Raw genomic sequence first — 55570 nt, forward strand, 5'->3', positions numbered from 1 at the left:
GCGCGGCCGTACCCGAAGGCGCGGCCGTACCCGAAGGCGCGGCCGTACCCGAAGGCGCGGCCGTACCCGAAGGCGCGGCCGTACCCGAAGGCACGAAGGACAGCGGCCGGTGACCCCGTGGGTCACCGGCCGCTGCCGCGTAGAAGCGTGGTGAACTGTCGTATGAGCGATCCGACGCGCACCGTCGAAGCCGTCTGGCGCATCGAGTGCGCCCGCGTCGTCGGCGCGATCGCCCGCGTCGTCGGCGACGTGGGTCAGGCCGAGGAGTTCGCCCAGGACGCGCTCGTCGCGGCGCTCGAACAGTGGCCGGCGCGGGGCGTCCCCGACAATCCCGGCGCCTGGCTGGTGACCATCGCGAAGCGCCGGGCCATCGACCACATCCGCCGCCAGCAGACCTACCAGCGCAAACTCACCGAGATCGGCCGCGGCCAGCAGGAAGAGTACGAAGAGACCGGCGAGGTCGACACGATCGAGGACGACATCCTCCGGCTCATGTTCGTCTCATGTCACCCCACCCTGACGATGGACTCGCGCGTCGCATTGACGCTCAAGGTGGTCGGTGGGTTGCGCACAGATGAAATTGGACGCGCGTTCCTCGTGCCCGAGGCCACTGTCGCGCAGCGGATCGTCCGGGCCAAACGCACCCTCGCCGATGCCCACGTGCCCTTCGAGGTGCCGGGGAAGGCCGAACGCGCCGACCGGCTGGCCGCCGTCCTCGAAGCCATCTACCTCATCTTCAACGAGGGCTACGCGGCCACGACCGGCGGCGACTGGATGCGGCCCGAACTGTGCGACGAAGCGACCCGCCTCGGCCGGATCCTCGCCGGGCTGATGCCCACGGAGCCGGAGGTGCACGGTCTCGTGGCGCTCATGGAGCTCCAGGCCTCGCGCGCCAACGCCCGCACCGACCGCAACGGCGAACCGATCCGGCTGCTCGACCAGGACCGGTCGCGCTGGAACCAGCTCCTGATCCGGCGCGGGCTCGCCGCGCTCGCCAGGGGCGAGGAGGCCGCCGGCGACAAGCGCGGCCCCTACCTGGTCCAGGCGTCGATCGCCGCCTGCCACGCGCGGGCGCGCACGGCCGGGGACACCGACTGGGTGCGCATCGCCATCCACTACCGCGAGCTGATCGAGATCGACCCGAGCCCGATCGTCGAGCTGAACCGGGCCGTGGCCGTGGCGATGGCCTTCGGACCGCAGGCCGGGCTCGACATCGTCGACACGCTGACCGGCAACCCGCAGTTGAAGGACTACCACCTCCTGCCCAGCGTCCGCGGCGACCTGCTGGCCCGGCTCGGCCGGTCCGACGAGGCGAGCGCGGAGTTCACCCGCGCGGCCGGGATGACCCGCAACGACCGCGAGCGGGCGCTGCTGGAGGCACGAGCGAAGGACCCGCAACCGTGATCAGCGCAACCGGACAACGGATCGGCTGGGCCGACCTACCTGACAACATCCGCCAAGCCGTCCAGGACATCCTCGGCAGCCCCGTCGTCACCGCGACGTCACAGCCGGGCGGCTTCTCCCCCGGCACCGCCGACCGGGTCGTCACCGCGTCCGGCCAGCGGGCGTTCGTCAAGGCCGTGAGCCCGGCGCAGAACCCGGTCTCGCCCGGCATGCACCGGAAGGAGGCCCGGATCACCGCCGCGCTCCCACCCGGCACGCCCGCACCGGCCCTGCTGGGCAGCGTCGACGACGGCGAGTGGATCGCGATGGTCCTCGCCGACGTCGACGGCCGCCACCCGCGGACCCCGTGGATCCGGCCCGAGGTCGACGCGGTCATGACCGCCCTCGACGCGATGGCCACGCTGCTGACGCCGCCGCCCATCGCCGACCTGCCCAGCGCGGCCGGGCACCTCGGCGGCGACTTCTCCGGCTGGCGGGACGTCGCCGAGGACCCGCCCGCCGACCTCCATCCCTGGGCCCGCGACCGGCTCCCGGACCTCATCGCCGCGTCCGAACGCGCCGCCGCGGCGGTCGCCGGTGACACCGTGGTGCACCTCGACGTCCGCTCCGACAACCTGCTGATCGGCCCGGACGGCGACGTCACGATCATCGACTGGCCGTGGGCCTGCCGCGGCGCGCGCTGGCTCGACCGGGTGATCCTGCTGGTCAACGTGCGGCTCTACGGCGGCCTGGACTGCGAGGCCCTGCTGCGCACCATCGACGGCGACCTCGACGACATGCGGTCGGTGCTCATCGGAATCGCGGGCTTCTTCGTCAACGGATCGCGCCGACCGGCGCCGCCCGGGCTGCCGACGCTGCGTGCGTTCCAGAAGGCACAGGCCGACGCGCTCCTGGGCTGGTTGGCCGAGGCCGACGCGTGCTGAGGGCGGGCACCAGGATCACCGCCGCCGTGGTGGCCGTGGTCATTCTGGTGGCCGGCCTCGGGGCGCGGGCGGTGTTCGACGGCGCCTTCGCCAAGTACGCCGGTGTCGCGCTGTACGCCGCGCTCGTCTACGCGCTCGTGCTCGTCGTGCTCCCGCGTGCCCGGGCCTGGCACGCGGCGGCCGCCGCCGTCGCGTTCTGCTGGCTCGTCGAGTTCGCCCAGCTGACCCCGTACCCGGCCGACCTGTCGGACCGCAGCGTCCTCGCCCGGCTGGTGCTCGGCAGCACGTTCCACCCACCCGACCTCTTCTGGTACGTGGTGGGCGTGGCGGCTACAGCCGTTGCGCTAGAACCTGTCCGGGCCAGGCTCCGCCGGGAAGGTCCACGGTGAACGGCTCCGTCGACGTGAACCCCTGGCTCTCGTAGTAGCCCACGAGGGCCCGGTCGTCGCCGGCGTAGCAGTCGACCCGCAGCAGTCCCACTCCCCGCTCGCGCGCGATCGCGCGGGCCTTGTCGAGCAGCGCCGTGCCGATCCCGCTGCCCTTGCGCGACCGGTCGGTGAGCAGCAGGTTGACGTACAGCTCCGGCTCAGCCGGTACCGACACGTAGTCGGGTGCGTCACCGACCGCCAGCGCACCCACCGCGACGCCGTCGATCTCGGCGACGTACAGGCTGCCCGACCGCGCCCACCCCGTCGCCTGCTCGTGCCGCCGCGGGTTGCCCGTCGCCGGTTCCGTGCCCCACTGCCCGGAGCGGCCGTGGGCCACCAGCCACACGACCGCCTTGTCGAACAGACCCAGCAGGGCCGGCACGTCGTCGACGCCGCCGGGCCGGATCGTCAGCGTCACGGCCGGACTCCCAGCAGCGGTGCCACGCGTTCCCTGTTCACGGCGGACAGTATGTCAGTCGAGTCGACCGCCTGGTCCACCGTTCCGACGGGCCGCGCGAGCAGGGCCCGCACGTCGGGATCGGTGATCGCCGCGGCGAGCGCTCCGGTGAGCCGCCCCGCGCCGAGCACGCGGATGTCGCGGTCGTGGAACGGCCGCGGGGTCGCCTCCACCGGCTCGCACAGGCGCAGGTCGTTGGTCGCGGCCGCGAGAACGCCCGCGGCCGCGACCAACGCGGCCTCGCGGTCGCGCCACCGGGACGCGCTGAGCACCGCCTCCAGTCCATTGTGGACACTGGCACCGAGCCGCAGGTCGCGGAACGCCCGACCGAACCACTTGCCGTACGGGGCCCACTCCCGCTCGATGAGGAACGCCAGCCGCATCAGGTCGCGCACGAGCCTGGTGGCGAGGATCCGCGAGCCGAGGTCGTCGCCGCGGGCGCCGGTGCGGCCCACGAACGGCTCCTCCTGGTCGACCCGCCACCATCCGGCGGCCAACGCGTACCGCCACACGTCGTCGGGGTACCACCCCAGGGCCTCGCGCCGGCGGGCCAGGTCGCCCGCCGGGTCGTGGAAGACGGCGCCGGCGGTGAGCGTGCGCAGCACCTGCGTCGGTGCCAGCACCCAGTCGGCCACCGCCATGCCGCCGGCCGGGTCGGTGCCCAGGTGACGCCGGAAGAACCGCCCGGGTGTCGTCACCTCGACGTGGTGGTCGACCACCTCGGGCGTCCGGCTCAGGCCGTACCGGACGGGGAAACCGGCGAACTCGGCGGGCAGCGCGTCGAGCCGCCCGGCCACCGGACCGACCTCGTCGGGCGCGGCCACGAAGACCTGCACGCGGGGGCCGAAGTCGTGGTCGGTGGACACGTCGTCGTCGAACCCCAGCACCTCGGAGCCCGGGCCCAGCAGCGCCGCGGCGTGCGGTACCCCGTCGAGCAACGGCGCGACGGCCTCCCGGTAGAACGCCTCCGCCAATCCCAACCCGCGCATGCGGCCTGTCTACCGGTCGCCGCCCGGTGCCGCACCCGGGTTTCAGCAGGTTGATACGCAAAGCTGAGCTACACGGTGGTCCGCGGCAGGTACCCTCGCCAGCGTGAGACGGGTACACCCGCCCGGCGGCGACGCGGAACTGCCGCCCGGGGTCGAGGTCTACTCGTTCCCGGCCGACGGCGCGGCGATTCGCCGCACTCGTGCCGGCGTGGCCGAACCCGACGGCTTTCTCCCGTTCATCGACTCGGGGCAGCGGGCCCGGTACTTCGTCGGCGACGCCTCCACCTCACCGGAGCGGCCGAGCAACGCCACGTACAAGCTCGGTGTCGTGCGGCCGCACAGCGCCTTCACCCCGCACGCCCACGGCGGCGAGCACTTCGTGCTGAGCCTCGGCTACGCCTCGTGCGGCCTGTACGACCAGCACGCCGAGCGCGCCGTACGGGTGTCCCTGACGCCCGGCACGCTGATCCGGATCCCGGCGCTGATGCCGCACTCGTTCGGCAACCGCGCCGGCAGCCCGCTGCTGATCCTCGCCGCCAACACCGGGTTCGGCATCGACCACGAGGACTACGCGATCACCGCGTCCGACGCCGAGGCGCGCGGCGCCGAACCCCGTGACGCCGGCGCTCCGGTCGACGACTTCCCCCGGCTGGCCAAGGCGCTGCGGGCACTGGAGTCGGCCAACGACCCGGGCGCGATGACGTTGCGTGAGCGGCTTGCGAGCCGGCTGCGCCGGGCCGCGCACCGGTTGGAGGCACCACGATGATCTGTCCACACTGCCAACAGAACCTGAAGTACAAGGAACGCGGCGGGCAGACCTGCGGTTCCTGCCGCAAGCGGTTCGCCCTCGAGCCGCGGGACAACAAGATGCGCCTGCACGACGTCAAGCTGATGCGGTTGTCGCAGCAGCTCGGCGGCAACGGCGCCTACCGGTACACGGTCGGCCAGCTCCACTACAACGCGTCCCGCAAGAACGTCCGGAGCAAGGGCGAGTTCCCGCTGGGCTTCCTGATACTCAACGTGCTCGTCGCCATCGTGCTCGCCGTCGTCGCCGTGATCGGCGACATCCCGTTCCTGCTGATTCCGGCGGGGGTGTCGGTTCTGGGGTGGACGCTCTACATCGTGTACCGCGTCACCACGCGCCGAAGCCGGCGGATCGACCCGCCGCTGACCCGCGACCAGTTCCGGCAGCTCGCGGTCGACGGCTGGCGGAAGACGTACGGACAGGACCTGCCCGGGCTGGTCCGCGACCACGAGCTGTCGAACCTGCCCGAGCACTCCTCGACGCCGGTGCTCGCGGTGCTCGCGCCCGACCGGGGAGCGCTGGCCGCGCTGCGGGTGAACGACGTCGTGAACCGCGACCGGGTGACGCTCGTCCACTCGTTCGACCAGGTGCCGCCCGGTGTGCCGATCGCCCTGCTGCACGACATCAGCGTGGCCGGGTACGTCTACGCCGGCCGGGCCCGCGCGGAGTTCGGGTCGCGCGTGGTGGCCGACCTGACGCCGCGTCCCAAGGCCGCCCGCGGCGCGAAGGCCGCGCTGCGCCTGCTGCAGCCGTGGCCGCCGGACGAACAGGTTGCCTGGCTGCGGGCCAGCCGGCTGCTCGACGACGACGAGGTCGACTGGCTGTCCAAGGGCTGGTGGACGCCGATCGAGTCGGTGCGGTCCTCGAACGTGGTCGGCCGCCTGCGCGCGGTCCTGCGCCGCAACGCCGACCCCGACGAGCGTGCCGCCAGCGCGGTCGGGTTCATGAGCTGGCCGTCGTGATGCTCGAGAAAGCGTTGGGACGCGCGGTGCGCCGGGCCGGCGCGCCGGGCGGGATCCTGTTCACCGAGCGGCAGCTCTACTTCGAGCTGTGCCGCGGCCTGCAGCCGCTGACCCGCGTGCCACGCCGGCCGAGGTTCACCGTGCCGGCCCCGATCGGGTACGCCCGGTTCGAGCGCCTGCTGGGCCGCTGGAACGGCGAGGTGCCCGGCCTGCTCACCGCACCGCGCCGGCCGGCACCGGCGCCGTCGCCGGAGGTGTTCGGGTACGGCCTGCCCCGGGTGCTCGTGTGCCAGCACCGCGACATCGCCGACATGCTGCTCGCCAACGGCCTGCACATGGAGTCGGTCTGCCCCGTGTTCGCGGTCGACGACCTGCCGCTCGACCCGCGGCTGCGCGCCGCGGTGGAGGCCGCCGCCGGCCGGGTGTACGTGCTGCACGACACCGGCCCGGCCGAGGCCGCCACCGTCGACGCCGTCACGGCGTGGGCCGACGGGGTTCCCGTGGTGCCGCTCGGCCTGCGCCCGGTGCACGCGCGGGCGCTGCACCTGCCCCGGGTCGGCGCCACGGCGGAGGTCGCCGCGGTCAACCCGGCCCGCCTGCTGCGCACCGTCCACCGGCTCGTCCGGGAGCAGTACCGTCCGCGCCGGTCGCTGACCCGGCTGCCCCGGTTGCGCAGCCTCGCCGCCACCGGTTACCTCAGCTGGCCCGATCCCGGAGCGCTCTAAATGTCCTATCGCGACGTGACGTTCACCGACGAACTGCTGTCCGACGGCAGCGTGCACCGCCGGTTCTCCGACGGCCGCGAGGAGTGGCGGTGGCGCGGCCAGAACCGGCAGGTGCTCTGGCGTGACAACACCGGAGCCACCGGTGCCGACGAACTGCTGGGCGCCCGCATCATCAAGCGCACCTTCGCCGACGGGCGGGTGCTCTACGGCCGCGACCAGGGCTACGGCCGCACGGCCTGGGGCGACCGGACCCTCACGGTGAACCGCACCTCGTTCGGCGGCCGCGCCGGGCGGCTGCTCGCGGCGGCCGGCGTCGGCTTCGCGCTGGGCGCGATCGTCGCGCCGCCGCTGGCGATGTCGTTCGCGGAGGAGGAGGAACTGCGCCAGCAGGCGCAGCAGGCCAGCCAGTCGAGCGGCGACAGCGGTGGCGGCGACGACGGCGATTCGTGGAGCGACGACGGCGGCGGCTCCGACGACGACTTCGGGTGAGGGGCTGACGATGCCACGGTTGTGGGCCGACGGGTCGGGGCTGCGGTTGCTGGAGGGCGTGCCGGGCAACGCCCACGGGCCGGTGCGCGTCGGCGGGCTGACGGCCGTCGGCGAGGTCACCCTCCACAATGGACGCACGTTGCGCGCGGCCCTCGGCGCCGACGTGCCCGACGGCTGTTCCGACACCGAACTCCTCCTCCGGGTGTGGGCGACGCTCGGCACCGCCGGCCTGAGGCTGGCCGACGGCATGTTCGTGCTCGCGATCGCCGACGGCGAGGACCTCGTGCTGATCCGCGACCACGTGGGCGCCCGCACGCTGTTCTACGGGCACGGCACGGCGGGCTGGTGCGTGTCCACCAGCCTGCTGGCGCTGCGACGCGCGCCGAACCTGCGCACGGGCCTGAACCTCGACGCGGTCCGCTCGTTCCTCACGTTCGCCTACCTCCCCGGCGACGAGACCCTCGTCGCCGGGGTGCGCGAGGTGCTGCCGGGACGCGTGCTGCGCCTGCGACCCGACGGCGCGGAGGCCGACGAGGTGTTCTGGGAGCCCGAGGAGCGCATCGTCGACGCCGACGACCATCCGCGGCGGCTGCGGGCGCTGCTGGAGGAGGCGACCGCGGCGCGGCTGCCCGCCGGCGAGCAGGTGGGGGTGCTGCTGTCCGGCGGCATCGACAGCAGCCTCGTCACCGCGCTGGCCGCCAAGCTGCACGACCAGACCGTGCGGACCTACTCGATCAGCTTCGGCTCCGACCTGCCCAACGAGCTGGCCTACTCGGGCCTGGTGGCGACGCACTGCCACACGACCCACTCGGTGCTGAACGTACCGGGCGAGACGATCGCGGCCCGGCTCGCCGAGACGGTCGCGCTGCTCGACAGCCCGGTCGGCGACCCGCTCACCGTGCCCAACCTCCTGCTCGCCGAGGCCGCCGCGGCCGACGGGCTCAGCGTCGTGCTGAACGGCGAGGGCGGCGACCCGGTCTTCGGCGGCCCGAAGAACCTGCCGATGCTCATCTTCGAACTGCACCGGGAGGACAGCGCGCCGCTCGCCCGCGCGACGGCGTACCTGCGCTCGTACCGCAAGTGCTACGAGGACCTGCCGGTGCTCCTCACCCCGGCCGCCCGCGAGGCGTCGGCGCCACTGGAACGGTTCGTGCAGCCCTACCTCGACGGCCCGATGGACTCGCTGCTGAACCGGTTGCTGCACTGCAACCTGCGCACCAAGGGCGCACACCACATCCTCACCAAGGTCGAGCGGCTCACCGCCGCCCGCGGGCTGCGGGGCCTGGCACCGCTGTTCGCGCCGGCGGTGATCGACCACGCGTTCGCGGTTCCGCCGCGCCTGAAGCTCGCCGGCACCTCCGAGAAGTGGGTGCTCAAGGAGGCGGTGCGCGACCTGCTCCCCCGCACGATCGTCGACCGGCCGAAGAGCGGGATGCGGGTGCCGGTGCAGCAGTGGCTCAGCGGTCCACTTCGGACACTCACGCAGGAGGTACTGCTCGACCGGCGGTCGCACCCGCTCTTCGACGTGCGCACGGTGCGGTCGTGGCTGCGCGGCGAGGGCGCGTTGCTGCCGCGCCAGGGCGGGAAGCTGTGGCTGGTCCTCACCCTCGAGCTGTGGCTGCGGGCCTACGACCTGGTCTGAACGAGCGCCTCCACGCCGTCCAACAGCCTTTCCAACCCGAACGCGAACGTGCGTTGCGGCGCCGACGCGGCCTGGAACTCCTCGCCGGCCGCCGCACCGACGCGGCTGGCGGTCGGGAACCGTTCGGCGTCGAACACCTTGGCGAGCAGCGGCTGGAACTTCTCCCACCACTCGAGCTCGCTCATGCCGGTGTGCTCCTGGGCCTGCGCCTGGTTGAGCGCCGCCCGCACCGACCCGTGCACGAAGTCGCCGAGGAGCGCGACCACCATGTCCATCTCGACGTCGGTGAGCCCGAGCCCGTCGACCGCCCGCAGCTCGTAGTCGTACTTGGCGATCAGGTTCGGGCCGAGCACCGGACGGTTGGTCGCCACCTGGAGCAGCCACGGGTGGCGCCGGTAGAGCTCCCAGTTCTCGCGGGCGATGCCGGTGAGCCGCTCGCGCCACGACCGCCCGTCGTGCTCCGGCCGGGCGGTCTCCGCGCAGACCGCGTCGGTCATCAGGTCGAGCAGCTCGCCCTTGCCCGGCACGTAGGTGTACAGCGACATCGCGGTGACCCCGAGCTCCTCGGCCAGCCGCCGCATCGACAGCGCGGCCAGCCCGTCGCGGTCGGCGAGCGCGACCGCCGTCCGGACGACGTCGGGCATGCGCAGCTTCGGCCGGGGGCCGCGCCTGACGGTCTCGTCGGCGGTGCCCCACAGCAGCTCCATGCTGCGGATGGGGTCGCCGGTGCCGGTGTACTCGGTTGCCACGGGGTCATTCTCCTTGGCATCAACTCCATACACTGTATAAAGTACATCGTATGGAGATCCTGGTGGCCGACGGCCTGCGCAAGCGGTACGGGGACACCCACGCGCTGGACGGGTTCGACCTCACGGTCACCGCCGGCACCGTGTGCGCGCTGCTCGGTCCGAACGGCGCCGGCAAGACCACGGCGGTGCGCATCCTGTCGACGCTGCTGCGCCTCGACGGCGGCCGGGCCGTCGTCGCCGGATACGACGTCGCCCGCCAGCCGGCCGAGGTGCGGCGGCGCATCGGTCTGGTCGGCCAGCACGCGGCCGTCGACGAGGTGCTCAGCGGGCGCCAGAACCTGGTGATGTTCGGCCGCCTGTACCACCTCGGCAGAGCCGCCGCGCGGGCCCGCGCCGACGAGCTGCTCACCCGGTTCGGCCTCGCCGACACCGGCACCAGAGCGGTCCGGACGTACTCCGGCGGCATGCGCCGGCGCCTCGACCTCGCCGCGGGCCTCGTCCTCGCCCCGTCGGTGCTGTTCCTCGACGAGCCGACCACGGGGCTCGACCCGAGGGGACGGGCGGAGGTATGGGACGCGGTGCGCGACCTCGTCGCGGCCGGTACCACGGTGCTGCTCACCACCCAGTACCTCGACGAGGCCGACCAGCTGGCCGACTCCGTCTGCCTCGTCGACGCCGGCCGCGTCGTCACCACCGGCACGCCCGACGCGCTGAAGGCGGCCCTCGGCGGCGACCGCGTCGACGTCGTCCTGCGCCGGCCCGACGACGTCGACCGGGCGGCCGAGGTGCTCGGCACCGCGCTCGGTGCCCCGGCCCGGGTCGAGCCGGAGCTGCGCCGCGTGAGCGTGGCGGTGGACGACCGTATGGCGGCGCTCGTCGAGACGCTGCGGGTCCTCGGCGACGCGCGGCTGGAGGCCGCCGACATCAACCTGCGCCGGCCGACGCTCGACGAGGTGTTCCTGGAGGTGCTGAAGGCATGACCACGCTGAGATGGGCCGTCGCCGACGGCTGGACCGTCACCCTGCGCAGCCTGAACCGCTGGGCGCGCGAGCCCGGGGTGCTCCTGCTCGGGCTGTTCTTCCCGGTGCTCATGATGGTGATGTTCGGGTACCTGCTCGGCGGCGCGATGGCGGTGCCGGGCGGCGACTACTTCGACTTCCTCATGCCGGGGATGTTCGCGTTGGCGATGCTGTTCGGCATCGAGTCCACGACGATCGCGGTCGCCACCGACGCCGCGCGCGGCATCACCGACCGCTTCCGCTCGATGCCGATGGCGCCGTCGGCGGTGGTGGTCGGTCGCAGCGTCGCCGACATGCTCAACTCGGCCGCCGGGCTCGGCGTGCTGATCGTCGGCGGTCTGCTGGTCGGCTGGCGGGCACACGGGTCGGCGGTGGAGACGCTGCTGGCCATCGGCCTGCTCCTGCTGCTGCGCTTCGCGTTCCTGTGGATAGGTGTGTACCTCGGGCTGGTGATCGGAAGGCCGGAGGGCGCGGTCGCGGTGCAGATCCTGGTGTGGCCGTTCGCGTTCGTCTCCAGCACGTTCGCGGCCCCCGACACCATGCCGGGCTGGCTGGGTGCCATCGCCGAGTGGAACCCCATGTCGGCCACCGCGGCCGCGTGCCGGGACCTGTTCGGCAACCCGGCGTGGGGCGAACCGACCTGGGCCACCGAGCACGCGCTGCTCCTCGCGCTCGCGTGGCCGGCCGCGCTGGTGGCGGTGTTCGCGCCGCTGTCGGTGCGCCGGTTCCAGCGGCTCAGCCGCTGACCTCCAGCGACTCGCGGGGCGCCAGGTAGCGGTAGCCGTGGTCGGTGTGGGCGGCGAGGTGGTGGTTCAGGGCGTCGAGGCCGCGCTCGTTCACCTGCGCCTCGTGGATCGGCACCGTGCGGCGCGGGTCGACGGCGTGCACGAAGTCGATCGCCTCCGCGGCCTTCAGCCACGACGCCTGCAGCGGCACGAACAACGTGTCGAGGTCGGCGTCGGGCACGTGCAGCGAGTCACCCGGGTGGTAGACGGACCCGTCGACCACGTAGCCCAGGTTGGCGCAGTCGGGCCGGCCGGCGTACACGGTCGCGTGCCGTCCGCCCACGGCCCGTACGGAGAACCCGGCGACGTCGACCGCGTCGCCGGGTTCGAGGCGGGCGAGGTCGAACGCGCGCACCCGGTCGAGCCCGGGCAGGTCGGCACCCGCCGGCGCGAACACCGGTGCGCCGATGCCGGCCAGCCGCACCGGGTCGACGTGGTCGACGTGCTCGTGGGTCACGAGAACCGCGTCGGCGCCCAGCAGCGCGCCCGCTTCGCTCCACGTTCCCGGATCGATCACGAGCACCCGGCCCGCCTTTTCCAGGCGCACGCACGAATGGGTGAACTTGGTGATCAGCACAGGTCGATCGTAGACGGCCGCCGAGGTGAGCTGATTGAGTGATTGTCAACTCGCGCGATCACATTCCGGAGTAGCACTATCTGCGATATGGCAGATTGGGTTCTAGCCATCCGAGTGGTCGCATCGCATACTGGCGGCAGCCCCCACACCACCGGTCACAAAACGTGAACGGAGGCACCACCATGACCGTCTTCTACCGAAGCAGGGATCTGGTGATCAGCGAGAGCGAGTTCGTGGCGCTTCTCGCAACAGAACGATTCGCGCTGGAGGACCTGCGCGGAATTCACATCGTGCGCGGGAACCCCGATCCGCGGCGTCGCAGTATCACCCACACCTTTGCGGGAGCGTTGATTCTGGCCGTGGCGATCGGCCCCATTCTCGACTCACCGGCGGCCTGGGCAGTGGCGGCCCTGGCGCTCGTCGGATCGGCCGGGTTCGGCGGCGCGTCCATCGTCGCCAGGAGGCCGCGTTGGCAGCTCAACGCCGAGCACCTCGGCTCGGCGATCTGCCTGTACTCGACCACCGACGAACTCACGTTCGGCCAGGTCAGGCGGGGACTGCTGCGCGCGCTCGAAGCCGGCGGCCACGTTCACGCGGTCGCCCGGTAGGCGAATCCGGGTCACGTCTGGGGCATCGCCGGCCGGCTCGCGCGAGTAACCTACGTTCACCCGCTCGGTCAGGCATACTCCGGAGAGCGAACTCGCTGTCTGCACGTCACGCAAGGCCGTCCGTCACGGTTGAGAGGGCTATGACCTCGCAGGAGTCCCCCGCAGGCGCGCGTAGACGCGTCCGGTTGGCATTGCGCGAGGCGCGTGAACGGCTGGGATTCACGCAGGCCCAGGTGGCCGAGGAAATGGAGTGGTCCACCAGCAAGGTCATCCGGATCGAAAGTGGCGAGGTCACAATCTCGCCGAACGACCTGCGACCATTGCTCGCGTATTTGAAGATCACCGAAAAGGACGAGGTCGACCGGCATCTCCAGGACGCGCGAATCTCGCGCCGGCGGCAGATGTGGTGGGACGAGCCGACCGTGCGGAACCACCTGACCGGGCCGTCGCGACAGCTGATCCAGTACGAGCACGAATCGACGGCGATCAGGCACTTCACCAGCTTCATCATCCCGGGCCCGCTGCAGACACCCGCCTATGCCAGAGCCACCCTGAACGGCCACATCGGCGAGCTGGCCGACGAGGACATCGAGGTGCGGCTGCAGACCCGCATGCGCCGGCGTACCGAGCTGTTCGCCCGGCGCGACTTCCCCCAGATCCTCCTGCTGCTCGACGAGTCGGTGCTCAAGCGGCGTGCGGGCGACGCGCGCACCACCGGCGAGCAGCTGCTCGACCTGTTGCGCGTGGCCCGGGAGCGGCCCGAGATCCTGGTGCGCGTCCTGCCCTACACGGCCGACGCGCCGCTGCCGATGTTCGGCCAGTACGACATCCTCACGCTTCCCGGCGACAGGCCGGGCGAGAACGCGGTCCTGTACCGCGAGAGCTACCTCAACGACGAACTGGTCGAGGACCCGTGGAACATCTCCCGCCACCGCGAGATCTTCGACAAGTACTGGGAGGCATCGCTGAACGAGCCGGCCTCCGCCGGGCTGATCACGGAGAGCGCAGCGGACCTTCTTGATTCGGCGCCACCCGCGGCCACACCGCCGGCGGGGGCGAGCAGGACGTCGGCACCGTCACGGCCCCGACGGCGGCGGACGTCCTAGGTGATGCCCCTCACCTCGAGCCCGAGGTGAGACCCAGAGGGAGAAGAGGAAATCGACAGTGGAACGAGACGAAGCGCAGGGGCAGTGGCGGCGTAGCAGCTTCTGCTCCACGGGGGCCTGCGTCGAGGTGGCGGAAGGGAGTGATGCCGTTCTGGTCCGCGATTCGAAGAAGCCCGAAGGGGGCAGTCTCCGGATCAGCCACGTCGCCTGGATGGCCTTCATCGCCGCGGTCGCCGTCGGCGAGATCGGCAACAGTTAGGACGGGTCCTGTACCCGGGGGCATCTGACAGACGTCGACGGGCATCGTGAAAGGTGCCCCCACCCAGAAGATAGCCGGTTTCGCATTTATCCTCCTTTATGTATCCGAAAGTGCCCGCTTGACGGTTTGTTCTCCCTCCGATGTCGCTTACTGTGGGCGAACGACTTCGGTAGGGAGGGCATCCATGTGCGAAAAACGCCCACATGTCGTGTGGCAACGAAGTACCCGATGTTCCAGCGCCCAGTGCGTCGAGGTGGCCCGTGTCGAGGCGGCCAGGGTCGGCACCACGAGAACCGTGAGCGAGGTTCGCGTGCGCGACTCGAAGGATCCACGCAGCCCCGAGCTCGCGTTCGGCCCGGCGGCCTGGCACACGTTCATCGAAGGGGTCAAGCACGGCGATCTTGACCACCGCCGGTAAACGGCAGAAGAACAGACATTCCCCCCAGCCACCGGTTCGAGTCGGTGGAAGTGTCACCCCTCCTGGGTACGGTCGAATGCAGGACCGACCCCAGGGAGGGATCGATGACCATCACGGTCGACGGCACCGCCGTCGTCAACTCGGTGGCCGACGCGGAGGGCTACATAGCCCGGGTCTGTTTCAAGACGGGCCCTCCGGAGAGCACCGGCGTCGAACTGGAGTGGACCGTCCACCATCGCGACGACCCGGCCCGGCCACTCGACATCTCCGCACTGCGGGCCGCACTCGGCCCACACGCACCACTCAGCATTGACAGAGACAGCCCGGCAGCACCCCTTCCCGGGGGCAGCCCCGTCACCGTCGAGCCCGGCGGTCAGGTGGAGATCTCCACCCCGCCCGCGGCGTCACCGGCCACCCTGTACCAGCGGGTCGAAGCCGACATCGCCGCCCTGCAAGGGCTCCTCGCCAGGCACGGCCTGGTACTCGGCCGCAACGGCATCGACCCGCACCGGCCACCGGCAATCGTCGTACAGACCCCGCGCTACGCGGCGATGACGCACGCGTTCCAGCCCTACCGGCCGTACGGCGACGCCATGATGCGCAGCACCGCCGGCCTGCAGGTCTGCGTCGACGCGGGCGTCGACCCCACCGAACGGTGGCGGGCGCTGCACACGCTCGGTCCGGCGCTGCTGGCCGCGTTCGCCACCTCGCGTCGTCACGCCGGACACGACACCGGGTGGGCGTCGGCGCGGATGCGCGCGTGGCTGCGGCTCGACCCGAGGCGCACCGCGCCCGTGTACGCACAAGGCGGATCCGTGACGGCCGACGCCTGGGTGCGGTACGCGATGTCGGCGCCGCTGCTGTGCGTGCGGCGCGACGGCGACCGCTGGAAGGCACCGCCGGATTCCACGTTCGCCGACTGGATCGGCGGCGCGCTCGACACCCCGCCGACGCACGACGACCTGTCCTACCACCTCACGACGCTGTTCCCGCCGGTCCGTCCGCGGGGCTACCTGGAGGTGCGCTACCTCGACACCCAGCCACCGGGCGAGTGGATCGCTCCGGTCGCCGTCGTCATGTCCCTGCTGTCCAGCTCCGACACCATCGCCGAGGCCGAGAGACGCGCGGCTCCGGCGATCGACCGGTGGGAGGCCGCCGCCCGTCACGGCACGGCCGACCCGGCGATCGCCGACGCGGCCCGCGGGCTGCTCGCGCTCGCGCTGGAGAACCTGCCGGTCGACACGCCCGGCCAGGCCAGCGACCTCATCCGGCGACGTCTCGACAGCGCAAGAGGAACGGCAGGGGAAACGGCATGACCATCGACACCGAACGGCTGCGCTCGCGCGTCGCCGAGGAACTGATCCGCACCCGTGACCGCACCACGTACCTCACCGACGCCGTCGACGACGACGACCTGGTCCGGCAGCACTCGCCGCTGATGTCGCCGCTGGTCTGGGACCTGGCCCACGTCGGCAACCAGGAGGAGCTGTGGCTGGTGCGTGACGTCGGCGGTCGCGACCCGGTGCGCGCCGACATCGACGAGCTGTACGACGCGTTCAAGCACGCCCGGGTCAACCGTCCGGGCCTGCCTTTGCTGAGTCCGGCCGAGGCGCGGGGCTACGTCGGCCAGGTGCGGTCGAAGGTGCTCGACCTCGTCGACAGCGTGCCGCTGGAGGGCAGACGGCTCACCGAGAACGGCTTCGCGTTCGGCATGATCGTGCAGCACGAGCAGCAGCACGCCGAGACGATGCTCGCCACCCACCAGCTCCGGTCGGGTCCGGCGGTGCTCGCGGCGCCGCCACCTCCGGAGCCCGGCACCGCCGTGCGTGGCGAGGTGCTGGTAACCGGTGGCCCGTTCACGATGGGCACCTCCACCGACCCGTGGGCGCTCGACAACGAGGGCCCGGCACACGAGGTGCACCTGCCGCCGTACTTCATCGACGCGGCACCGGTCACCAACGCGGAGTACCGGGCCTTCGTCGACGCCGGCGGCTACGACGACGAGCGCTGGTGGACCGCGGAAGGCTGGCGGCACCGCCGCGACGCCGACCTGACAGCGCCGATGCACTGGAACAGGGACGGAACGTACACCCGGTTCGGCGTCACCGGGCCGGTGCGACCCGACGAGCCGGTGGTGCACGTCTGCTTCCACGAGGCGCAGGCGTACGCGCGCTGGGCCGGCAAGCGCCTGCCCACGGAGGCCGAGTGGGAGAAGGCGGCCCGGTACGACCCGGCCACCGGCCGCAGCCGGCGCAACCCGTGGGGCGACGACGACTGGACGCCCGAACGCGCCAACCTGGGGCAGCGCCACCTGGCACCGGCGCCCGTCGGCGCGTACCCGCGGGGTGCGTCGCCGCTCGGCGTCCACCAGCTGATCGGCGACGTGTGGGAGTGGTGCGACACCGCGTTCCACGGCTACCCCGGGTTCACCGCGTTCCCGTACCGGGAGTACTCCGAGGTGTTCTTCGGGCGCGACTACCGCATCCTGCGCGGCGGCTCGTTCGGAACCGACGCGGCGGCCTGCCGCGGCACGTTCCGCAACTGGGACTACCCGATCCGGCGCCAGATCTTCAGCGGCTTCCGCTGCGCCCGCGACGCCACGCCGGCCGAGGTCGCCTGACGGATGTGCCGGCACCTGGCCTACCTCGGGCCTCCGCTGCCGCTCGCCGCGCTGCTCCTCGACCCGCCCCACTCGCTCGCAAAGCAGAGCTGGGCGCCGAAGGACATGCGCCGCGGCGGTGTGGTCAACGCCGACGGGTTCGGCGTCGGGTGGTACCCGCCCGGCGCCGACGCGCCCGTCCGGTACCGCCGTGACTGTCCTATCTGGACAGATGCGGCGCTTCCGGCGCTCGCCCGTGCGACGAGCGCCGGCGCGGTGCTCGCCGCGCTGCGCAACGCCACCGTGGGCATGCCCGTCATGGAGACGGCCGCCGCGCCGTTCACCGAAGGGCCGTGGCTGTTCAGCCACAACGGCGCCGTCGCGGGCTGGCCCGACTCGGTGGTCGGGCTCGCGGAGACGCTTCCGGTCCGCGACCTGCTGACCCTCGACGCGCCCACCGACGCGGCGTTCCTGTGGGCACTGGTGCGCCACCGGCTCCGCGCGGGTACCGGCCTGGCGGAGTCCATTGTGGACACTCTCCACGAGATCGTGGCCGTGGCACCGGAGTCACGGCTCAACCTGCTGCTCACCGACGGCCGCACCGTCGTCGCCACCGCCTGGTGGCACGCGCTCTCGGTGCGGGTCGACCCCGGCACGAGCACCCTGATCAGTTCCGAACCGCTCGACGACGACCCCGCCTGGCGGGCCGTTCCCGACCGGCACGTGGTCACCGCCACCGCCGGCGACGTCGACGTTCGTCCTCTGACCGAAGGAACCTGATGACAGCCGAACCCCTGCTGTACCTCATTTCCGACGACGACATCACCCGGGCCCTGCGCGACGACGTGCGGTCCGGGCTCACCGCCAGTCCCAAGGTGCTGCCACCGCGCTGGTTCTACGACGCCCGCGGCAGCGAGCTCTTCGAGGAGATCACGCGCCTGCCGGAGTACTACCCGACCCGCGCCGAGCGGGCCATCCTCACCGAGCGGGCCGCCGAGATCGCCACGGTCACGCGCGCGAAGACGTTGGTGGAGCTGGGATCCGGCTCGTCCGACAAGACCCGGCTGCTCCTCGACGCGCTGAGCCGCATCGGCGAACTCGGCGCGTTCGTTCCGCTCGACGTGTCGGCGAGCGCGCTGGAACAGTCCACAGTGGACATCGCGGACGCCTATCAGGGCATCAGCGTGCGCGGCGTGGTCGGCGACTTCACGCGGCACCTGTCCGCGCTGCCGGCCGGGGGCAAGCGGCTCGTCGCGTTCCTCGGTGGCACCATCGGCAACCTGGTGCCCGACGAGCGGGCGTCGTTCCTGCACGCGCTGCGGGCCGAGCTCGACCCCGGCGAGTGGCTGCTCCTCGGCACCGACCTGGTGAAGTCGCCGCACGTGCTGGTGCCCGCCTACGACGACGCGCGAGGGGTCACGGCCGACTTCAACCGCAACGTGCTGCGGGTCATCAACCGCGAGCTCGGCGCCGACTTCGACCCCGACGGCTTCCAGCACGTGGCGATCTGGGACGCCCGCCGCGGCTGGGTCGAGATGCGGCTCCGGGCGTCGAAGGCCTACCGGGTGACGGTGCCGGCGCTCGACCTCACCGTCGACTTCGCCGAGGGCGAGGAGCTGCGCACCGAGATCTCGGCGAAGTTCCACCCCGACGGCGTCAAGGCGGAACTGGCCGCGGCCGGGTTCACCGCCACCCGGCGGTGGACCGACAGCTACGGCCGGTTCCTCGTCACGCTGGCACAGGCCAGCTGATCACCACGTGATCGTGACGGCCACGGCCAGGTGGTCGGAGGCGGTGCTGCGGGGCGCGGAGACGTCCCGGGCCTGCGCACCGGCCACGAACACGTGGTCGATCTCCTGCCGGGGCGCGTCGGCCGGGCTGGTGTTCACCGGCCGGCGCGCCGCGAAGGCGTCGGTGAACCCGTTCGCCAGCAGCGCCTCGAACGGCTCCTCGCCGGGCCTGGTGTTGAAGTCGCCGCCCACGATCACCGGCCGGCCGGGTGCCTTCAGCCCCGCGGCGAACCGGTTGACCAGGCGGGCCTGCTCCAGCGGCGGCCGGTCCGGCGGCGGCTGCAGGTGCGTCGAGACCACCGCCACCGTCCCCGGCCCGCGTCGCAGCACCGCGCCCAGCACCTGCGCACCCGTCACCGCGCCGTACGACGGCATCCGCTCGGCGTGCCACGACACCACCGGCAGGTTCGTCAGGATCGCGTCACCCCAGACGGCGTCGGCGGCCGGCGCGAACCCGTACCGCATCCCGAGGTCGCGGGCCAGCACCTGCACGTCGTCGTGGCCGCCGTTGAGCAGCCAGGCCCGGTCGACCTCGCTCAGGAACACGACGTCGGGCCGCTCGGCCCGGATGACATCGGCCAGCCGTTCGGCGGAGAACCGTCCGTCGAGGTCGAACGCCATGCGGATGTTGTAGGCGACGACCCGCAGCTCCGCCGGCCCACCACCGGACGCGGCGCGCGGCGGCACCCACCAGGCGCCCACCGACACCAGGAGCAGGACGGCGACCGGAACCGCGACGTACGCGGCACGCGGCAGGGCCACGGCCTCCGGTGCCCCGCCGGCCCGCACCGCGGCAACCGCCACCACCAGGGCGACCACCGGCGGCACCCACGCGTTCGGATAGCCGAGGTCGTAGGCGGCGTAGTAGGCGAACGCCGCGACCGAGAACACCAGCAGCCCCGCCGCGGCCGCGTACCCGCGCGGCGGGTCCGGGCGGTCGCCGGAGAAGGCCGCACCGGCGCAGCCGCCCAGCGCCGCGGCCATCACCGGCACCACCACCACGAACAACCAGCCGGGACCGTACGTGAACGCCGCCGCGCCCGCGACGAGCACCACGGCGCAGAGCACTCGCGCCCGGGCCGTGGCCGGCGGCCGCAGGACCAGGTACACGAAGACCAGCACCGCGACCGTCGTCAGGGCCACGGTGGCGGCCGCCGCACGAGGGCCACCGGACACCGCCACCTCGCCGCCGATGGCGTAGGAGACGCCCGTCGTCACCACCGCCGGGGACAGTCCGACCTGCAGGGCGAGGAACATGACCGGTCCCACCAGAAACCATCCGGTAGCAGGCCCGCGCTCACGTGCGTCACCCTGCTTGAGCAGCAGCAGGACGAACCCGGCCGCTGTCGCGACGGCCAGGAACCCACCGACCACGCCGCGCCATATGAGCGCGTGCTCGACCGCGGCGGCGGCCACACCGACCGCGACCCACCGCGGCGACGTGCCGCGCGTCGCGAGCGAGACCAGCCAGCACAGACCGGCCAGCAACCCGACGGACGCCACGTACAGGTGCACCTGGCCGGCCGTGAACAGCACCGCGACCCGGCAGCCCGCCATGACGAGGCCGGCCACCAGCGGGAACCGCGGCAGGCCGGCCACCAACGGCGCGCCGAGCGCGAGCACGAACCAGAACAGGGCGAACGCGCCCATCAGCTCCGCCGGCGTCGACGCCGCCTGGCCGAACACCGTGATGATCGTCGGCAGCCACGTGCGGACGATGTCGACGAACAGCACGACACCGAGCGCTACAAGCACCTTCCGCGTCACCGGAGCACCACCGCGGACGCGTCGATCGACGCGATCGTCGGGCGGCCGATCAGCGCCATCACCCGTTCCAGCTCCGTGCGGAGCAGCCCGAGGACCCGCGCGACCCCCTCCGCGCCACCGACCGCGAGGCCCCACAGCACCGGCCGGCCGACGAGCACCGCGTCGGCGCCCAGCGCCAGCGCGACCGCGACGTCGTGACCGGTACGCACCCCGCCGTCGAACAGCACCGGGCAGCGGCCGTCGACCGCGGCGACCACCTCGGCCAGCACGTCGAGCGCGCCGATCGGGTTGTCGAGCTGGCGCCCGCCGTGGTTCGACACCGCGATGGCCGCCACGCCGTAGTCGAGGGCGAGCCGCGCGTCCTCGGCGGTGACGATGCCCTTGAGGATCAACGGCAGCCGGGACCGCTCGCGCAGCCAGGCCAGGTCGTCCCAGGTGATCGACGCGTCGAAGGCCTGCACCGCCTGCGCCGACACGGCCGAGCTGTTCTCGGTGCGGGTGGTCAGCAGCGTCGGCGCGGCCGTCAGGTTGGCCGGGATGGTCTCCGGGTCGAGCGAGAGCGAGTTGCGCGCGTCACGCAGCCGGAGCCCGAGCACCGGGGTGTCGACGGTGAGCACCAGCGCCTCGTAGCCGGCGCCGGCCGCCCGCTCGACCACGTCGCCGAACAGCCCCCGGTCGTGCAGCCAGTACAGCTGGAGCCAGCGCGGCGCGTCCGGCGCCGCCGCCGAGATGTCCTCCATCGTGTGGTTGGAGAAGAAGCTGGTGATGTACAGGGCGCCGGCGTCCGCCGCGCCCCGGGCCGTGGCGAGCTCGCCGTCGGGATGCGACATCCGGTGGTAGGCCGTCGGCGCGATGGCGACGGGACCGGCGAGGTCGCGGCCCAGCAGCGTGGTCGCGGTGCTCACGGTCGAGACGTCGACCAGAATCCGGGGACGCAGGGCAGCCCGCTCGAACGCGGTTCGGTTGGCCGCGAGGGCCCGTTCGGAGCCGGCGCCGCCAGCGATGTAGTCCCAGTACTCGGCGCGGACCCTCGCATGGGCCAGCGCTTCGAAGTCATCGACGCAGAGGGGTTCGTCGGCCATGCCGACAGCTTGACCTACGCGACCCGCCTGCGGCAGGTCCGGGCACGGGCCAGCAGTTCGAGCATGCGGCTCGGTGCGTCCTCGACGGTTCGGACCGGCTGACCGAACGGGAGCCGGACATCGCGGTCGCGGCTCGGGAACTCCAGCCGCAGCACGATGCCGAACCGGTCGAGGTGCAGCGGATGCACCCGCGTGACCCCGTGCAGCCGCTCGACCGGCACCAGCCGGCTGAGCCAGCTGACCAGGTCGGCGTGGGCGTCGACGAGGTGGCAGAGCAGCGCCGCCTCGCGGGTCGCGAGCAGGTCGGGCGCGGCGGCGACGAACTCGGCCGGCGAGACGTGCGTCGTGACGCCGCGCTCGGTGAGGTCGGCCGCGGCGAGATCGAAGTGCGTCGTTGTTCCGGTGGTGGACCGGAGCCCGCCGGCGAAGGTCGCCCGGGCCCGGATCCGGTTACGCATCGCAACCGGCGACACGTCGGTGATCTCGACGATGGCCGGCAACGGACCCTCGGCGAGCTCCAGCGCCAGTGCGCTGTCGGCCGGCACCTCGATGGTCAGCCGGCCGTCGGCGTCGACGGCGTGACCGTCGAGCAGCGACACGCGCCGGCCGGCCGCGACGATGTCGAGCGAGGAGGCGGAGCAGAGCAGCGAGCGCAGCCGTTCCGCGGGCGAGGGTTCGTTCATGTCCACCTCCGTAGGTAAGGCTTACCTTAGTGCAGGCCCGGGATCCAGCAAAACGTTCACTCCCCGTCTCCTCGACGCTGGCTACCGGTAGTAATCGCACCGGAAGGGTGCAGCCCGGTCGTGATGTTGGCTAATCTGTCGCTCGGCTACTGCCAGGCGGCGCCCCCCGGTGCCGGTGGTGGCTGCCGCCTAATCGCTCATGAGCGAGCCGGGGACCCACGCACCATTGGGGTGAATCCGCGAAAGCGGTAGGGGCACCACTGTTCCGTCCCGAACCCGTCAGCTAACCCGGTCGGCGGCCGACGGAAGGAACAGTTCCACGCCCATGGTGACCGACAACCACAGTCGGCGATGGTGGCTGGTCGCGGTCCTGTCCGCGCTTCTCGCGATACTCGTCGCGAACCCCGCCGCCGCCGAACCCGGTGAAGACGGTGCAGCACCGAAGACCCTGAAGGACGAACTGGAAGCGGCCAACCGCGGGTTCCTCGAAGCGAAAGGGCTGCTCGACGCCTCCCGCGCGCGGCAGGCCGACCTCAACACGAAGATCGCCGACCTTCAGGCCCGGATCGACGCCACCAGGGAGGCCACCACCGGCCTCCTCCTGATGGCGTACCGCAACAACGGCCTCACCACCGCGGCCGCCCTGCTGGGCAGTGCCACGTCGGAGGACTTCGTCGACAAGGCCTCCACCGCGAACGGGATGGCGCTGCGCAACGACAAGAAGCTGAAGGAGTTCAACCAGCTCAACCGCGAACTCGCCGAGACCAAGAAGCAGATCGACGCCGAGGTCGCGGTACAGGAAGCGCAGTTCGCGGCGATGGAGAAGAAAAAGAAGGACGCCGAGAAGGCCGTGGCGAACGTCGGCGGCGTCAACTCGGCCGGCTTCGTCAGCGCCAACTCGCCGGCCGCTCAGCCGGCGCCGCGCAACTCCGACGGCTCCTGGCCGAAGGAGTCGTGCAACGTCGACGATCCGACGACCAGCGGCTGCCTGACCCCGCGCACCCTGCACGCGTACAACCAGACCAAGGCGGCGGGGTTCACCCGGTTCGTCGGGTGCTACCGGCCCGGCGAGGACGGTGGCGAACATCCCCGGGGACGCGCGTGCGACTGGGCCTCCGACGAGAAGACCTTCGGCGGGGTCGCCACGGGTGCGGCGCGGACGTACGGCAACAACCTGGCGGGCTTCTACATCGCCAACGCCGACCGCCTCGGTGTGCTGTACGTGATCTGGTTCAAGCAGATCTGGCAGACCGCCACCAGAAGCTGGAAGACCTACGGCGGCCAGTGCGGCAGCCCGGCGTGCGACCACACGAACCACGTGCACCTGTCGATCGTGTGACCGTCCTCTTCACGGGCGAATTCGAGCGGCCCCGGGATTCGACGCCCGGGGCCGCTTCGCGTTTTCGGTAGAGTTCGATGCGTGACGTGGTCGGACTACGCCCGGGCGGCTCAGGAACTGGCCGAGTTGCGCAGAGCCGAGGAGGCCGCCGCCGCCGACCGGGCCGCGGTCAGCCGGACGGCCGCCGACGACCTCGACAAGCTCACCAGGCATCTCGACGCGCAGCGTGAGCTGCTGAACAACCTCGCCACCACGCTCAAGCTGCCCGAGCCCTGGACGGGCAAGGCCGACCGCAGCTCCGTCACCGACGTGGCGCAGGCCCTGCACCTGGCCGCCGACGCCGCCAACGCCGCCGACGTGCAGGCGCGCCGGGCCGAGCAGATCGGCGCCAACCCGATCCTGCTTCCCGACGCCTCCCCCACGGCGCGCAACGCGCTCATCTACGGCGCCTGGGCGGCCGTCGGGTGGCTGGTGCAGTGCGGGCTGGTGACGGTCAGCCAGGAGACCGACTTCGGGGTGCTGGCGTGGTCGCTGTGCGGGCTGCCGGCGCTGGCCTTCTTCGCCGGCTACCTCACGGTGGCGACGGTGGGCCAGCCGCGGGTGGGCGCCGGACTGCCGAAGCAGGCCCGCCTCGGCGGGGCGATCTGTTTCGTGGGGATGCCGCTGGCCTGGATCGCCCTGATCGCCGCGTTCAGCTTCCTCCGCGGCTGACACGACCGGGGCCGCCCCTTCGCGAGGCGACCCCGGGTTGCGTGTGTGTGCTTACGCCGCGAAGCGGATGCGGCGCCGGCGGGCCAGGAAGAACAGGCCGCCGCCACCCGCGACCAGCACCAGGGCGGTACCGGCGAGCAGGCCGGCGTTCGCGCCGGTCACCGGCAGGCCGGGGTCGCAGCCGGCCGGCTTGGCCCAGGCGAAGTCCGTGGCCTTGCCGTCGACGGTCAGCTTGGCGACCAGGCCGTCGACGCCGTCGAGGGACAGGCTCCCCTCCTTGCCGGGCTGGATCTCCGTGGTCCTGGACGTGGAACCGACCGCAACCGTGGCCTTGATGGGCTTGGCGCCGGTGTTCTTCACCGTGATGACCAGGTCTTCACAGGTGGACTTCGAGGTGGCCTCGAAGCACGCGTCGGGCCTGACCCAGGAGAAGGACTTCTCGCTCCAGCCGCCGTCGGACTGGTCGCTGGCCCGCTTGGACCGGACCTTCACCTCGCCGGCGTGCTCCTGGGGGGCCATCACGACGTCCCAGACCTGTCCGGGCGCCAGGATCCTGCTCTGCGTGGTGCCGCCCTTGGGCACGACCTCGTACAGCTTCGGCTGGGCACCGACATTCTGGATCTTCACGGTGAGCAGGCCGTTGCAGTCGCTGACGGCCGCGCTCTCCTCGGGACCGCAGTCGAACCGGTTCCAGCGGGCGGTGTTCGCGACGCCCTTCTCCTGGGTGGTGCCGGGCCACTTGACCGTGGCGGTCAGCGTCTGCGCGCCGGCGTCGGTCGCGAACTCCCTGGACCCGACCAGCGTCGACTCCTTCGACGCCAGCTGGGCGCCGTTCTGGATCTGGCCGACCCCGCCCGGCGTCCTGTTGAGGACGACGTCGCTGACGTCGGCACGCTTGTCCATGTCGTGGGTGAGCTTCCACGTGACCTTGACGGTGTTCGGCTTGCCCTCGACACAGGCGACGGTCGAGGTGAGCGAGGCCGCGTGGGCGCTCGCCGGCGCGGTGGCGAAGGCGACGGCGCCGACGGCGCCGAGGAAGGTAGCGGCGGACAGGGCGAGGGTCCGGCGGGTAAGCCGGGTGATGCGACTCAAGACGAGCTCCCCAGGTCGATCGCCCGTCGATGGGCGCGCCGCAGCCGCCTCACCGGGCCGGGTCGGTCGAGGGAAACCCTTGCGCGGTAAGGCTCGTCGTAAGGCGGGCGCCATCGGGAACGGGCGTCTCAATCGATGACCGGAGGATCATAAAGGCTGATCAAAGCCGGCCGAAAGTCCACGACAAGCATAAATTCGGTTTATTTCACGGTATCGATGCATACAGCAGCCGGGGCCGGCCCTGGAGAGGGCCGACCCCGGCTGCGGGTGGTTCAGGTCAGATCAGGCAGCGAAGCGGACGCGCCGCCGGCGGGCCAGGAAGAACAGGCCGCCGCCACCGGACACGAGCACCAGCGCGACGCCGGCGAGCAGACCGGCGTTGGCACCGGTCACCGGCAGAGGGCCGCCGGAGCAGTCGGCGGGCTTGGCCCACGCGAAGTCCTTGGAGTAGTCACCGGTGACGACCAGCTTGGCCACCAGGCCGTCGACGGCGTCGATCGCGATCTCGGCGCTCTTGCCGGGCTCGATCTCCACCTGCTTCGCCTCGTCGCCGACGGTGACCTCGGCCTTGATCGCCATCTTCCCCGTGTTGGCGACGGCGATCGTCAGGTCCTCACAGGTCGACTTCGTGGTGACGTCGAAGCACGCCTCGGGCTGGGCCCAGTTGAACTTCTCGTCGCCTTCCCACCCGCCGTCGGTGTCGTCGTTCTCCTTGGCGGTCTTCCACTTGACCCTGACCGTTCCGGCGTGGGCCTTGGGCACCACGTGCTCCCACTTCTCACCGGGCTGGAGGTTCCTGCGCTCGTTGTACTCGCCCTCGCCGTTGATGGCGATCCGGCGCGCCTTGTCGTCGGCGTTCGTGACCACCACCGTCAGGGTGCCGTCGCAGTTGCTCGTGGCGGTGCGGGTCGGCTCCTTGGCCGGCTCGCAGTCGAGCTTGCTGAGATCGACGGTCGACGAGATCGGCTCCTCGAAGCCCTGCCACTTCATGATGAAGCTGAAGCTCGCGTCGGTCGCCGGAAGCGTGACCGTCTCCGACCCCTCGACGGAGCCCTTCGCGGGCACCGCGGTGTCGTTGCGGAGCCCGTCGATCGGCCGGGACGCCCGCCGGATGGTGGCCGCCTTGGTGTCGTGGGTGTTGGTGACCGTCCAGGTGACCACCGCGGTGCCGGGCCGCTCGCCGCAGACGACGTCGTGCGTCAGGGTCGCGTGATGAGCGCTGGCCGGTGCGGCGGAGAAGGCGACGGCGCCGACGGCACCGAGGAACGTGGCGGCGGATACGGCCAGGATCCGGCTGGGAAGCCGAGCGAAGCGGCGCAAACGAGCCCCCAAGGTCTCATTCACCCGTCCATGGGCACGCCGGAGCAGCCTCGCTCGGCAGGGGTTCTCGGGAACCGCTGCGAAGAAAGGCTTCTCGTCACTCTGGCGCCATCGGGAACGGGCGTCTCATTCGATGACCGGTGGAGCATAAAGGCCGATCAAAGGCTGCGAAAAGGCCGTGACGAGCGTGAATCTCAAACTGCAATCGAACGGTCACTCTGCATGAGCGGGAACGCCGACGTTTTCGTTCAAACCGGACCCGGTGGAGATCGAGTGTTACTGAGTCGTTATTGGTCGACACGCCGGGACACCCCACCGGACCGAATCTCAAGCACCCGTCGGGTGACCCCGAAAGGCCCACCTGACCAGGACGATCAGGTGAAGCGGTCCACCGGATCGGCGGCGCGCGGCGGCGGCTCGGCGCCGAGATGAAGCTGCCGGTCGCGCTCGTGCTGCCACTCGGCCCGGAGCGTCACACGTGCTCCATGACCAGCACCGCGGCCGTGCCGGCGACGAGCGCCTCGTACCGGTGGGAGACATCGCCGGCGAACATCACGTAGTCACCGGGGTCGAGGTCGACCAGGTGGTCGGGCAGCCCGGCGCGGAGCCGGCCGGAGATCACCACGACGTGCTCGATGCTGCCCGGCAGGTGCGCGTCGGCCTCGCGGGCCGGGCCGGGCTCGGCCGTGATCAGGTAGATGTCGCGCCTGGCACCCGGCGGGCAGGCCGACAGCAGCGTGCCGAAGTAGTTGGCCTCGCTGGCCGGCACCGTCGGCCCCTCGCCGGCCCGGATCACGATCATCGGCGCGGACCGCGGCTCGACGAGCCGGCTGAACGGGACGTCGAGCGCCACCCCGAGCGCCCAGAGCGTCTCCACGCTGGGGTTGCCGGTACCCGCCTCGAGCTGCGACAGCGTCGACTTGGCCACACCGGCCCGCTTCGCCAGCTCGCTCAGGGACAGCCCCACCCGCTCGCGCTCGCGCCGGATCGCGGCCGCGATGGTGTCGATGGGCGCGCGTCGCTGGTCCATGTTCGGTCTCCCGTACAGGAATTCGGTTTGACGAACGCAGGTTGAGCGGTTCATGGTAGAGAACATGCGTTCGTTTCTCCGAACACTACCGCCGGGGCTGGCCCGCGACGTCACCGCCCTCGCCGCCGCCGCGTTCGTGATCGGCATCTCCTTCGGCGCGATCGCGGTCGCATCCGGCCTGTCCGGGGCGAAAGCGGTCGCCATGTCGGTGTTCGTGTTCGCCGGCGGCGCCCAGTTCCTGGCCGTGGGTGTCGCCGGTGCCGGCGGCACCGCGGTGGCCGCGGTGCTCGGCGGCCTCGTACTGAACGCCCGTCACCTGCCATTCGGCCTGGCCATGGGCGACGCTCTCGGCCGGCACCGGCTCCTCGGAAGCCACCTGATCATCGACGAGGCGGTCGCGTTCACGCTCGCCCGCACCGGTGACAGAGCCCGTCGCCAGGCGTTCTGGCTCGCGGGCGGCGCGTTGTTCGTCGTGTGGAACGTCGGGACCGTCGTGGGCGTCGTCGCCGGCGGCGCGGTCGGCGACCCGGACGCGTTCGGCGTCGACGCCGCCTTCCCGGCCGGCATGCTGGCGCTGCTGCTGCCCTCGCTCAAGGAGCGGCCGGCGTTGCGGGTGGCGCTCGGCGCGGCCGCGGTGGCCCTGGTCGCCACGCCGTTCCTGCCGCCCGGCCTGCCCGTGCTCGTCGCGCTGCTCGGACTCGTGTTCGCGCTCCCGGTCCCGACGCAGGAAAAGAGCGACCACCGATGACCTGGCTGGCAATCGCGGCCCTGGCCGCCGGAACCTACGCCCTGCGGCTCGCCGGGCCGCTGTTGCGCAGGCGCCTGCGCCTTCCGGCGGCGGTACAGACCTACCTCGCGCACTCCGCGGTGGCGCTGCTCGCCGCGCTGATCGCGACCGCGGCACTGTTCGCCGGCTCCGAGTTCGCCGGGTGGGCGCGGCCCGCGGGCGTCGTCGCGGGTGCCGTCGCCGCGTGGCGGAAGCTGCCGTTCGTGGTCGTCGTGATCGTCGCGGCGGGGACCACCGCGCTGCTCAGGCTCGCCGGGGTGCGCTGATCGGCCGGGGGTGCGAGGGTCCTGTCAGGCGGCCTGGGCGTCGCCCACCAGGCCGGGGTTGCGGGCGAGCCAGTCGGCGTAGCGGGTGGTGCGCCGGACCGCCTCCGCGTGGCCCTGGTTGGCGTTCCACGCCAGTTCCGGACCCAGGGCGGCGACCCGCCCATCCTGATGCCAGCCGAGGAGGTGACGCCAGCGCAGCGGCCCGTGGGCCAGCGGGACCACCTCCACACCGGCCGGCGTGCGGATCGTCGGCTTGCAGAGCGCGACAGCGCGACCGGCGGCCACCAGGTCGACCGCGCCGAAGTGGTCGACCTCCTGCATCGGCCGCGGCGTGAACCCGACCCGGGCACACGCCTTCGCGAAGCACTCGGCGAAGCACCCGTCGCCGGGCAGGGCGATCCAGTCGGCGTCGGCGAGCTCCGCCAGCTCCACCTCGCACAGCGACGCGCACGGATGGGTGACCGGCAGCAGCACCGCCACCGCCTCGACCGCGACCTCACGCCAGACCATCCCGGGCGCGACCGGTGGACCCGCGTTGCCGCAGACCCCGACCAGGGCGAGGTCGAGCCGACCGGCGAGCACCATCGAGGTCAGCTCGTCGGCGTAGTGCGAGGTGTAGGTGGTGAGCTGCACGTCCGGGCGTTCGACGGCGAGCCGGTCGACCAGCCCGCCGAGGATCGGCCCGCCGACCGTTCCGATCTTGAACCGCAGCTCCGACGTGCCGGCGCCGGCCATACGGGCCGCCTCGTCGCGTAATCCGTCGACCGCCGGCAGCACCACCCGGGCCCGGTTGAGCACCAGCTCACCGAGAGCCGTCGGACGGGCACCCCGCCGGTCACGTTCGAAGAGCGCCCCGCCGAGAGTGCGCTCGATCCGCTGCAACTGGGCCGTCAGCGCCGGTTGGGCGAGACCCAGCGCGGAGGCAGCCTTCGTGACGCTGCCAAGCTCCGCTATCGCGCACACCACTTTGAGGTGGCGCAACTCCAGTTCCATATTGCCGACGGTAGGCCGAACGGAGGATGCAAGGAAGCCCTACGTCCCTCCATCGTTCCCTCGAACGTTCAGTCGTCGGCGGTCAGACCGACCCGGAGACGGGCCAGCGTGCGGGTCAAAAGCCGGGATACGTGCATCTGGGATATTCCGATGCGCTCGGCGATCTGGGCCTGCGTCAGGTTGCCGAAGAACCGCATCGCCAGGATGTCCTTCTCGCGCTCCGGCAGCGCCGCGAGCAACGGCTTGAGCGACTCGTGCGCGTCGACCGCCGCGATCGAGGAGTCCTCGGAGCCCAGCAGGTCGATCAAGGTGCTGCCCTCGTCGCCGCCCACCGGGGTGAACAGCGAGGTGGCCCGGTACCCGCCGGCCGCGGTCATCGCCTCGATGATCTGTTCCTCGTCGACCTCGAGCCGGCGGGCGAGGTCGGCGACCGTGGGCGACCGGTTCAGCTCCTGGGTGAGGTCGTTGCGCACCCGGTTGATGTCGAGCCGCAGTTCCTGCAGGCGGCGCGGGACGCGCACGGCCCAGCCACGGTCGCGGAAGTGCCGCTTCAGCTCCCCGACGATCGTGGGGGTGGCGTACGCGGCGAAGTCGGTACCCATGCCCGGGTCGTACCGGTCGACGGCCTTGAGCAGGCCGAGCGCGGCGACCTGGCCGAGGTCGGCGGAGGCCTCGCCGAGCCCGGAGAACCGCCGGGCGAGCCGTTCGGCGAATGGCAGGCACAGCGTGATCACCTGTTCCCGGAGCGACGCCCGGGCCGCCGAACCCTCCGGCTCGGCGCACATGCGGCCGATCTTCTCGTTGACCTGATCGCCCCACTGCCCGTGCCGGCTGCCGGCGGGCGCGGCGACCGCGGTGTCGGCCGACGGGTCGGAGAGCCGCTCGGGCAATGGGTCGTAGGCGCCCAGCTGCTTCGCCACACCGGCGATCTCCAGCACCTGGAGCACCAGGCCGGAGGCTCCCCGGGCCATCAGCGACCCGTCCTCCTCGGCGAGCCGCTCGCGCACGCGGAGCAGAACGTTGACCGTGCTGGCGTCGATCAGCCGGACCCGCGACAGGTCGACGGCGATGTGCCGGGCACCCGCGTCGAGCCGGCCGAACAGGGTGAGCCGTAAACGTACGGTGGCCACCAGATCGAGTACGCCCTCGACCCGAACCACATCGACGTCATCGACCCGCCAGATGTCGAACGTGGTCTCGTCCACGCCACCTCCAAGGGGCTAGGACTGTCGTCGTACCACGAGGCACAGTGACCAAACGAGCTGCGTCGTTTCTCATCGTGCCGGTGCGACGGGAAATGTCACACGACGGGCTCCACCGACTCCATGATCAGGATGACGCCGGGGGTGCCATCGCCGTCGCGCCGGAGAGGCGTCCCCATCACCTTAACCTCGATCTGCCGGCCGCGCCTGTTGACCGAGGCCAGGCGGATCTCCTGGCTGCCGTCGTCGGAGCCGAGCAGCTTGCGGATCATCGGCCGCAGCTGGTCGGTGGGCAGCCCGATGTCGAGGTTCAGGAAGTGCCGCCCCACCGCCTCCTCGGCGCGCAGACCCCACAGGTCCTCGCAGCGGCGGTTCCACACCCGCACCTGGAGATCCTGGTTGATCACCACGACGCCGGCCTTCAGGCTCACGAACACCGTCTCCAGGAACGCGTTCACCGAGTCCCGCTCCGCCGTGCGGTCCCGCAGCTCGTCGTTGATGGCCTGGAGCTCGTCGTTGGCCGACTGGAGCTCCTCGTTCATCGTCTCGAGTTCCTCGTTGGTCGACTGGAGCTCCTCGTTGGTGGTCTCCAGCTCCTCGACCGTCGACTGGAGCTCCTCGTTGGTGGTCTCCAGCTCCTCGTTGGTGGACTGCAGTTCCTCGTACGCCGTCTCGAGCTGGCGGTTGGCGTGTTCCAGCTCGTCCCGGAGCCGCCGGCCGGCCGTGACGTCGAGGAACACGAGCACCACGCCGAGCAGCCGGGACTCGCTGTCCACCAACGGGTTCACCTGAACCTCCAGGTGCAGCACGTCGTCAGGACCGCGCCCGTACTCGATCCCGGTCACCCGCTGCGGACGTCGCTCGACCTGTGCCTGCTCGATGTAGCCGCGCAGCTCGACCGGCCGGTACGACAGCTCGAGGTCACGGAACGGCCGGCCCACGTCGCGGGCCGACACCCCGAACATCATCTCGGCCTGCCGGTTGGTGAGCGCGACGAGGCCGTCACCGGTGACCACGACCTGCGCCACGGGGCTGGCGAGGAACGCCTCCGTCCGAACCCGGTCGAGCCCCGACAGTTCCTCGGCCGGCCGGCTCGGCACCGGCTGGATGTGGAACGGCCCGTTCGCGGGAAGGTGCCGCGGGACCTTCCGGAAGATGCGCCGCTTCAGATCGGCCGGCACGAACAGATCGCCGTGACTGAGCAGCATCTCCGCCTTGCCGAGGAAGAGCACCCCGTTGTCGGACAGCGCGAAGTGGAACCGGGCCAGGATGCGCGACTGCGCCTCGGCGTTGAAGTACATGAGTGCGTTTCGGCACACCAGCAGGTCGATGCGGGAGATCGGCGCGTCCTGGATGAGGTCGTTCCGTCCGAAGATGACCGATCGGCGCAGGTCGCTGCGGAACGTGAAGCGACTGCGGTTGGTGTCGAAGTACCGCTCGACGATGTCCTGCGGCAGGCCGGCCATCTCCCGCTCGGTGTACGAGGCCTGGCGGGCCTGGGTGAGCCCGTCCTCGTCGACGTCGGTGGCGTAGATCTTCACCCGCTGGCGGAACGTCTCGACGCCGAGAGCCTCGGCGAACGCGATCGCGAGGGTGTACGCCTCCTGGCCGCTGGCGCAGCCGGCGCTCCACACCCGGATCGGGCCGGACCCGCGGACCAACATCGGCAGGATCTCGGCGCGTAGGTGGTCCCAGGCCTCCGGGTCCCGGAAGAAGCCCGTGACATTGATCAGGATCGTATTGAACAGCGCCGTGAACTCGTCCGGATGGACCTGCAGGTAGTCGAGATACTCGGGGTACGTCTCGAACCCCGCCTGGCTCATCCGGCGGCCCACCCGGCGCATCAGGCTGGACCGTTTGTACCCCGTGAAGTCGAAGCCGCGCGATTCCTTCAGATAGATCAGCAGCGCCTCGAACTGCGGATCGGGCTGGGTCACGGCCTCACCGTAGCGCGCCGGTGACGCGGGTCACGCACCACACCGTCAGGCCAGGCGTAGGGTCGCCCAGACCACCTTGCCGTCGGCCACGTCGGTGCAGCCCCACCCGTTGGTCAACGCGTCGACAAGCAGCAGCCCGCGGCCACCGTTGTGACCGATCCGGGCCGGCTCGAAGGACCGGTCCCGGACGGACAGGTGCAGGTAACGCTGCCGCAGGGCCACCGAGACCTCCACCCCGCCGCGAGCGTGCCGGACCGCGTTGCTGGCGAGCTCGGACATGACCAGCTCGGCGGTGTCGGCGATCTCCCGGTGGAGCCATCGCTCGCAGGCGTCACGGACGATCGAACGAGCCGTCGCCACGGCCTGCGGGCCGGTCGACAGAGCCTCGGTGATGCGACGCGGCGGGGTGCTGTCGACGGCACGGCAGGCCGCCACGACCGTCGAGATGACCGGGACGTACCGCATCACCGCTGTGCGTTCGAGCGCCGCCACGAGGTCCCTGCTCGGCGCGGCCAGCACCAGCGGGATCCCCGGCCAGGCCGCGGCGTGGCGCGCGATCGCGGGAAACAGGGTGAGCGAGACGTCGTCGGGCACCATCAGGTCCGTGACGTCGACCACCACCACGACCGGCTGGGCGGCCACCGCCTTCAACAGGCTGACCCGGGCATCCGGCGCGGTGTCGAACGTCAGCGCGCCGGCCAGCCGGACGACGGCCGCCCGACCGGCCGGCCCGTCGACCTCGGTGAGATCGGAGATCATCGGTCGTCGTCCGGATCGGGCGCCATCTGGTCGACGAGCCGCCTGATCAGCCGACTCGCCTGCAGGTTGTCGGCACCCGCCGCGTCGTACCGCTCGGCCGCGAGCCCGCTGCCCCGCTGGCGGGCCGCCTCGGCCATCTGGTGGCTGAGCGCCGCCTTCTCCTCGAGGCCGCGCAACGCCATCCACACCGCGCCCTCCATGGCGGCACCCTGCTCGTCGAGGAGGGTGCCACCCGTCCAGGCGTGACCGACACGGCACCGGAGCCGTGGAGCGGGCTCACCGGGGATCTCGAACAGGGCCCCATGGCAGTGCGGACAGCCGAAGCCCGCCGGCCGGGCATTCGACTCGTCGATGGTCACGTCAGCCATGATCGCGATCGCCGTCTCCCGTGCCAAGAGGTCGTCCCGCCCGTCCGCGCCACGGCAGCCGTGACGTGCTCCTCCACCGACCGCGGCATCGACGGGTGCAATGCCTCCCCGGAGTCCTGGACGAAGACGGTGCCGCCCGCGTCGGCGATCGCGATGGCTCCCGACGTCCCGTCGTTACGGCTGCCCGACAACACGATGCCGACCGCCCGGTCACGCCACGCGCGCGCGACCGACCGGAACAGCGGGTCGACGGCCGGCCGGTGGCCGTTCCCGGTCGGCCCGCGCGAGAGGCGGACGCGCCATCGGAGACGATCAGGTGATGGTCGGGCGGCGCGACGAGTACCCGCCCGAACATCAGGTGCTCACCGTCGACCGCGTGGCTCACCGGCAACGGTCCGCACCGGCTCAGGATCGCCGGCAACGCGCTCGAACTGTCACGGGGAACGTGCAGCACGATCAGCACGGCGGCGTCGAGATCTGCCGGAAGGCCGGCCACGAGCGCCCGCAACGGCTCGACCCCACCGGCTGATGCGCCCGCCACGACCACGACGGCCGGGCCGGTGGCTGTCATTTATCTCACCCGATTGTCAGATTGAAGGCCCGCCTGGACGACGGTCACCTGGTTCACGCTCGCTACCCGACCCTGGCGATGCTGAAACAGCCGCGTCGACCGAGTCGTGCACCACCAGGATGGTGGTGAGGTTCGTGATGTCAAGGACGCGCCGCACCAGAGACCGGGCGCGGGCCAGCCGGAACGCCCCGCCAGCCGCGGTGACCTGACGGTACGCGTCTACGAGCAACTGCAGCCCGCTGGAGTCGCACACGGTGACCTCGTGCAGATCCACGACGATCTTCGGCTGGTGCCCGGCCATCGCTTCCTTCAGCGCCCGGCTCAGCGGTTCGTGCGTGTCGAACAGGATCTTCCCGCGCACGACGAGAACCGTCCAACCCGGACGGGTGTCGATACCGACCCGCAGTTCCGTCACGGCGCCAGCCGCCCGACGGCGTCGCCTGCCCACTCCACAAGAAGTAGCGTAGCGTCGTCTGCCGGCGGACCGTCATATTGCGCGAGCACGTCGTGGTTCATTCGACGCAGGGTCTCCGGTGCCGGCAGCCCGTCGGCGGCGTGCCGGGCCGCCAGCTCCGTCAGCCGGTCGATGCCGAACGGGGCGCCGTCGCGGGCCAGCGCCTCGATCACGCCGTCGGAGTAGGCGAGCAGGCGGTCACCCGTCTCCAACCGCACCTCCGCCGGCTCCTCGGCGGCCGCGATGCCGCCGAGCCCGAGCGGCAGCCGCCGACCGCCGTCCAGGGTCGCCACGATCTCGTTCTTGCGGAGCACCAGCGGCGGCGGGTGGCCGGCGTTCACGTACCGCACCGCGCCGCTCGCCAGGTCGATGGTGGCCAGTACCGCCGTGGTGAACCGGGAGTCGCCGAACTCGCTGGCCAGGGCCTCGTCGGCGGCCCGCGCCTGTGCCATCAGGCCACCGCCGGCCCGACGGACGGCCCGGGTGGCCGAGAGCGTCACCGCAGTGGTGAGCCCGGCCCGGAGGTGGTGCCCGGTCGAGTCGAAGATGCCCAGGTGCAGCGTCGAGTCGAACACGCCGTAGTCGAAGGCGTCGCCGCCCATCGTGTACACCGGCTGCAGGATCGCGGAGATCACGAAGTTGTCGGCCCCGTAGGTCAGCGGCGGCAGCATCTGCCACACCAGTTCCGCGGCGGCCGACATCGGCTCGCTGCGCCTGATCCGCTCGAACGCGTCGCCGTACGCCGACATCACCGCGATCAGGTGCCCCACCAGCGCCACGAACCGGTCGACCTCGGCCCGCACGGCGGCATCGGATCGGTCGGCCGCCGCGGCCTCCAGCCTGAGCACCCCCAGCCGCTCCGTGCCGTCGAGCAGCGGGTACCACAGCCAGCCGCCCTCGCGCTCCGGGCTGGTGGTACGGAACGCCATACCGGCCGGCGAGGCGTCGATCCGGAACGGGTCGCCGACGGCGGGGAACGGGCGCAGCCGGCGCTGCTCGTGGTCGCCGAGATACATGCGCGTGGTGGTGCCGGCCTTTCCGGCCGCCTCCGCCACCGCCGCCGGCAGCCGGCTCGGCGTGATGAACCGGGTGCGCGCCAGCAGCTCCGTGGTCGCGGTCCGCCACGCCCAGGCCGAGTCACTGCTCGCTTCGGACATGAGGGTGACGCTACCGGCCCGCCGGCCCGATGGAACGGTTCAGGTCTCCCGAGGATCGGCCGACAACCCAGGGTGAAGAGACGAGCGGACGGGAGCTGGAGTTGAGCGCGCGCTGGTGGTCCCACCCGGGTAACCGGGTCGTCGCGCTGAGCACAGTTCTCGCCGCGGCGATCGTGGCCGCCCAGGGCCTGCACCTGCTGTGGGGCGGCCCGCCCGACGTGGCCGGCCAGGTGGCCGCCGCGGTCGTGCTCGCGACGATCTTCTTCGTCACCGAGGGGTTCGTGATCCACCTGCGGGTCCGCCGCGGCGGGCACGCGATGAGCGTCAGCGAGCTCCCGGTGGTGCTCGGGATCTTCGCCGTCGACCCGGTCGTGCTGCTGGTCGCCCGCGTGGTCGGCGGCGGCCTGGGCCTGGCGGTACTGCGCCGCCAGCGCGGCGGCAAGCTCGGGTTCAACGTCGCGTTGATCGGTCTGCAGGCGACCGTGACCGCGCTGGTCTTCGCCGCGCTGGTCGGTCGGCCCACCGACGTGGGTCCGCGCGAATGGCTCGCCACCTACGTGGCGGTGTTCGTCTCCGACGCCCTGGCCGCGGCGCTGATCACCGTGGTCATCGCCCTGCACGACGACCCGGGCGAGCTGCGTCGCCTCACCCAGGCCTTCCACGGGCTGCCGCTGGTGGCGGTCACCGCGACCATCGCGTTGATCGGTGCGGTGGCGATCCGGCACGACGCCCGGGCCCTCGCGCTCCTCGGCGTCGCAGGCGCGGTCACGTACATCGGCTACCGCGCCTACGTGCGGCAGAGCCAGGGGCACACCCAGGTCGAGGACCTGTACGCCTTCACCCGCGAGCTCGACGGCTCCCGCGACAGTTCGGAGGTGGCCCGGATCGTACTGACGCAGATCCGCGACCAGCTCCGGGCCGCGTCGGCCGAGCTGATCGTGCCCGACACCCACAATCGCGGTCTCCTGCACACCCGGCTGACCGGCGCCGACGATCTGACCAGCGTCTGGATACCGGCCGACGGGCCGGAGCGCTGGTGGACGCCGGCCGCCACGGGTACCCCGGTGCTCCTGTCCCCGCTGCCCGACCGCCAGCCGCACGACGGCATCGCGGTCCCGCTGCCCATGGGCGACGGGACCGGCGTGCTCACGGTGACCGACAGCCTCTCCGACCGCCCCACCTTCACCTCCGAGCACCTGAAGCTCTTCCAGGCGCTGGCGAACCACGCGAGCGTCGCGCTGACCAACGCGGCCCTGGTCGACCGGCTGCGCCACGAGGTCACCGAGAAGGAGCACCTGGCTCAGCACGACCCGCTGACCGGGCTGCCCAACCGCACGCGGTTCAACGAACTGGTGCAGGAGGCCGTCGACGGCGACCGGCCGGCCGCCGTGGTGCTGATGGACCTCGACCGGTTCAAGGAGGTCAACGACGCGCTCGGCCACGACATCGGCGACGCGTTGCTGTGCGAGATCGGCAACCGCCTCAAGAGCCAGCTCGACGGGCGCGGCGTGGTCGCCCGGCTCGGCGGCGACGAGTTCGCCGTGCTGCTGCCCGGCGCCGGCACCGAGGACGCGGCGGCGGCCGTCACGGCCGAGCTCACCGCCGCGCTGGAACGGCCGCTCCCGGTGGGCTCACTGCGTCTCACCACCCGCACCAGCGCCGGCATCGCGCTGGCACCCGGGCACGGCACCGACGCGCGCACGCTGCTCCAGCGCGCCGACGTCGCCATGTACTCGGCGAAGGACACCCGCTCCGGCGAGCGGGTCTACCACCCGTCGCAGGACCGGAACACACCGACGCGGCTGGCCCTGATCGGCGACCTCGGCCAGGCCATCGACCACCGCGACCTGCAGGTGGTGTTCCAGCCGAAGGTCGACCCGGCCACCGGCCACGTGACGGGCGCCGAAGCGCTGGCCCGCTGGCACCACCCGGAGCAGGGGTTCATCCCGCCCGACCAGTTCATCCCGCTGGCCGAGCAATCCGGGCTGATCCGTCCGCTGACCCTGCACGTGCTCGACGTCGCGTTGCGCCGGTGCGCGTCCTGGCGCCGCACCGGCCACGACCTGGGCGTCGCGGTGAACCTGTCACCGAACAGCCTGCTCGACACCGACCTGCCCGACGTCGTGGCCCGGCTGCTGCGCGAGACCGGCGTCCCGCCGCACGCGCTGACCCTGGAGATCACCGAGAGCAGCATCATGGCCGACCCGACCCGCAGCCTGCGGACCCTCGACCGGCTGCACACGCTCGGCGTCAAGCTGGCGATCGACGACTTCGGCACCGGCTACTCGTCGCTGGGCCGGCTCCGCGACCTGCCGATCGACGAGGTGAAGATCGACAAGTCGTTCGTGCAGCGCATGGCGGTCGACCGGCGCGACCGCGCGCTCGTCACGAGCGCCGTGCAGCTCGGCCACGCGCTCGACCTGGAGGTGGTGGCCGAGGGCGTGGAGGACCTCGACACCTACACCCACCTCACCCGTGAGGGCTGCAACCTGATCCAGGGCTACTACGTCTCCCGTCCCCTACCGGCCGACGCCTTCGCCACCTGGCTCCGCGACCACGAAGTCATACCGGCCAGTCGTGCACCGGAACGTTCTCGTGCATGAGTGACCGGTACTCCGTCAGCATCCCGGCCAGCGTCGCCCCCGGGCGGGAGGCCGCGTCGACCTGCCACGAGGCGCCGTTGCGCGCCACCACGCAGCGGCGCTCGATCACCCCGAGCAGCCGTTCGCGGTGACCCCGGTCGACCCCGCACTGCTCCAACCCCTGGTGGGCCAGCGGCAGGAGCCGGCGCAGCACCAGCTCGGTGGCCGGCACGGTGCCCATACCGGGCCAGAACAGGAACGCGTCGATGCCGTCGCGGGCGCCGGCGTGGAAGTTCTCCTCGGCCGCGTTGAAGGACATCTGCGTCCACACCGGACGGTCGGCCTCGGCCAGCATGCGCACCAGCCCGAAGTAGAACGCCGCGTTCGCCATGATGTCGACCACGGTCGGACCGGCCGGCAGCACCCGGTTCTCCACCCGCAGGTGCGGCCGCCCGTCCACCACCGCGTACACCGGCCGGTTCCAGCGGTAGATCGTGCCGTTGTGCAGCGTCAGCTCGCCGAGCTTCGGCACGCCGCCGGCGTCGAGCACCGCCAGCGGGTCCTCGTCCTCGCAGATCGGCAGCAGCGACGGGAAGTACCGGACGTTCTCCTCGAACAGGTCGAAGATCGAGGTGATCCAGCGCTCTCCGAACCACACGCGCGGCCGTACCCCCTGGATCTTCAGTTCATCGGACCGCGTGTCGGTGGCCTGTTCGAAGAGCGGGATCCGGGTCTCCCGCCACAGCTGCCGGCCGAACAGGTACGGCGAGTTGGCGCCCAGCGCCAGCTGGACGCCGGCGATGCACTGCGCGGCGTTCCAGTAGATCGCGAAGTTCGACGGCGCGACCTGCAGGTGCAGCTGGGCGCTGGTGCAGGCCGCCTCCGGCGCGATCGAGTCGGTGCGGGTCACCAGGCGTTCCACGCCGTCGATGTCGATGAGCATGTCCTCGCCGCGCGCGGTGAAGATCTGCTCGTTGAGCAGCTCGTACCGCGGGTTGTCGCTGAGCGCGCCCAGATGGAGGTGGTGCTCCTGCAGGGTCGGCAGGATCCCGATCATGAGGGTGTGCGTGCCGAGCGCGGCCGAGTGGCCCTCGGCGGCGTTGAGGCTGCCGCGGATGCGTTTCTCGAACCGGGCGAGCCCGTCGCCCTCCAGCACGTCGGGCGGCACGTTGATCTCGATGTTGAACTGGCCGAGCTCCGTGACGAAGTCCGGATCGGCGACCGCTTCCAACACCTCGGCGTTGCGCATGGCCGGCTCGGCCTGCTCGTCGACGAGGTTCAGCTCGATCTCCAGGCCGGTGAGCGGCCGGTCGCACTCGAACTGGGTCTCGGCGAGCATCCGGGTCAGGGCGTCGAGGTTCGTACGGACCTTCTCCCGGTACCGCATGCGGTCTTCGCGGCTGAACTCGCGGCGCTCCACATCCTTGCCCACGCCGTCACCGTGACACACCTGCAACCGCCCCGCCACCGTCCTCCCACACTCCGTTTCGGCGAGTTGCAGATCGGTGGATCAAAAAGTGCTTGGGAGTTGCTCCCTGGGTAAGGGGGTGCCATGCCCCCATACGGTCTTCACATGACGCACTCAGCCCGGGTTCTCACCGCCCACGCCGTCCTCGACCAGCTCATGGCCAGCGTCGGTGTCGACGGTCTCGTCGCCGCCCTGCGCAACCCCGGCCTGCAGGCCGCCGTCGACCAGCACGCCGCCGCCGTCCGCGAGACGCTGCGCGCCTCCGACCGCGCCGTCGACCTGGTGTCGCTGGCCGGGTACGCCCGCTCCGTGCTCGCTCTGCTCAACCGGCACGGCTACACCATCCCCGAGCCCGACGCCATCGACTGGAACACCGCCAACGGGCACGTGCTCCGCCTGGTCGCGATCTGTGCGCTCGCCGAGACCGCCGGCCTCCTCTAGCCCGGTACCCCGCCAGGCTGCCGTGCCCACCGGCGAGAACACCAGCCAGAGCACCGGCAGCCCCAGCCCGACGGCGACGATCCACATCGTCGTCCGGAGCCCCAGAGCGGTGCCCAGCACTCCACCCAGCAGGCCACCCACGGGCATCGGGCCCCACATCACGAACCGCATGGTCGCGTTCATCCGGCCGAGCAGACGGTCGGGGCATATCGTCTGCCGGTAGCTCAACTGCACGATGTTGAAGGCCACGATGAACCCCTGCATCACCATCGTGCCGACCACGAAGAACCCCAACCGCCAGCCGGTACCGGTCAACGGCGGAAGCAGCGCGCACGACGTCGCCACCAGGACGTAACCGATCATGGCGCGGGCCTGCCCGATCCGGCGGGTCAACGGGGCCGACAGAACGGCACCGGCCACCGCGCCGAGGCTGCCGAGCGAGAACAACACACCCATGGTGCCGGCGGTCAACCCGACCGTCCGCACCAGGAACGGCGGCAGCACCGCCTGCTGGGCACCGAGAAACAGCACCGCGGTCATGCCCTGCAGGGCGATCGCCCGCAGCACCGGCTGGCCGAACACAAACCGCAGGCCCTCGGCGATCTCCGCCCGCACTTCGTGGTCTCGAGCCGGCTGTTGCCCTCCACCAGGTGTTCGCGCCCGACCAGGGCCGGCACGTACGACAGGTGTGCCACGTCGAAGAACACCGTCGCCACGCCGTGCCCGACCACCACCAGGTACAGGTGCGGCAGCGTGAGGGAGTCGAGCAGTGCCGCCGCCGGAATCGTCAGCAGCAGCACCGCCCGCACGACGTCGGCCGTGACGAGCACCGGCCGGCGGCGCATCCGGTCACTCCAGGCCCCCGCCGGGAGCCCGATGACCAGAAACGCCGCCGACTGCAGTGCGACGAGCAGGCCGACCTGGAACGTGGTGGCGTGAAGCGTGGTGATCGCCACCAGCGGGATCGCGAGGACCCCGATCTGCGAGCCGAGTTGGCTCAGGGTGTCGCCGGCCCAGAGCCGGCGGAAGTCCCTGTGCTGCCAGAGGCTTTGCTTCAGCGCTTGTCCATCGCGACGAAGCTGCGTTCACCCGCCCCCGTGTAGACCTGCCGCGGGCGGCCGATCTTCGTGTCGGGGTCCTGGATCATCTCGCGCCACTGCGCGATCCACCCGGGCAGCCGGCCCAGGGCGAACAGCACGGTGAACATCTTCGTGGGGAAGCCCATCGCCTTGTAGATGAGCCCGGTGTAGAAGTCGACGTTCGGGTACAGCTTGCGCGATACGAAGAAGTCGTCGGCGAGCGCGATCTCCTCGAGTTTCATCGCCACGTCGAGCAGCGGATCGGGCTCCGGCATGCGGGCGATGACGTCCTGGGCGGCCTTCTTCACGATCGCCGCCCGCGGGTCGTAGTTCTTGTAGACCCGGTGGCCGAATCCCATCAGCCGGACGCCGGCCTCCTTGTTCTTCACCTTGTCGACGAAGGTGTCGACGTTGCCACCGTCGTCGCAGATCTGCTGGAGCATCTCCAGCACCGCCTGGTTCGCCCCGCCGTGGAGCGGACCGAACAGGGCGTTCACCCCGGCGGAGACCGACGCGAACAGGTTGGCCTGGCTCGAGCCGACCAGCCGCACCGTCGACGTGGAGCAGTTCTGCTCGTGGTCGGCGTGCAGCACGAACAGCATGTCGAGCACCTTGGCGATCACCGGGTCGACCTCGTACGGCATGGCCGGCACGCCGAACGTCATGCGCAGGAAGTTCTCGACGTATCCGAGCGAGTTGTCCGGGTACAGGAACGGCTGTCCGATCGACTTCTTGTACGCGTACGACGCGATCGTGGGCACCTTGGCCAGCAGGCGGACGGTGGAGATCTCCACCTGGTCACGGTCGAACGGGTTCAGGCTGTCCTGGTAGAACGTCGACAGCGCGCTCACCGCCGACGACAGCACCGGCATGGGGTGGGCGTCGCTCGGGAAACCGGCGAAGAACCCCTTCATCTCCTCGTGCAGCATCGTGTGCCGCCGCACCTTGTCGCTGAACGCCTCGAGCTCGGCCGCCGTCGGCAGCTCACCGTAGATGAGCAGGTAGGTGACCTCGAGGAACGACGCGTTCTCCGCCAACTGGTCGATCGGGTAGCCCCGGTAGCGCAGGATGCCGGCGTCACCGTCGATGTACGTGATGTCGGACCGGCACGACGCGGTGTTCACAAAGCCCGGGTCATATGTGACCGAACCGGTCTCTTTGAGCAGTTTGGTGATCTCGATACCGGCCGGGCCTTCTTCCGCCTCGTGGACGGAGAGAGCAAGCGTTCCGCCCGGGTGTTCCAGGCTGAAGTCGGTCATGAGAGGCGCTCCGTTCGGATGTAGCTGGCGGGCCTAACGTCCATTGTCACCCGCACGACTGATTGCCACACCGGCAGGCACCATGGGACGGGTGCACTTCCGCCCGATCACCCCCGCGGCCCTGTCCGAGGCGCTCGCCGACGACCTCGCCGCACGCGGTCCCGACGGGTACCTGAGCGTGGCCGTCGACGGACCGCCACCGGCGCGACCGGACCGGCTGGCGACGAGCCTCGTCGATCCGCTCCGGGCCCGCGGCAGGGCCGCTCTGACGGTCGCGACCAGCGGTTTCCTGCGTCCGGCGTCGATCCGGTTCGAGCGCGGACGCACGAACCCGGACTCGTTCTACGAGAACTGGTTCGACCTACCGGCGCTCGCCCGGGAGGTGCTCGGGGAACTGGGGACCACCGGCCGGGTGCTGCCGGACCTGTGGGACCCGGCGACCGACCGGGCCACCCGCAGCCCGTACGTCGACCTGCCGCCGGGCGGGGTGCTGCTGCTCCACGGTCCCCTCCTCCTCGGCACGGGGTTGGCCGTCGACTACACCGTCCACCTGCTCATGACCCCGGCGGCGCTGGAGCGGCGCACGGAGCCCGCCGACCGGTGGACGCTGCCCGCCTACGACCGGTACGCCGACGAGGTGAGCCCGGCCGACTGGGCCGACGTGGTGGTCAGGTCCGACGACCCGGACCATCCCGCGATTTCCATGATCGGGTCAATGCGTTCATGATGTCGCGGTGACGCGTACAACCGCGGTTTACGGGACCCGTCGCCGTGGGCCGCACGCCCTCGTTCTCGTCGCGCTGGCCGTGCTGCTCGTCGGCGTGCTGACCGGCATCGCGCTGGCGTTCCAGGCCATGAACGACGCCGAACCCGTCGGCTCGGCGCGGGCCGCCGCCAGCGCGCCACCCAGCGCCGCACCGGTGTCGAGCCGGCCGGTGCCGAGCAGCGCGCCGCCCAGCAGCGCACCACCGTCGAGCGCTCCCCCGCAGCCGCAGCAGTTCGGCGCGGTACGCAACCAGGCCACGAACCTCTGCCTGGACCTGCAGCCCGACCAACCGGGCGCCGGCGGACTGCTGCTGATGCTCCCGTGCGCGGCGGGCGCCCCGAACCAGCGGTGGCAGCGCACGCCCACCGGGATGATGGTCAACGGCGCCACCGGCCTGTGCCTCACCGTCGCCGGTGCCGCCGCGGAGGACCGCGCCCGGGTGCAGCAGGAGCCCTGCGGCGACGCGCCCCACCAGCACTGGACGATGTTCATGGACGCCGACGGCACGGTGACCTTCGGCGCGCAGCACAGCAGCCGCTGCCTCGACGTGCAGGACAACAACCCGGCACCCGGAACGCCGGTGCAGCAGTACGTCTGCAACGGCACCTCGGCCCAGCGCTGGGTCCTCCAGCCGGCCTGATGTGTCGCCCAGGCGACAGAGTATGCGCAGGTCACGTGGCACGAAGCCGTGATCAGTCGCCGCCGCGGAACCCATAACGTCTTTCGCAACGAGGAACAACGCGGAGGCGGAAATGAGCAAGGCGGTTCGGGTCGGCGCGGTGGCGCTGGGAGGTCTGGTCGCTGTCCTGTCGATGACGGGCTGCGATGTCTCCTTCGGGAACAAGAAGGCCGACGCCCCGTCGGTGCCGACTCCGGTGGCGGCATCCGCCTCGGCGTCGGAGTCGGCCGACGCCGGCAAGAAGGGTGGCCCGACCAAGAGCGCGAGCGCCAGCGCGCCGGGTAGCAAGACCGGCAACGGCAACGGCAACGGCGGCCACAACGGCGGCGGCGCGCAGATCGTCAGCTTCGAGATCGTGCAGCAGCCGCGCTGCGCCAGCGGCACCACGGCCTACGAGACCCCGGCCGTCCCGCTGAAGATCAAGTGGAAGGTCACCGGCGCCACCGGCGTCGCGCTGTCGGTCGACGACCCGCACCGGGTCGGCTCGTACGGCACGTACGGCCCCGAGGAGACGATGGAGTTCACGTTCAGCTGCGGCGGCGCCGTCGGCTCGACCGAGACCCACAAGTACACGATCTACACGACCGGCGGCTCGGGTGAGCCGAAGTCGAAGACCCTCACCGTCTCCACCAAGGTCCTGGAGAAGGGCACCAAGGTCTGAGGTACCGCTGAAGGCACCACGGTTGAGAGCACCACCACATAGAAGTGAGCAGGCCGGTCCCCCGTCAGGGACCGGCCTGCTCCGCTTGTTCGTCGAGCCGGCGGCCGTGCTCGACCAGCCACCGCGCCCGGTCGCCGTGCACCGTGTCGGCGGTGGCCTTGAGCACCCGCTCGACCGACCGCAGTTGCTCCACCAGCTCCTGCTCGGCGCTGCGGCCGGTGCCCGGCAGCTGGCGGCGGCCGGCGTACCAGCGCGGCAGGTTCAGGTACGCCTCGAACGAGGCCGGCAGGTCGGTGCGCACGGCCGAGTCGACGGCCAGCCACGCGTCGGGATGCGCGGCCAGTTCAGCGGGACGCGCGAGCAGCCCGTCGACCAGCACCTCGATGCGGCGCAGCCGCACCAGCACCAGCGTCGGCACCTTCTCCTTGCGCGCCCGGCGGACCAGCCGGTCGAACGCCGCCCTCAGGTCCTGCGGACCGGTGCCGACCAGCCGGACCCGCTGACCGGGCGTCACCACCACACCCAGCAGGTACAGCCCGACCATCACCAGCGGCCAGAACCGACCGGCGACCCCGACGAGGTGCAGCCCGAGCCCGACCAGCGCCAGCGCGCACCCGACGAGGTTCCGGTTCGAGACCAGATATCTACTGATAGCCACGGATCTCCTTGAACACGTCCTGCAGCGACCCGCTGCGACCGTCGAACACCCGCCCGCCGGTCATCCGCGCGACCTCGTCCATCTCCGCGACCACCGACTCGCCGAACAGCACGGGAAAGACCGGGATCGGCGACCCGCCCACCACCGACCGGAAGGCCTCCAGGTCGCGCCCCGTCGTACGGACCCCGTCGGTGAGCAGCACGATCGTGGTGAACCGCGACGGGTCGGCCGCGATCAGCTTCCGCGCCTCGGCGTAGGCGGTCGCCAGTCCCTCGTAGATGGCCGTGTCGCCGCCGACCTTCAGCGCCTCGACCGCGGCGCGGATCCGGGCGAGCTCCGCCTCCGGACCTTCCGCGGGCACGTCGTACCGCTGCACCGCCATCGGCCGGGTGCTGAACGGCACCAGCAGCACCTGCTCGCGGTTGGCGAACCGGGAGAACCGGCCGGAGAGGCTGGTGTCGGCGCCGGTCAGCGCGGTCATCGCGGCCTTCAGCTTCGCGATGCGCTCACCGGCCATCGATCCGGAGAGGTCGAGGACGTACAGCGTGCGGGGCGCCCGCCGGAGGTTGTTCAGGTACGCGGCGATCAGCGCGTCGGCGATGTCGAGCCGCACCGGGAACGGCAGTTCCACGAGGGGACCCACGAACCGGTCGGCCGGTGCCGCGGCGGCCACCACCGGCCGGCGGTTGGTGCGCTCGACGATCCCGCGCTGCACGTCGTCGGTGCGCAGGTAGTCGACGACCCGCTGGTACCGGTCGCGGACCTCGGTGGAAACGCCGGCCAGCAGCGTCAGCGGGTAGTCGGCGGTGACGACGCCGTCGCTCGGGTGCACGAGCGTGATGTCGGCCCCCTTCGCCTTCATCGACAGCAGCACGGACTCGTAGTTGATCAGCCCGGAGACGTCGGTGCGTCGCGTGAACGCGTCGGCCAGCCACCCCGAGGAGCCGGCCGTGAGCGCCTGTCCCTTGAAGAACGCGGCCAGCCGCGGACCCACCTCGCGCACCTGGTCGCCGGTGATCGCCGAACCCGCGTCCGCCAAGGCGGAGGCCGCGGCCACCAGCGCCGAGAACCCCGAGTTGGACGCGGCGGGGTTGGTCATCCCGTACGTGAACCGGCCCGCGGCACCCGCCTCGGCGATCTCCTTCCAGGTCGGGCGGCGCGTGTCCCAGCCCAGCTCGGCCGCCTGCGCCGTACGCACCCCGAGCACCACCGGTGACGCCATCACCTTGGTCTGCGTGGAGGTCCTGCCGACGGCGTCGCCGTGCAGCTCCAGGTACCGGTTCGACGAGAACCAGATCGCGTCGGCCTCCTTGGCCGCGGCTCCCGTGTAGACGCGCTCGACGCCGTCGAGGGTGCCGGTGTAGGTCAGCTCCAGCGACACCCCGGTGGCCCGCTGGATCTCGCCGAGCATCGGTTCGAGGTCCTGCAGCTCACTGCCGGCGAGGACGCGCAGGGTGCCGGCCGGCCCCGCGGCCGCGCGTCCCGGGTCACCCTGCTTCGGAACCTCCGGCTCCGACGTGCACGCGCCGACGGCCAGGACCACGACGGCGGCCAGCGCTACCAGCTTCCTCATCACTTGTACCGCCTCGCGATCTCGTCGAGCATGGCCTCCTGCATCTCGAACGCCGGTGGATCGACGCTGTTGGGCACCGTGTCGGGCGCCTTCTCCCCCACCACGGCGCTGAACGCCGTCGTGCGGAACCCGTGCTTCGCGGCCAGCCGCTGCAGCTCCGGGTCCTCGGTGAGCAACCGGCCCAGCCGGTCGCCGCCGTCGGTGAGCGGCACGAGCGTGTGCTTCGACAGCACCGTCGGCGACGGGTAGATCAGCTCCGAGTCGGGCCGCACGCCGCCCTTGAGCAGGCGGCCCACGTACTGCGCCTCGTAGACCCACACCAGCGGCTTGAAGTTGAGCCCGGTGGCGAGGTAGCTCTCCCACGGGCCCTCGGTGCTCGTCTCCAGGTAGCCCTGCGCCAGGAACAGGCCCACGACCCGTTCCAGTACCCGTGCCAGCTGGGCCTGGTCGCGCACCACGTTCTGGTCGTTGAGGACGTACGAGACGACCGCCGCGAACATCGCCGCCGAGTTGGAGTCGCGCGGATGGGTGGTCGTGATCGCCACCACCTGGCTGGCCGGGTACGCCGTGTTGTTCGGGATCGCGTTCCAGCGCAGCTGGCGCCCGGCCGCCGCGACGAACGCCCGGACGTCCAGCACCCGGTAGGTGCCGTCGCGGCGGACCAGCCCCTGCGCCTCCAGCACGTCGGCGACCGGTGTGAACGTGGCGACCGCCATGGGCGAGTAGAACGGCGACCACGACTTCTGGATGTTCTTCGTACGCTGGATCTTCTCCGCCGACGGCAGGCTCGACGGGAACGCGAAGTCGACCCCGGCGAGGTCCAGTTCGGCGATGCGCCGGGACCCCGCCTGGTCGACCGTCACCGTGAGCCCGTGCTTCGCCAACGCGCGGGCGAACTCGGGGTCGTCGAAGAGCGTGCGCTTCTCCGACCCGATCACGCCGCGGAGCTCGGTGAGCCCGGTGCCCGTGTCGGCCCCGCTCTCCGACTCGCGGCCGAAGTAGATCGCGGCGGCCACTCCACCGAGGAGGGCCACCGCGAGAAGGATGCTCAATGCTCGTCGCACGGCCTCACGGTGGCGCCCCTGCGGGGCGCCCACGGAAGACGTATCGAGAAGCCTCGACGAACTCCGGGTTAACCCCCGGGGTGCGTTAACTTGATCTTGCTAGGGGTCCTCAGAACAGGTCGCCGAGCGTCTTGACGATGTCGACGTAGAAGTTGCCGTCGATGCGCCTGAAGAGCGCGAAGTCGCGGTCGGGGTCGCCGAAGAAGGGACGCAGCGTCCAGGCGAGCTGGGTTCCCACGAAGCCGAACAGCAGGATCCACACGTACAGCAGGCCCATGCTGGCCTGCTTCTCCGGCGGCGCCGGCGAGCCCCACTCCTCCTGGAACATCCTGAGCCCTTCGGCCGGCCGGCCGTTCGGAGCCGGCGGCGCCATCGTCGCGACTGCTCCGGCGGGCACGAGCGCGGTGCCCGGGACGCCGCCGACCGGCACCGGCGGGCCGACGACCGGCATCGGGGCGCCGGCGACCGGTACGGGGGCGCCACCGACCGGCGCGGGCGGCCCGTCGACCGGCACCAGGCCCCCGGTCTCGCCGCCCTTCTCCTCGGCGGGCTTGTCGAGGGCCTTCTCCGCCGACTCGATCGCCTTGCGCTCCGATTCCTGTGCGGCCTCCTGCGCCGCCCGCTCGGCCAGCGCGGCCGCCTTCGCCGCCTCGGCCCGAGCCTTGTCGCGTGCCTCGTTGTGGCTGTTCAGCGACGCCATGCCCGCGGTGAGGAAGCGCAGGCCCACGATCGCCGCGAGCGTGAGGATCGCGACGTTCAGCAGCTTGTAGAACGAGTACTCGTTCGCCGTGATCAGGAAGAACAGGCTGATCGGCGCGAACGCGAACGCCAACATCGACATGACCGTGATCGCGACCATCACCAGCGCGAGCGCCTGCTTCACCTGCAGCCGGGCCCCGAAGACGAGGTTGAACAGGTAGAGCGTCGGCAGGCAGATCGCCAGCGTCACGAGGAACAGCAGCGGCAGCTTGATCGCGGAGATCGGCGCCTGCAGCAGCGCGGTGTCGCTGAACGAGCCGAGCACCGCCCCGTAGCAGGCGAGCGCGAGCGCGGAGCTGACGAGCATGTCGCGGATCAGCCGGCCGAGGTCACGCTCCTCGCCGATCTGGCGCCAGATGCTGTCACGGTCGCGGAGGATCCGTTCGATCACGAGCAGGCCCGAGGCCATGGGCACTCCCGGTCGGTAGGTGGCGAGGGTCACACATTAAACGCCGTGGCGACCCCGGAAAGTTCGCAGCTGTGCTCTTTGCGCCCGCCTTCGCGGGCGCGGGCTCCGGGCCCGTTGGGGCGCCGCCTTCCCTCGTCGCTCGGTCGCTTCGCTCCCTCGCTCCTCAGTCCAGGCGCCGCCGGCCCGGAGCCTACCTATGACCGACGTCGATCCGCGCGCCGCTCTCCTCGAAGAAGTGGAGGGCGTCGGTCCGCACGGCGACCGCGAGCGGGTGACCCGCGTTGACGCCCGGATACGGAGCCAGCCGCACGACCAGCTCGGCGGGCTTGCGGCTGTGCCGGCCCCCGCTGCCGGAACCGTCGAAGACGCTGCTGTCGCCGTTGTCGCGGTGTCCGTCGGGCATGGCGGGCGACCCGACCAGGCGGTCGATGAACCGCCGCAGCCCCCGCGTGGCCGGCGCCTTGCCGTTGGTCGGCGTCGACATCTCGTCGACCACCACGGCCGTCGCACCGACGTCGACGAACGCGAGCGACTCGTGCCCGTGGTGCTCCATGTGCCGGATCCGCCCGCGCAGCACGTCGCCGGGCGAGTCCATCGGTACCGGAAGCAGCGCCTCCGGCCGCACACCGACCACGATGCGCTCGCCGTGGTACCGCGCGACCGCCCGGGCCCGCAGGTCCTTCCACGGGATGTGCAGCTCCTGGTCGCCCAGCCGCAGCGCGACGTAGCGGTCGAGCACGACCTTGACGGTGGCCTCCATGAGGCTCATCCGCGGACTGCCGAGGAACGCCGCGACGTACAGGGTCGCCGGGCGCCCGTACACCTCGGTCGGGGTGCCGACGTCCTGGAGCACGCCGCGGCGCATGATCGCGACCCGGTCGGCCATCGTCAGGGCCTCGGCCTGGTCGTGCGTCACGTACACGCAGGTGACCCCGAGCTCGCGCACCAGCCCGGAGATCTCCGCCCGCAGCTCGCCACGGAGCTGGCTGTCGAGGTTCGACAGCGGCTCGTCCATGAGGAACAGGCGCGGCCGCCGCACGATCGCCCGGCCCATCGCCACCCGCTGCCGCTGGCCGCCGGACAGCTGACCGGGCCGCCGGGCCAGGACGTCGCCGATGCCGAGGGCGCCCGCGACCTCGGACACCTGGTCCTGCCGGTCGGTCTGGCCCGACACCTTGAGCGGGAAGCCGATGTTGTCGCCGACCGTCATATGGGGATACAGCGCGAAGTCCTGGAAGACCATCGCCACCCCCCGCTCGCGCGGGGTCAGCGTCGCCGCCGGCTCCCCGTCGAGCAGGACCTCGCCGCTGCTCGGATCCTCAAGGCCCGCAATCATGCGCAAAATGGTGGATTTACCGCAGCCGGATGGGCCGAGTAGCACCAGGAACTCGCCGTCGCCGATATCCAGGTTCACCCCGTCGACTGCGACAGTGCCGTCAGGAAAGACCTTGGACACGTCGCGCAGCCCGACCGTAGACACGTCGCCTCCGCATGTGTATCCGCTGCGATCTGTGACTGTGACGAACCCCACGGACCATGAGCCATCGGGTAAACGGCCCATGTACCGCGTGTGATCAGTGCACTACACGGCAGCGGGACCGCAGCACCGCGCCCCGGCCAAGGGGTGAGCCGGGGCGCGGAAGCTACGAATGGGAACTACGGCGCCTTGTAGGCGATGGTGATCACCTGGTAGCCGAGCGACCGCAGCAGCCCTTCCAACATCTTCTTCGTGTTCTCCTTGGCGCGCTCGCCCATCGTGCTGGCCTTCGCCGCCTCGCTGATCCGCTCCTCGGCCAGCTTGTAGACCTCGGCCATCCGGTTCGGGTCGTTCGAGAACGCGTCCTTGATCCGGTTCAGGAGGCCCCGCTGCTGCGAGAACACCCGCGAGTTCTCCGGGTCGAGGTTCGGCTTGCCCAGCTGCGGCTCGGGCAGCGTCACCTCGACCGTACGCCGGTCCTCCGACGCCTTGATCGCGCCCTCACCGATGTTGCTGAAGTCGACGTACGCCTCGACGGTGCCCGCCGCGACGAACAGCACCCGGTCGTTGACCAGGAAGTCCGGGACGTACTTCTGGTTCTCCTGCACGTCGATGATGACCTGGAAGTTGCCCTCGGCCGCGACGTAGCGGCTGAGGTCCTGGATCGAGTTGAGCAGCGGCGGCTGGCTGCGGTCCTCCCGCTGCGTGGCGAACGGGTTCTTGAACTCCGGCAACCACCCGACCGACTGGGCACCGACGATCATGGCCATGACCAGCCCGATCGACGCGATCACCCAGAACAGGCCGCGGAGGAAACGGTTGGAGCTGACACTCGTCGCGGGAGCCGGTTCCGACCGGTCCGGAATCCGCTCGGTCTGCCGCTCGCTGACCTCGGGATACTCGGCGGTCGGCGGGTCGCGCCTGACCTCGGCTTCAGTACTCTCGGCCATCCTGTCACCACCCTCGTGTGACTCCATTGTTCCCACGAGGCGTCAACGGCGAAACGCCCCCGGGGAATCCCCGGGGGCGTCACGGTTCAGCGGCGGTTACGGGCGGCCCAGCGCCCGGTACTCCCAGCCGGCCGCGCGCCAGCTCACCGGGTCGAGGGCGTGCCGGCCGTCGACGATGCGCTTCTGGTTGACGATCTCGCCCATCGCGGCCGGGTCGAGCTCGCGGAACTCGGCCCACTCGGTGAGCAGCACCACGACGTCGGCGTCGCGCGCCACGTCGATGGCGCTCTCGCCGTAGGACAGCTGCGGGTACGCCTTGCGGGCGTTGTCCATCGCGGCCGGGTCGAACACGTGCACCACCGCGCCCGCCTTCTGCAGCGTGGTGGCCACGTCGAGGGCCGGCGCGTCACGGATGTCGTCGGAGTTCGGCTTGAACGACGCGCCCAGCGCGGCCACGCGGACCCCGTTCAGGTCGCCACCGGCGAGCTCGCGCACCAGGTCGACGGTGCGGGCCCGGCGGCGGCGGTTGATGCCGTCGACCTCGCGCAGGAACGCCACGGCCTGCCCGACGCCCAGCTCACCGGCCCGGTGCGTGAACGCCCGGATGTCCTTCGGCAGGCAGCCGCCGCCGAAGCCGAGGCCCGGCTTCAGGAACTTGCCGCCGATGCGGTCGTCGTAGGCCAGCGCCTCGGCCAGGTCGTGCACATCGGCACCGGTGGCCTCACAGACCTCGGCCATCGCGTTGATGTAGGAGATCTTGGTGGCGAGGAACGAGTTCGCCGCGACCTTCACCAGCTCCGCGGTCTGCAGGTCGGTGACCTTCACCGGCGTGCCGCCGCCGATCACCGGCGCGAACGCGGCCCGCAGCTGCTGCTCGGCCCACTCCGACTGCACACCGAACACGAGCCGGTCGGGGTGCATCGTGTCGTCGACGGCGAAGCCCTCGCGCAGGAACTCGGGGTTCCAGGCCAGCTCCACCTCGTCGCCGGCCGGAGCGAGCTCCTTGACCAGCGCGGTGAGGCGCGCCGCGGTGCCCACCGGCACGGTCGACTTGCCCACCACGAGCGTCTTGCGGGTCAGGTGCTTCGCCAGCGTCGAGAACGCCGCGTCGACGTACGTCATGTCGGCCGCGTCGGACCCGGCCTGCTGCGGGGTGCCGACACACACGAAGTGCACGTCACCGAACTCGGCCGCCTCCTCGTAGGAGGTCGTGAACCGCAGCCGGCCCGACTCCAGTGCCTTGACCAGAAGCTCCGGCAGCCCTGGCTCGAAGAAGGGGACCTCGCCCGACGTGAGACTGGCCACCTTCCGCTCATCGATCTCGACACCGAGCACCTCGAAGCCCAGCGCGGCCATGCAGACCGCGTGGGTGGCTCCGAGGTAACCGGTGCCGATGACGGTGAGACGAGGGTTCTGCATCGATACCTCCAGTACTGCTGGGTCAGCCGCAGGGCACATTACTCGATCCCTTCGCGGCGCCTGTCACCTTGTTGTCGCATGTGGCCCGGTTGTCCGGACGGACACGCCACCCTCGGTCCGATCACAGGACCGCTGTCGCTCCGAACGTCGGCCCCGCGTGGTTCGGGCGGCCGATGCCCAGCGAATGATAGATCGCTTCGGGAGTCGATCAGGACGATGCGGGTTCGCGGGGCAGCACGAGCACCCGGGCATGGATCGAGGTGCGTTGCTGGAGCGCCCAGCGCAACGCGCGGTGCAGGCCGTCTTCCAGGTACATCGCGCCCTGCCACTCGACCACGTGCGGGAACAGGTCGCCGTAGAACGTCGAGTCCTCGGCGAGCAGCCGGTCGAGAGCAAGCTCACGCTTGGTGGTGATGAGCTGGTCGAGGCGCACCTGGCGGGGCGGGATCTGGGACCAGTCCTTGATCGTCGTTCCGTGATCCGGGTAGGGCCGGCCATCCCGGACAGCTTTGAAGATCAAGTTCCGGCACCTCCCTCTCGTGGACCAGCAGGCACTGTTACACAGGCGCGGTGATCAGCGTACCGACCGCGCCCGACATTTGACCGATTCGCAACGGTCAGTACGCCGTACCCCACCGTCCGCGATGGACGACCTCGTCCACCGGCTTCCGACCCCGGGCCAACGACGGCGACCGGCGGTCGGGCGCCGGGTACCCGATGGTGATCGCGCCGATCGGTGTGAACTCCGCCGGGACGCCGAACGCGCCGCGGTACGACCCGAACCGGTCGGGCGGGATGCCGAAGAAGCATGCCCCGAGCTCGGCGTCGACCACGCCGAGCAGGATGAGGAGACTGGCGAACCCGGCGTCGATGTCCCAGTACGGCACCGGCCAGCGGGCCTCGTCTCGGTCGGTCCAGCCCTTGTCCTTCTCCGCGTACCGGGACAGGTACGTGTCGCGGTTGGAGTGCGGCACCACGATCAGCGGCGCCCGGCGCATGCCGTCGATCCACGAGGTGGTGTCCTCCGGCGACGTGGCCGCCCAGAACCGCTCCCGGTCGGCCGGGGTGTCGAGGACCAGGAACCCCCAGCCCTGCGAGAACCCGGCCGACGGCGCGCGGATCGCGTAGTCGAGCAGGCGGTCGACGACCTCCGACGGCACCGGCCGGTCGGGGTCGTAGTCGCGGACCATCCGGCGGCGCCTGATGACGCGGTCGAGCTCCATCAGAGGGGTGTGACTCCCCACACCCCGCGCCAGGTCTCGCCCGGCTGGAGGGTGATGACGTCCTTGCCCGAGCGCAGGGCGTCGGGCGGACAGGTCATCGGCTCGACCGCGATCGACCGGCGGTGCCGCTCGCCGTGCAGCGTGTCGCCGGTGAACACCTGCCACCAGTGGAAGGCGTCGTCGGCCCAGACCGCGACGCCCCTGCCGTCGGGACCGCGCAACGTGACCACGCTGCGGCCGTTCTCGCTGTCGGTGAGCTCACCGAACGCGGTGTCGAGGACGGCCGGGCCGACCCGCCGGCCGGTGGTGAAGTCGTACTCGGTGCCGGCGACCTTCGCCGTGCCGATCGGAAGCAGCCGGCCGTCGACCAGCACACGGCTCTGGCACGGCAGCTCGAGCACGATGTCGTCGACAGCCACGCCCGGCACCTGCAGGTACGGGTGGGTCGCCAGCCCGAACGGCACCGGCTTCACACCCGTGTTGGTGGCCTCGTGGGTGGCTGTGAGCCCCTCGGAACCCACCTGCCACGTGGTGCGCAGCAGCAGCGGCCACGGGTACCCGGGCTGCGGCACCAGCTCGTGCTCCAGGGTCACCGAGTCGGGCGCGACCGCGGTGGCCGTCCAGCGGACCCAGTTCACCAGCCCGTGAATCGCGGTGTGCCGGGCCACCTCGGTGATCGGCAGCTGCAGGTTCGCCTCGTCGAACGTGTACCGGCCGTCGCGGATGCGGTTCGGCCACGGCGCCATCACCTTGCCCGCGGAACCGGGACACAGCTCACCGGGCTCGTACCCGTCGACGAGGTCGTCCGTGCCGTGCCGGTAGGCCCGCAGCCCACCGCCCACCTCGACCAC

The 55570-nt window shown here is 71.3% G+C and carries 57 protein-coding genes, 2 pseudogenes and 1 riboswitch (1 of these 60 cut by a window edge); of the genes and pseudogenes, 27 read left to right on the forward strand and 32 right to left on the reverse strand.

Annotated elements, in window-relative coordinates; genetic code table 11:
• The first annotated feature begins 162 nt into the window (after window positions 1–162).
• The 3 genes from Voc01_RS02230 to Voc01_RS02240 are packed head-to-tail and all read left to right on the forward strand — an operon-like array spanning window position 163 to window position 2716.
• A complete protein-coding gene (locus tag Voc01_RS02230) occupies window positions 163–1404 on the forward strand; it encodes an RNA polymerase sigma factor (RefSeq protein WP_203925534.1) in 1242 nt (413 codons plus the stop codon).
• A complete protein-coding gene (locus tag Voc01_RS02235; protein WP_203925535.1) occupies window positions 1401–2327 on the forward strand; it encodes a phosphotransferase in 927 nt (308 codons plus the stop codon). Before Voc01_RS02230 ends, Voc01_RS02235 begins: the two co-directional genes overlap by 4 nt.
• The gene (locus tag Voc01_RS02240) at window positions 2321–2716 is read left to right on the forward strand and encodes a DUF2809 domain-containing protein (protein WP_203925536.1); all 396 of its coding nucleotides are present in this window, start codon (window positions 2321–2323) and stop codon (window positions 2714–2716) included. The genes Voc01_RS02235 and Voc01_RS02240 overlap by 7 nt, the downstream gene beginning before the upstream one ends.
• On the opposite strand, the gene Voc01_RS02245 is transcribed toward Voc01_RS02240, so the two are convergent.
• Together Voc01_RS02245 and Voc01_RS02250 are read right to left on the reverse strand one after the other, a co-directional pair.
• Window positions 2658–3173: a GNAT family N-acetyltransferase gene (locus Voc01_RS02245; protein ID WP_239159880.1), complete on the reverse strand. Its 516-nt coding sequence runs from the start codon at window positions 3171–3173 to the stop codon at window positions 2658–2660. The two genes, Voc01_RS02240 and Voc01_RS02245, sit on opposite strands and share 59 nt — an antisense overlap.
• Entirely contained in the window at window positions 3170–4201 is a 1032-nt protein-coding gene (locus Voc01_RS02250) for a DUF4037 domain-containing protein (RefSeq protein WP_203925537.1), read from the reverse strand. Before Voc01_RS02250 ends, Voc01_RS02245 begins: the two co-directional genes overlap by 4 nt.
• A gap of 103 nt (window positions 4202–4304) precedes the next feature.
• On the opposite strand from Voc01_RS02250, the gene Voc01_RS02255 reads away from it, so the two are divergent.
• Genes Voc01_RS02255 through Voc01_RS02275 form a run of 5 tightly spaced genes read left to right on the forward strand, consistent with a single transcriptional unit; the run spans window position 4305 to window position 8824 of the window.
• Complete coding sequence (locus tag Voc01_RS02255; RefSeq protein WP_203925538.1) at window positions 4305–4967, forward strand: cupin domain-containing protein; 663 nt, start codon at window positions 4305–4307, stop codon at window positions 4965–4967.
• Window positions 4964–5968, forward strand: a complete 1005-nt coding sequence (locus Voc01_RS02260; protein ID WP_203925539.1) for a hypothetical protein — start codon at window positions 4964–4966, stop codon at window positions 5966–5968. The genes Voc01_RS02255 and Voc01_RS02260 overlap by 4 nt, the downstream gene beginning before the upstream one ends.
• Entirely contained in the window at window positions 5965–6693 is a 729-nt protein-coding gene (locus Voc01_RS02265) for a hypothetical protein (RefSeq protein WP_203925540.1), read from the forward strand. The genes Voc01_RS02260 and Voc01_RS02265 overlap by 4 nt, the downstream gene beginning before the upstream one ends.
• Window positions 6694–7182: a hypothetical protein gene (locus Voc01_RS02270; protein ID WP_203925541.1), complete on the forward strand. Its 489-nt coding sequence runs from the start codon at window positions 6694–6696 to the stop codon at window positions 7180–7182. It abuts the gene before it with no gap.
• A gap of 10 nt (window positions 7183–7192) precedes the next feature.
• Complete coding sequence (locus Voc01_RS02275; RefSeq protein ID WP_203925542.1) at window positions 7193–8824, forward strand: asparagine synthetase B family protein; 1632 nt, start codon at window positions 7193–7195, stop codon at window positions 8822–8824.
• Here Voc01_RS02275 and Voc01_RS02280 read toward each other — a convergent pair.
• Window positions 8809–9573 (reverse strand): TetR/AcrR family transcriptional regulator, encoded by a 765-nt coding sequence (locus Voc01_RS02280; RefSeq protein ID WP_239159881.1) that lies wholly within the window; start codon window positions 9571–9573, stop codon window positions 8809–8811. The genes Voc01_RS02275 and Voc01_RS02280 overlap by 16 nt on opposite strands.
• A 50-nt stretch (window positions 9574–9623) precedes the next feature.
• Between Voc01_RS02280 and Voc01_RS02285 the strand changes: the two genes are divergently transcribed.
• Together Voc01_RS02285 and Voc01_RS02290 are read left to right on the forward strand one after the other, a co-directional pair.
• Window positions 9624–10553, forward strand: coding sequence for an ATP-binding cassette domain-containing protein (locus tag Voc01_RS02285; protein WP_203925543.1), 930 nt, complete (start codon window positions 9624–9626; stop codon window positions 10551–10553).
• A complete protein-coding gene (locus Voc01_RS02290; RefSeq protein WP_203925544.1) occupies window positions 10550–11338 on the forward strand; it encodes an ABC transporter permease in 789 nt (262 codons plus the stop codon). Before Voc01_RS02285 ends, Voc01_RS02290 begins: the two co-directional genes overlap by 4 nt.
• On the opposite strand, the gene Voc01_RS02295 is transcribed toward Voc01_RS02290, so the two are convergent.
• Complete coding sequence (locus Voc01_RS02295; protein WP_203925545.1) at window positions 11328–11954, reverse strand: MBL fold metallo-hydrolase; 627 nt, start codon at window positions 11952–11954, stop codon at window positions 11328–11330. The two genes, Voc01_RS02290 and Voc01_RS02295, sit on opposite strands and share 11 nt — an antisense overlap.
• Window positions 11955–12136: 182 nt before the next feature.
• On the opposite strand from Voc01_RS02295, the gene Voc01_RS02300 reads away from it, so the two are divergent.
• The 8 genes from Voc01_RS02300 to egtD all read left to right on the forward strand — a co-directional run bounded on the left by Voc01_RS02300 (window position 12137) and on the right by egtD (window position 18695).
• Window positions 12137–12562 (forward strand): DUF6232 family protein, encoded by a 426-nt coding sequence (locus Voc01_RS02300; protein ID WP_203925546.1) that lies wholly within the window; start codon window positions 12137–12139, stop codon window positions 12560–12562.
• 140 nt (window positions 12563–12702) lie between these two features.
• Window positions 12703–13668 carry a helix-turn-helix domain-containing protein gene (locus tag Voc01_RS02305; RefSeq protein WP_275423677.1) on the forward strand — a complete coding sequence of 322 codons (966 nt, stop codon included), beginning with the start codon at window positions 12703–12705 and terminating at the stop codon, window positions 13666–13668.
• Between the two features lie 58 nt (window positions 13669–13726).
• Complete coding sequence (locus Voc01_RS02310; protein ID WP_203925548.1) at window positions 13727–13927, forward strand: DUF397 domain-containing protein; 201 nt, start codon at window positions 13727–13729, stop codon at window positions 13925–13927.
• Window positions 13928–14111: 184 nt separating this feature from the next.
• Window positions 14112–14345 carry a DUF397 domain-containing protein gene (locus Voc01_RS02315; protein ID WP_203925549.1) on the forward strand — a complete coding sequence of 78 codons (234 nt, stop codon included), beginning with the start codon at window positions 14112–14114 and terminating at the stop codon, window positions 14343–14345.
• 104 nt (window positions 14346–14449) lie between these two features.
• Complete coding sequence (gene egtA / locus Voc01_RS02320; RefSeq protein WP_203925550.1) at window positions 14450–15661, forward strand: ergothioneine biosynthesis glutamate--cysteine ligase EgtA; 1212 nt, start codon at window positions 14450–14452, stop codon at window positions 15659–15661.
• A complete protein-coding gene (egtB, locus tag Voc01_RS02325; RefSeq protein WP_203925551.1) occupies window positions 15658–16965 on the forward strand; it encodes an ergothioneine biosynthesis protein EgtB in 1308 nt (435 codons plus the stop codon). Before egtA ends, egtB begins: the two co-directional genes overlap by 4 nt.
• A gap of 3 nt (window positions 16966–16968) precedes the next feature.
• A complete protein-coding gene (gene egtC, locus Voc01_RS02330) occupies window positions 16969–17724 on the forward strand; it encodes an ergothioneine biosynthesis protein EgtC (protein WP_203925552.1) in 756 nt (251 codons plus the stop codon).
• Window positions 17724–18695: an L-histidine N(alpha)-methyltransferase gene (egtD, locus tag Voc01_RS02335; RefSeq protein ID WP_203925553.1), complete on the forward strand. Its 972-nt coding sequence runs from the start codon at window positions 17724–17726 to the stop codon at window positions 18693–18695. Before egtC ends, egtD begins: the two co-directional genes overlap by 1 nt.
• On the opposite strand, the gene Voc01_RS02340 is transcribed toward egtD, so the two are convergent.
• Genes Voc01_RS02340 through Voc01_RS02350 form a run of 3 tightly spaced genes read right to left on the reverse strand, consistent with a single transcriptional unit; the run spans window position 18696 to window position 22266 of the window.
• Window positions 18696–20501: an endonuclease/exonuclease/phosphatase family protein gene (locus Voc01_RS02340; RefSeq protein WP_203925554.1), complete on the reverse strand. Its 1806-nt coding sequence runs from the start codon at window positions 20499–20501 to the stop codon at window positions 18696–18698.
• Complete coding sequence (locus Voc01_RS02345) at window positions 20498–21583, reverse strand: alpha-hydroxy acid oxidase (protein ID WP_203925555.1); 1086 nt, start codon at window positions 21581–21583, stop codon at window positions 20498–20500. Before Voc01_RS02345 ends, Voc01_RS02340 begins: the two co-directional genes overlap by 4 nt.
• Before the next feature lie 14 nt (window positions 21584–21597).
• Window positions 21598–22266 (reverse strand): DUF2470 domain-containing protein, encoded by a 669-nt coding sequence (locus tag Voc01_RS02350; RefSeq protein WP_203925556.1) that lies wholly within the window; start codon window positions 22264–22266, stop codon window positions 21598–21600.
• 176 nt (window positions 22267–22442) lie between these two features.
• Window positions 22443–22580, forward strand: a riboswitch (cyclic di-AMP (ydaO/yuaA leader).
• Window positions 22581–22591: 11 nt separating this feature from the next.
• On the opposite strand from Voc01_RS02350, the gene Voc01_RS02355 reads away from it, so the two are divergent.
• Both Voc01_RS02355 and Voc01_RS02360 read left to right on the forward strand, forming a co-directional pair.
• A complete protein-coding gene (locus tag Voc01_RS02355; RefSeq protein WP_203925557.1) occupies window positions 22592–23605 on the forward strand; it encodes a coiled-coil domain-containing protein in 1014 nt (337 codons plus the stop codon).
• Between the two features lie 81 nt (window positions 23606–23686).
• Window positions 23687–24316 (forward strand): hypothetical protein, encoded by a 630-nt coding sequence (locus tag Voc01_RS02360; RefSeq protein ID WP_203925558.1) that lies wholly within the window; start codon window positions 23687–23689, stop codon window positions 24314–24316.
• A 51-nt stretch (window positions 24317–24367) separates the two neighbouring features.
• Here Voc01_RS02360 and Voc01_RS02365 read toward each other — a convergent pair whose 3' ends face one another.
• The 3 genes from Voc01_RS02365 to Voc01_RS02375 all read right to left on the reverse strand — a co-directional run bounded on the left by Voc01_RS02365 (window position 24368) and on the right by Voc01_RS02375 (window position 27758).
• On the reverse strand, window positions 24368–25408 hold the full coding sequence (locus Voc01_RS02365; RefSeq protein ID WP_203925559.1) for a hypothetical protein: 1041 nt from the start codon (window positions 25406–25408) through the stop codon (window positions 24368–24370).
• 282 nt (window positions 25409–25690) lie between these two features.
• A complete protein-coding gene (locus Voc01_RS02370; RefSeq protein WP_203925560.1) occupies window positions 25691–26728 on the reverse strand; it encodes an LPXTG cell wall anchor domain-containing protein in 1038 nt (345 codons plus the stop codon).
• A gap of 472 nt (window positions 26729–27200) precedes the next feature.
• The gene (locus Voc01_RS02375; RefSeq protein ID WP_203925561.1) at window positions 27201–27758 is read right to left on the reverse strand and encodes a helix-turn-helix domain-containing protein; all 558 of its coding nucleotides are present in this window, start codon (window positions 27756–27758) and stop codon (window positions 27201–27203) included.
• A 64-nt stretch (window positions 27759–27822) separates the two neighbouring features.
• Here Voc01_RS02375 and Voc01_RS02380 point away from each other — a divergent pair, with 64 nt between their 5' ends.
• Together Voc01_RS02380 and Voc01_RS02385 are read left to right on the forward strand one after the other, a co-directional pair.
• Window positions 27823–28506 (forward strand): AzlC family ABC transporter permease, encoded by a 684-nt coding sequence (locus Voc01_RS02380; protein ID WP_203925562.1) that lies wholly within the window; start codon window positions 27823–27825, stop codon window positions 28504–28506.
• Window positions 28503–28811, forward strand: coding sequence for an AzlD domain-containing protein (locus Voc01_RS02385; protein WP_203925563.1), 309 nt, complete (start codon window positions 28503–28505; stop codon window positions 28809–28811). Before Voc01_RS02380 ends, Voc01_RS02385 begins: the two co-directional genes overlap by 4 nt.
• 24 nt (window positions 28812–28835) lie before the next feature.
• Here Voc01_RS02385 and Voc01_RS02390 read toward each other — a convergent pair whose 3' ends face one another.
• The 8 genes and pseudogenes from Voc01_RS02390 to Voc01_RS02425 form a co-directional block, all read right to left on the reverse strand.
• Window positions 28836–29804 (reverse strand): LysR family transcriptional regulator, encoded by a 969-nt coding sequence (locus tag Voc01_RS02390; RefSeq protein WP_203925564.1) that lies wholly within the window; start codon window positions 29802–29804, stop codon window positions 28836–28838.
• Window positions 29805–29872: 68 nt separating this feature from the next.
• A complete protein-coding gene (locus tag Voc01_RS02395; RefSeq protein WP_203925565.1) occupies window positions 29873–31009 on the reverse strand; it encodes a SigB/SigF/SigG family RNA polymerase sigma factor in 1137 nt (378 codons plus the stop codon).
• 95 nt (window positions 31010–31104) lie between these two features.
• A complete protein-coding gene (locus Voc01_RS02400; RefSeq protein ID WP_203925566.1) occupies window positions 31105–32943 on the reverse strand; it encodes a CheR family methyltransferase in 1839 nt (612 codons plus the stop codon).
• A 45-nt stretch (window positions 32944–32988) separates the two neighbouring features.
• Window positions 32989–33702 carry an ATP-binding protein gene (locus Voc01_RS02405; RefSeq protein WP_203925567.1) on the reverse strand — a complete coding sequence of 238 codons (714 nt, stop codon included), beginning with the start codon at window positions 33700–33702 and terminating at the stop codon, window positions 32989–32991.
• A complete protein-coding gene (locus Voc01_RS02410) occupies window positions 33699–34061 on the reverse strand; it encodes a hypothetical protein (protein ID WP_203925568.1) in 363 nt (120 codons plus the stop codon). Before Voc01_RS02410 ends, Voc01_RS02405 begins: the two co-directional genes overlap by 4 nt.
• A pseudogene (locus tag Voc01_RS54545) lies at window positions 34058–34641 on the reverse strand (chemotaxis protein CheB). Before Voc01_RS54545 ends, Voc01_RS02410 begins: the two are co-directional and overlap by 4 nt.
• Before the next feature lie 16 nt (window positions 34642–34657).
• Window positions 34658–35056: an STAS domain-containing protein gene (locus Voc01_RS02420; RefSeq protein WP_203925570.1), complete on the reverse strand. Its 399-nt coding sequence runs from the start codon at window positions 35054–35056 to the stop codon at window positions 34658–34660.
• Window positions 35053–36252, reverse strand: coding sequence for a PP2C family protein-serine/threonine phosphatase (locus tag Voc01_RS02425; protein ID WP_203925571.1), 1200 nt, complete (start codon window positions 36250–36252; stop codon window positions 35053–35055). Before Voc01_RS02425 ends, Voc01_RS02420 begins: the two co-directional genes overlap by 4 nt.
• Before the next feature lie 101 nt (window positions 36253–36353).
• On the opposite strand from Voc01_RS02425, the gene Voc01_RS02430 reads away from it, so the two are divergent.
• Window positions 36354–38855, forward strand: a complete 2502-nt coding sequence (locus Voc01_RS02430; RefSeq protein ID WP_239159883.1) for a putative bifunctional diguanylate cyclase/phosphodiesterase — start codon at window positions 36354–36356, stop codon at window positions 38853–38855.
• Here Voc01_RS02430 and Voc01_RS02435 read toward each other — a convergent pair.
• Window positions 38815–40266 (reverse strand): glutamate-cysteine ligase family protein, encoded by a 1452-nt coding sequence (locus Voc01_RS02435; protein ID WP_203925573.1) that lies wholly within the window; start codon window positions 40264–40266, stop codon window positions 38815–38817. The two genes, Voc01_RS02430 and Voc01_RS02435, sit on opposite strands and share 41 nt — an antisense overlap.
• 192 nt (window positions 40267–40458) lie before the next feature.
• Here Voc01_RS02435 and Voc01_RS52740 point away from each other — a divergent pair, with 192 nt between their 5' ends.
• Window positions 40459–40743 (forward strand): DUF6401 family natural product biosynthesis protein, encoded by a 285-nt coding sequence (locus Voc01_RS52740; protein WP_239159887.1) that lies wholly within the window; start codon window positions 40459–40461, stop codon window positions 40741–40743.
• Between the two features lie 42 nt (window positions 40744–40785).
• On the opposite strand, the pseudogene Voc01_RS52745 reads toward Voc01_RS52740, so the two are convergent.
• The 3 genes and pseudogenes from Voc01_RS52745 to Voc01_RS02450 all read right to left on the reverse strand — a co-directional run.
• A pseudogene (locus Voc01_RS52745) lies at window positions 40786–41358 on the reverse strand (MFS transporter); the annotation flags it as partial.
• Window positions 41280–41801 (reverse strand): MFS transporter, encoded by a 522-nt coding sequence (locus tag Voc01_RS02445; protein WP_203925608.1) that lies wholly within the window; start codon window positions 41799–41801, stop codon window positions 41280–41282. The gene Voc01_RS02445 and the pseudogene Voc01_RS52745, both read right to left, overlap by 79 nt.
• Window positions 41798–43081, reverse strand: coding sequence for a citrate synthase (locus Voc01_RS02450; RefSeq protein ID WP_203925575.1), 1284 nt, complete (start codon window positions 43079–43081; stop codon window positions 41798–41800). Before Voc01_RS02450 ends, Voc01_RS02445 begins: the two co-directional genes overlap by 4 nt.
• Before the next feature lie 82 nt (window positions 43082–43163).
• On the opposite strand from Voc01_RS02450, the gene Voc01_RS02455 reads away from it, so the two are divergent.
• From Voc01_RS02455 to Voc01_RS02465, 3 genes are all read left to right on the forward strand, one after another.
• Complete coding sequence (locus Voc01_RS02455; protein WP_373873777.1) at window positions 43164–43808, forward strand: nucleoside/nucleotide kinase family protein; 645 nt, start codon at window positions 43164–43166, stop codon at window positions 43806–43808.
• Between the two features lie 7 nt (window positions 43809–43815).
• Window positions 43816–44487 (forward strand): RICIN domain-containing protein, encoded by a 672-nt coding sequence (locus tag Voc01_RS02460; protein ID WP_203925577.1) that lies wholly within the window; start codon window positions 43816–43818, stop codon window positions 44485–44487.
• Between the two features lie 112 nt (window positions 44488–44599).
• Entirely contained in the window at window positions 44600–45187 is a 588-nt protein-coding gene (locus Voc01_RS02465) for a hypothetical protein (protein ID WP_203925578.1), read from the forward strand.
• Between the two features lie 64 nt (window positions 45188–45251).
• Here the strand turns inward: Voc01_RS02465 and Voc01_RS02470 are convergent, their stop codons facing one another.
• The 10 genes from Voc01_RS02470 to Voc01_RS02515 form a co-directional block, all read right to left on the reverse strand.
• Window positions 45252–45845 (reverse strand): hypothetical protein, encoded by a 594-nt coding sequence (locus Voc01_RS02470; protein ID WP_203925579.1) that lies wholly within the window; start codon window positions 45843–45845, stop codon window positions 45252–45254.
• Window positions 45832–47418, reverse strand: coding sequence for a VWA domain-containing protein (locus tag Voc01_RS02475; RefSeq protein ID WP_203925580.1), 1587 nt, complete (start codon window positions 47416–47418; stop codon window positions 45832–45834). Before Voc01_RS02475 ends, Voc01_RS02470 begins: the two co-directional genes overlap by 14 nt.
• Window positions 47418–48482 (reverse strand): hypothetical protein, encoded by a 1065-nt coding sequence (locus Voc01_RS02480; protein ID WP_203925581.1) that lies wholly within the window; start codon window positions 48480–48482, stop codon window positions 47418–47420. Before Voc01_RS02480 ends, Voc01_RS02475 begins: the two co-directional genes overlap by 1 nt.
• Before the next feature lie 109 nt (window positions 48483–48591).
• Window positions 48592–49650, reverse strand: coding sequence for a hypothetical protein (locus tag Voc01_RS02485; protein WP_239159884.1), 1059 nt, complete (start codon window positions 49648–49650; stop codon window positions 48592–48594).
• A 190-nt stretch (window positions 49651–49840) separates the two neighbouring features.
• Window positions 49841–51130, reverse strand: a complete 1290-nt coding sequence (locus tag Voc01_RS02490; protein ID WP_203925583.1) for an ABC transporter ATP-binding protein — start codon at window positions 51128–51130, stop codon at window positions 49841–49843.
• Window positions 51131–51306: 176 nt separating this feature from the next.
• The gene (locus Voc01_RS02495; protein WP_203925584.1) at window positions 51307–52077 is read right to left on the reverse strand and encodes a DUF4230 domain-containing protein; all 771 of its coding nucleotides are present in this window, start codon (window positions 52075–52077) and stop codon (window positions 51307–51309) included.
• A 96-nt stretch (window positions 52078–52173) separates the two neighbouring features.
• The gene (locus Voc01_RS02500; RefSeq protein ID WP_203925585.1) at window positions 52174–53496 is read right to left on the reverse strand and encodes a UDP-glucose dehydrogenase family protein; all 1323 of its coding nucleotides are present in this window, start codon (window positions 53494–53496) and stop codon (window positions 52174–52176) included.
• Between the two features lie 208 nt (window positions 53497–53704).
• Window positions 53705–54016, reverse strand: coding sequence for a type II toxin-antitoxin system VapB family antitoxin (locus Voc01_RS02505; protein WP_203925586.1), 312 nt, complete (start codon window positions 54014–54016; stop codon window positions 53705–53707).
• 97 nt (window positions 54017–54113) lie between these two features.
• Window positions 54114–54719 (reverse strand): nitroreductase family protein, encoded by a 606-nt coding sequence (locus Voc01_RS02510; protein WP_203925587.1) that lies wholly within the window; start codon window positions 54717–54719, stop codon window positions 54114–54116.
• Window positions 54719–55570, reverse strand: the 3' portion of a protein-coding gene (locus Voc01_RS02515; protein WP_203925588.1) for an aldose 1-epimerase family protein. The gene runs 78 nt beyond the window's last position; the window shows 852 of its 930 coding nt (coding positions 79–930); its start codon lies off the right edge, out of view — the gene reads right to left on this strand; its stop codon occupies window positions 54719–54721. The genes Voc01_RS02510 and Voc01_RS02515 overlap by 1 nt, the downstream gene beginning before the upstream one ends.

Source organism: Virgisporangium ochraceum, assembly GCF_016863655.1.
Classification (GTDB): domain Bacteria; phylum Actinomycetota; class Actinomycetes; order Mycobacteriales; family Micromonosporaceae; genus Virgisporangium; species Virgisporangium ochraceum.

What these genes read in the sequence shown, in the direction of transcription:
- Voc01_RS02230 (WP_203925534.1), top strand. Translation starts at nt 163, where the DNA reads ATGAGCGATCCGACGCGCACCGTCGAAGCCGTCTGGCGCATCGAGTGC.
- Voc01_RS02250 (WP_203925537.1), bottom strand. Translation starts at nt 4,201, where the DNA reads ATGCGCGGGTTGGGATTGGCGGAGGCGTTCTACCGGGAGGCCGTCGCG.
- Voc01_RS02260 (WP_203925539.1), top strand. Translation starts at nt 4,964, where the DNA reads ATGATCTGTCCACACTGCCAACAGAACCTGAAGTACAAGGAACGCGGC.
- Voc01_RS02270 (WP_203925541.1), top strand. Translation starts at nt 6,694, where the DNA reads ATGTCCTATCGCGACGTGACGTTCACCGACGAACTGCTGTCCGACGGC.
- Voc01_RS02275 (WP_203925542.1), top strand. Translation starts at nt 7,193, where the DNA reads ATGCCACGGTTGTGGGCCGACGGGTCGGGGCTGCGGTTGCTGGAGGGC.
- Voc01_RS02285 (WP_203925543.1), top strand. Translation starts at nt 9,624, where the DNA reads ATGGAGATCCTGGTGGCCGACGGCCTGCGCAAGCGGTACGGGGACACC.
- Voc01_RS02290 (WP_203925544.1), top strand. Translation starts at nt 10,550, where the DNA reads ATGACCACGCTGAGATGGGCCGTCGCCGACGGCTGGACCGTCACCCTG.
- Voc01_RS02300 (WP_203925546.1), top strand. Translation starts at nt 12,137, where the DNA reads ATGACCGTCTTCTACCGAAGCAGGGATCTGGTGATCAGCGAGAGCGAG.
- Voc01_RS02305 (WP_275423677.1), top strand. Translation starts at nt 12,703, where the DNA reads ATGACCTCGCAGGAGTCCCCCGCAGGCGCGCGTAGACGCGTCCGGTTG.
- Voc01_RS02315 (WP_203925549.1), top strand. Translation starts at nt 14,112, where the DNA reads ATGTGCGAAAAACGCCCACATGTCGTGTGGCAACGAAGTACCCGATGT.
- egtA (WP_203925550.1), top strand. Translation starts at nt 14,450, where the DNA reads ATGACCATCACGGTCGACGGCACCGCCGTCGTCAACTCGGTGGCCGAC.
- egtB (WP_203925551.1), top strand. Translation starts at nt 15,658, where the DNA reads ATGACCATCGACACCGAACGGCTGCGCTCGCGCGTCGCCGAGGAACTG.
- egtC (WP_203925552.1), top strand. Translation starts at nt 16,969, where the DNA reads ATGTGCCGGCACCTGGCCTACCTCGGGCCTCCGCTGCCGCTCGCCGCG.
- egtD (WP_203925553.1), top strand. Translation starts at nt 17,724, where the DNA reads ATGACAGCCGAACCCCTGCTGTACCTCATTTCCGACGACGACATCACC.
- Voc01_RS02345 (WP_203925555.1), bottom strand. Translation starts at nt 21,583, where the DNA reads ATGGCCGACGAACCCCTCTGCGTCGATGACTTCGAAGCGCTGGCCCAT.
- Voc01_RS02350 (WP_203925556.1), bottom strand. Translation starts at nt 22,266, where the DNA reads ATGAACGAACCCTCGCCCGCGGAACGGCTGCGCTCGCTGCTCTGCTCC.
- Voc01_RS02355 (WP_203925557.1), top strand. Translation starts at nt 22,592, where the DNA reads ATGGTGACCGACAACCACAGTCGGCGATGGTGGCTGGTCGCGGTCCTG.
- Voc01_RS02375 (WP_203925561.1), bottom strand. Translation starts at nt 27,758, where the DNA reads ATGGACCAGCGACGCGCGCCCATCGACACCATCGCGGCCGCGATCCGG.
- Voc01_RS02380 (WP_203925562.1), top strand. Translation starts at nt 27,823, where the DNA reads ATGCGTTCGTTTCTCCGAACACTACCGCCGGGGCTGGCCCGCGACGTC.
- Voc01_RS02385 (WP_203925563.1), top strand. Translation starts at nt 28,503, where the DNA reads ATGACCTGGCTGGCAATCGCGGCCCTGGCCGCCGGAACCTACGCCCTG.
- Voc01_RS02390 (WP_203925564.1), bottom strand. Translation starts at nt 29,804, where the DNA reads ATGGAACTGGAGTTGCGCCACCTCAAAGTGGTGTGCGCGATAGCGGAG.
- Voc01_RS02405 (WP_203925567.1), bottom strand. Translation starts at nt 33,702, where the DNA reads ATGATCTCCGATCTCACCGAGGTCGACGGGCCGGCCGGTCGGGCGGCC.
- Voc01_RS02425 (WP_203925571.1), bottom strand. Translation starts at nt 36,252, where the DNA reads ATGTCCGAAGCGAGCAGTGACTCGGCCTGGGCGTGGCGGACCGCGACC.
- Voc01_RS52740 (WP_239159887.1), top strand. Translation starts at nt 40,459, where the DNA reads ATGGCCAGCGTCGGTGTCGACGGTCTCGTCGCCGCCCTGCGCAACCCC.
- Voc01_RS02450 (WP_203925575.1), bottom strand. Translation starts at nt 43,081, where the DNA reads ATGACCGACTTCAGCCTGGAACACCCGGGCGGAACGCTTGCTCTCTCC.
- Voc01_RS02455 (WP_373873777.1), top strand. Translation starts at nt 43,164, where the DNA reads ATGGGACGGGTGCACTTCCGCCCGATCACCCCCGCGGCCCTGTCCGAG.
- Voc01_RS02465 (WP_203925578.1), top strand. Translation starts at nt 44,600, where the DNA reads ATGAGCAAGGCGGTTCGGGTCGGCGCGGTGGCGCTGGGAGGTCTGGTC.
- Voc01_RS02475 (WP_203925580.1), bottom strand. Translation starts at nt 47,418, where the DNA reads ATGAGGAAGCTGGTAGCGCTGGCCGCCGTCGTGGTCCTGGCCGTCGGC.
- Voc01_RS02485 (WP_239159884.1), bottom strand. Translation starts at nt 49,650, where the DNA reads ATGGCCTCGGGCCTGCTCGTGATCGAACGGATCCTCCGCGACCGTGAC.
- Voc01_RS02495 (WP_203925584.1), bottom strand. Translation starts at nt 52,077, where the DNA reads ATGGCCGAGAGTACTGAAGCCGAGGTCAGGCGCGACCCGCCGACCGCC.
- Voc01_RS02500 (WP_203925585.1), bottom strand. Translation starts at nt 53,496, where the DNA reads ATGCAGAACCCTCGTCTCACCGTCATCGGCACCGGTTACCTCGGAGCC.
- Voc01_RS02510 (WP_203925587.1), bottom strand. Translation starts at nt 54,719, where the DNA reads ATGGAGCTCGACCGCGTCATCAGGCGCCGCCGGATGGTCCGCGACTAC.